This is a genomic window from Phenylobacterium sp. Root700 (assembly GCF_001429025.1).
Taxonomy (GTDB): Bacteria; Pseudomonadota; Alphaproteobacteria; order Caulobacterales; family Caulobacteraceae; genus Phenylobacterium.
This window is the reverse complement of sequence record NZ_LMHT01000035.1, coordinates 1-53458: the sequence shown is the minus strand read 5'-3', so window position 1 is coordinate 53458 and position 53458 is coordinate 1. Positions and strand designations below refer to the sequence as shown.

Sequence of the window (53458 nt, the reverse complement as noted above, 5' to 3'; positions counted from 1 at the left end):
CGCTTCGCCGAAGCCGGCGCCGGCAAGGTGCTGTCGGGCATGGCCAAGCGTATCGCTCCGGACACCGAGGCGACCCCGCTGAACACCCCCGCCGACCTCGAAGCCTTCGCGAAGGGACTCTGAACATGTTCGACCTGACCGGAAAGACGGCGCTGGTCACCGGCGCGACCGGCGGCATTGGCGGCGAGATCGCCAAGGCCCTGCACGCGGCCGGCGCCCATGTGGTGCTGTCGGGCACCCGCGAGGCGGCCCTGCAGGACCTGGCCCAGGTGCTGGGCGAGCGCACTTCGGCGGTGGCGGCCAACCTGTCGGACGCCGAATCTGTGGATGGTTTGGTCGCCCGCGCCGAGGAAGCGGCCGGCGCTGGCCTCGATATCCTGGTGGCGAACGCCGGAATCACCCGCGACGGCCTGCTGATGCGGATGAAGGATGAGGACTGGGACGCTGTCCTGAAGGTCAATCTGGAGAGCTATTTCCGACTCAGCCGCGCGGCGATGCGCGGCATGATGAAGCGTCGCTCGGGCCGAATCATCGGCATCACTTCGGTGGTGGGCGTGATGGGGAACCCGGGTCAGGCCAATTATGCGGCGTCCAAGGCGGGCATGATCGGCTTCTCCAAGGCCCTGGCCCAGGAGGTCGCGACCCGTGGCATCACCGTAAATTGCGTGGCGCCCGGCTTTATCGAGAGCCCGATGACCGAGGCTCTGAACGAGGCTCAGAAGGCGCAGATCCTAGGTACGATCCCGGCTGGCCGTCTCGGCTCCGGCGGGGACGTGGCGGCGGCCTGCGTCTACCTGGCAAGCCATGAAGCTGGTTACATGACGGGCCAAACCCTGCATGTGAATGGCGGCATGGCGATGATCTGAGCCCGCTGGCGTGGCCGTGGCGAACATGCTACGTCGCCGCCCGAACCGGCGAGGCGAAGGTCTCAACCTGTATGTTTGCAACGGTTGACATCCCGTCGACCGTCGCAGATGGATTTAGACAAACACAAGGGACTTAAGCGAATGTCCGACATCCTCGAGCGCGTGCGTAAGATCGTCATCGAACATCTCGACGCCGATCCTGAGAAGGTCACCGAGAAGGCGAGCTTCATCGACGACCTGGGCGCTGACAGCCTCGACAACGTCGAACTGGTTATGGCCTTCGAAGAAGAATTCGATATCGAAATCCCCGACGACGCCGCGGAACACATCCAAACCGTTGGCGACGCGGTGAAGTTTATCGGTGAGCGCCTGGGCGCCTAAGGCAACCCACGGAATTCACTGACTATTTGACCGCCGCGAAGCTCTTCGGAGCCCGCGGCGGTCTGCGTTTTGGAGACCCCCCCGCATGCGTCGTGTCGTCGTCACCGGCATCGGTCTGCTCACCCCGCTCGGCCAAGGCGCCGAGCTCAGCTGGCAAGCCATTCTAGCCGGCAAGTCGGGTGCAGGACGGATCACCACCTTCGACCCCACGGACTACGCCTGCCAAGTCGCCTGCGAAGTGCCCCGTGTGGACGGCCGTGGCGGCGGCGGGGCCGACATTCCGGGATCTTTCAATCCCGACGACACCCTGGCCCCCAAGGACCAGCGCCGCGTCGACGATTTCATCCTCTACGCCATCGCCGCCGCTGACGAAGCCGTGAAGGATTCGGGCTGGGTCCCGGCGAGCGACGAGGACAAGGAACGCACCGGGGTCATCATCGGCTCGGGCATCGGCGGTCTCGGGACCATCGAGCGCACCTCGATCGAGCTCTACGAAAAGGGCCCGCGCCGGGTCAGCCCTTTCTTCATTCCCTCGGCCCTGATCAATCTGGCTTCGGGACAGGTCTCCATCCGCCATGGCTTCAAGGGCCCGAACCACTCCGTGGTCACGGCCTGCGCCACCGGCGCCCACGCCATCGGCGACGCCGCGCGGATGATCAAGTACGGCGACGCCGACGTGATGGTCGCCGGCGGCGCGGAAGCGGCGATCTGCCCGGTGGGCGTCGCGGGCTTCATCGCCTGCCGCGCCATGTCCACTGGCTTCAACGACACCCCGCAGAAGGCCAGCCGACCCTACGACAAGGGCCGTGACGGCTTCGTCATGGGCGAGGGCGCCGGCGTCCTGGTGCTGGAAGAGTACGAACACGCCAAGGCTCGCGGCGCCAAGATCTACGCCGAGGTCGCGGGCTATGGCCTGGCGGGCGACGCCTATCACATCACTGCGCCCGCCGATGACGGCGACGGCGGCTTCCGCGCTATGAAGGCTGCGATCAAGGACGCCGGCATCGAGCCGTCGCAGATCGACTACATTAATGCTCACGGCACCTCGACGCCGCTGGGCGACGAGATCGAACTGGGCGCCGTCACCCGCCTGCTGGGCGAGGCTGTGAAGGGCATGACCATGTCCTCGACCAAGTCGGCCACCGGCCACCTGCTGGGCGCGGCCGGGGCGATCGAATCGGCGTTCGCGGTGCTTGCGATCCGCGACCAGATCGCGCCGCCGACCATCAATCTCGACGATCCTTCGGTGACCACCGAGATCGACCTGGTTCCGCATAAGGCCAAGCCGATGAAGATCGACATCGCGCTGTCCAACAGCTTCGGCTTCGGGGGCACCAACGCCTCGGTCGTGTTCAAGAAGGTCTCGTGAGCCGCCGGCCGCGCAAATCCAAGGGGAAGGGCCGTCGGGCCGCCGGGCTCTCGCCCATGCGCCGTCTGATCATCATCCTGGGCAGCGCCGCGGCCACCCTGGCCGTGGTTCTGGCGCTGGTGCTGGCCTGGGGCCTGTGGTCCTACCAGGGGCCGGGGCCGGCCACTGACGGCGGCGCGGCCCGCGTGGTCATGCTGCGCAAGGGCGCAGGCCTGACCGAGATCGCCTCGACCCTGGAACGTGACGGCGCGATCCGCTCGAAGGCGATGTTCGCCGCCGCCGCCCAGATCACCGGCGCGGCCAAGTCGCTGAAGGCCGGCGAGTACGAATTCAAGAGCCGGGCCTCGATGGCCAGCATCCTGCGCGATATCCGCGAGGGAAAGATCGTGGTCCACCAGGTCACGATCCCTGAAGGCATGACGTCGGAGGCCGCGGTCGAGCTGCTGATGGCCAGGCCCGACCTCACCGGCGCGGTCGCCGCGCCGCCGGAAGGTTCGATCCTGCCCGAGACCTATCAGTACGAACGTGGCGAGGATCGCGCGGCTGTTCTGAAGCGGATGATGGACGCCCGCGACGAGCTGCTGCTGTTGCTCTGGACCCAGCGCCAGCCCGGCCTGCCGATCACCACGCCGCAGGAGGCCGTGACCTTGGCCTCGGTCGTGGAGAAGGAAACGGGCATCGCCAGCGAGCGTCCCCAGGTGGCCGCGGTCTTCGTCAATCGTCTGCGCGCCGGCATGCGGCTGGAGAGCGATCCGACGATCATCTACGGCCTGACCGGCGGAAAGCCGCTCGGCCGGGGCCTGCGGGCTTCGGAGCTGGCGGCGCCAAACCCCTACAACACCTACCAGATCGACCGACTGCCCCCGACGCCGATCGCCAATCCGGGCCGCGCGGCGCTGGCGGCGGTTCTGGATCCGCCCAAGAGCGACGCGCTGTTCTTCGTGGCTGACGGCACCGGCGGGCACGTCTTCGCCCCGACCTATGATGAGCATCTGAAGAACGTCGCCAAGTGGCGGGCGGTCGAGCGCGAGCGCGAGGCCAAGGCCCTGCAGGACAAGGCCGGCGATCTGAAGGCGGGGCGGTGAGCGCCGCCTGCGTCTGCGCTCTTCGCCCGGATGATCGGTATTGTGCCCATGATGCGGGCGGAGAACTCTGATGCCGCTTTCAGGAATGACGGGTTTTGGCCGAGCCGAGGGCTCGGCGGGCGACTGGAGCTGGGCGGTCGAGGCGCGCTCGGTGAACGGCCGCAATCTGGAGATCCGGTTCCGAGGGCCTCCTGGCTTCGACCAGCTTGATCGGGCCGCCCGCGAAGGCGCGCAGAGCCGGTTCGCACGTGGACAGGTCACTGTGGGCGTCCAGGCCAAGAAGGCCGAGGCCGGCGCCCAGGTGCGGATCAATCAGGAACAGCTCGACCGCTATCTGGAGATGGGCGCGCCGTTGATCGCGGCTGGCCGCGCCGCGCCGCCCAGCCTGGACGGTCTGCTGGCCCTGCGCGGGGTGCTGGAAGTCGCCGACACCGAGGACGATCCCGAGGCGCAGGCCGCTCTCGAGGCGGCCATGGCGCTGTCGGTGGGTGCGGCGTTGGAGGCCTTGGCTGCGTCCCGGCGTGAGGAGGGCTTGGCCCTGACCGCCGTGCTGGTCGCGCTGGTCGACAGGATCGAACTGCTGGTGGGCCAAGCCCACGCCCTCGCCGAGGGGCAGCCCGCCGCGATCAAGGAACGGTTCGAGCGCCGGATGGCCGAGTTGATCGGTGAGGCCGCGCCCGCCGACAAGATCGTCACCGAGGCCGCCGCCATGGCGGTGAAGGCCGACGTCCGCGAGGAGCTGGACCGCCTGCGCGCCCATGTGGAAGCCGCACGTGGACATATCGTGGGTGAAGGCCCGCAAGGCCGGCGACTGGACTTCCTGACCCAGGAGTTCATGCGCGAAGCCAACACCCTGTGCTCGAAGTCGGCGCTCGGCGCGCTGACTACGGTGGGCCTGGACATGAAGGCCACCATCGAGCAGTTCCGCGAACAGGTGCAGAATGTGGAATAGCGCCCGATGACCGACGAACACGCCAAACCCTGGGAAACCACCCGTCGCGGCATGCTGCTGCTGGTCTCCAGCCCCTCTGGGGCGGGGAAGACCTCACTGTCGCGCCGCCTGGTGGCCGATCACGGCGACCTGATGCTGTCGATCTCGTGCACCACGCGCGGACCGCGTCCGGGCGAGGAGGAGGGGCGGGAGTACTTTTTCGTCGACCGTCCGGAGTTCGACGCGATGATCGCGGCCGGCGAGTTCCTGGAATGGGCCGACGTGCACGACAACCGCTATGGCACGCCCAAGGCGCCGGTGATGGCGGCCCTGGAGCAGGGCAAGGACGTGCTGTTCGATATCGATTGGCAGGGCGCCAAGCAGATCGCCGACGCCGCGCCTGACGACAGCGTCCGGGTCTTCATCCTGCCGCCCTCGTGGGAGGACCTGTCGCGCCGCCTGCACGCCCGCGCCCAGGACAGCGAAGCGGTCATCCAGAAGCGCCTGGTGAAGGGCAAGGACGAGGTCGAGCACTGGCGGCTCTACGACTACGTCATCGTGAACAAGAATTTCGACCGGGCCTATGCCGACCTCGGTCACATCTACCGCTCGGAGCGGATGAAGCCGGGCCGCAATCCGTGGCTCCCGGAGTTCGTGGACGGCCTGCTGGCCGAGTAGGCAGTCGCCGGAACGAGAGAGGCAAAAGCCGAGGCTCGTACCTCTCTCGTCCAGTCGGCGGGGTCTGTCGCCTAGGTTAGGGCCAGGCCGCCTTTTCGCCGAGCGCGCCTAGTCATGACGCCGACAGCGCCGAAGCCCATGATCATCATCGCCCAGGTGGCCGGTTCCGGCACCGCGCCGATCGGACCGCCGGGGGTGGGCAGGTAAGCCAGGGTGTTGATCCTATAGGGGAGCAAGCCGGCGGGGCCGCCCTGGGTGATGTGCAGGCCGCCGAGCCCGTGCAGGTCGCCGCCGTAGCCCTGGAGGCCCGGGGTGATGCCGAAGAAGTAGTTGGAGCCAGTGGTCTCGTCCCAGGACACGCCGTAGAGGCCGTCATCGGTCCCGACCATGGCGCTTAGCCGGCCGGGATGGATGCTGCTCCCGGAGTCGATGGCGCCGAGGCCGTCGATCCAGGCGCCCGTACCGTCGGCGTCGCGGTTGATCCGGAAGAACAGGTCATTCACGCCGTCGAAGGCCGTGCCGTAGAGTTGGCCGTTGAAGCTGGCCATGCTGTCGAGCGCGAAGCCAAAGAACTCGCCGCCTTCGCCGAGGGTCAGACCCCCGAAATAGTCGCCATAGGCCCCGGTGCCGTCCGACTGCTCGATCACCTTGTAGAAATAGTTGAAGCCGTCGTTCCAGCTGCTCCCGAACAGCTCGCCAGCCAGGGGGGCCATGGTTTCGATCGGGAGGTCGAACTGAGGGCCGGCTTCGTTCTGCGAGCGGACGTCGCCGGCATAAGAAGAGTAGCCGCCGATACCGTTGGCCTGCGGGTCCACGTGGAAATAGTAGTCGAACTCGCCGCCCTGGTGGACTTGGCTGCCCACGAGCTGGCCGTTCATGCCGGCCATGGCGGTGAGGGGCAGGTCGTTGGCGAGCCCGTTCTTGCCGATCTTCAGGTGGCCGAAGTTCGAGGTGTAGGCGCCGTCGCCATTGGCCTCCGGATTGACCTGGAAGAAGAAGTCGATGTCGTCGAAGGCCGTGGCGTAGATCGTGCCGGCCTGGCTGGGGGTGGCGACGGCGGCGCCGAGGAGCAGCGCCGCGCTGATGAATAGACGAGATGCGCGTCGCATGTCGGCCTCCGTGATCCGGAAGGCGGAGGCGCCACCGGTTGTGCGCGGAACCTAACGGCTCGTTAAGGCTGTGGAGGTGCAGCGACGCGCGCAAAGATGCAGGAACGCGCACCTGGGGACGGGGTCAGCGCGAACGCACGGCATTGGCGCCATAGGCCGGGCCGCGGGCCAGGGATCGCGACAGGGGCATGCGCAGCAGCCAATCGCCGCCGGTCGCGAGCGGGGTCGGGCCGATGTCGCGGGCCAGATGGGTGCTGAGCTCCTCGGAGATCGAGCCCTCCGGGGCGACGGGGTCTTGGGCCACCAGGGCGGCGAAGCGGCGGTCGTCCTCAGCGGGATCGTCGCTCAGGTCGTAGACACGCTCGATCAGCATCGCCGTGGCGGTGGGCGTGCGGCCGCCGTCCAGGGCCGAACCCAGGGATAGGCCGTCCATCACATCGGCGCGGGAGGTGGCCACGCCGTTGAAGATTCCGAACAACATCGAGCCGCTGGTGACGTCCGCGCAGATGCAGAAGATCTGGTTTTGCAGGCACAGCGCCCAGCCGTCGACGACCGTCCCGCCGGTGCCCATGGTCAGCCGAAGCAGGCCGGTTGGATCCAGGCGCATCATGCTGTGGTCGTGCAGGAAGCGGCCCGGCTGCATGATGTAGGGGCGGGTGGTCCGGAAGATCCCCTCATAGGCCGCGCCGCGCAGGGCGGTCATGGCGTGGATCTGGTCGAGGATGGCGATAGGCAGTCCGGCCGGCGGTCGCGACAGGCCGGGCAGGCCGTCCGGATCGGCGCCCAGAAGCTCGGCCAGCCCCGCAAGGCTGCGGTCCCAGTCCAGGCTGCTGAACCCGGGAACGCGCTTGGCCACCAGGGCGGTGATCAAGGTGAGGTTGTGGGCCGAGGGGCTGACCGCGCCGGTCACCCAGCGGCCGACCACCGACTTGTCGACCCCCAGGTCGGCGGCGAGCCGCCCACGGCTCATGGACAACGCCTTCAGGGCAAGGCCGAGTTTGGCGGAAAAGGGTTCCTGCATCGGTCTCGCTCTAAGCATGGTCTGGGTGAACGGGGCCGCCGGTCAGGCGCCCGCTCAGCGTGCATGGTGCACGGTTTGGCCGTACAGCATAGCTCTGACTCAGCCGTGCGGGTTCTCGAAGATCTGCTCGACGGCCAGGCCGAAGACCGCGGCGATGCGGTAGGCCAGATCTAGGGACGGGTCGTGCTTCTCGGTTTCCAGCGCGTTGACCGCCTGGCGTGAAACACCGAGGCGGCGGCCCAACTCCTCCTGCGTCCAGCCGGCGGCGCTGCGCAGGGCCCGCAAACTGTTGCGCATCAGCGGGAGGTCCGCACGAACGGCGCGATGACGCCGAAGAACGCCCAGAACAGCACGTAGACGAACCAGCCTGGGACGTGCGGGGCCTGGGCGTAGCTCTCCAGGTAACCCCAGGCGCTGAACACCGCCATGGCCAGGCCCGAGGCGATGATGAAGCGTTTGGCGGTCAGGCCGCGAACGTACTCGTCGCTCTCGCGCATCAGGGCCAGGGTCGCCCAGATCTGGCCGGCCACCGGGGCCGCGACCACCAAGCCCAGCGCCCAGGCGCCGGCGCCTTTCAGATCGTCGAACGCGCCGGTGATCGCCGCAATGTTCACGGCCAGATAGCCGCCCATGAAGGCGAGCGTGCGGATCATATAGTTGCGGTGGGGACGGTCCATGGCGCGCCTTCCTGAAATGTAAGGCAAACCTGACATGATCTGAGATGTAAGGTCAACCTGACATTTTGCGCCGCGACAGCAAAACGCCCCGCCCATGATGGGGGACGGGGCGTTCGGCCTTGGTTTTGGACGTGCCCTATTTCTTGCCGAGCATGGCCTTGAGTTCGGCCTGGGTCGCGTTGATCGTGGCCGAGCCGTCGGCGACCGCGAGCTTGTCGGTCTCCACCGCGAAGGTGTCGGCGCCCATCTTGATGGTGGCCACCTGCTTGCCGTTGGGATCAGGCTTCACGGCGGTGACTTCGCCGATCGACGTGCCGGTCTTGTCCTTGACGGTGGCCCCGACGGCGAGGCTCGCCGCCGTCGCGCTGGCGTCCGAGCCCGAGGGGCTGCTGGCGGCCGGCGACGCCTCATCGGCAGGCGGCGCAGGCTGGGCGGAGCTCTGGGCCAGGGCCGGAGCGGAGGTGATCGCTAGAGCCAGGGCCGCGGCCCCGAAGGTGAGAAGTGAGCGCATGAGGTCTCCCGTTACTTGTATGAGGCCTCCCCCGACGCAACCTCAGGGTCTGGGCGCTTTCTGTTCATCAAGGGACCGTGATGGGGCGATATCTTGGCTTGAGCATGGGAAGCCTTGGTCCGTAAGGGATTTTTGGGTTCCAAACGGGGCCGGGCGCCAGCTGTGCAATGGCTGGAGGACGTGATCGTCTAGGGGAGACACGCCATGTTGCGACCTGCGCGGGTGGAGGACGGGCCGGCCCTGGCCGATCCCGCCGAACAGGGAGAGGATGGTCGTGGACCGGCACGTGGGAGGGATCGATGGGGGCGGAGATCGGCGCGGGCCTGGTCGTGGTCAGACTGACCGAGGCCGACGTGGACGAGGCTGTCACGGCCGACGTCGCGGCGCTCATGACGCAACTGGCGCAGAGCCCACGGAGCCTGACGGCGGCCCAGCTGCGCCGGGTTGTTAGCGCCAACGAACTGTTCGTCGCGCGATCCGGGCCGGAGGCCGGCGGGCGCATCGTCGGCACGGCCTGCCTGGTTCCGATGTTCCTACCCCAGGGCGTGAACCTGTTGGTCGAGAGCGTGATCGTCGACGAGGCGCATCGCGGGCAGGGATTGGGCCTGCGGCTGATGTCCGCCGTCCTGCAGGCGGCCGAGCGCTATGGCGCGCGTCAGGTGCGGTTGACGTCGAACCCGTCGCGGGCCGAGGCGCATCGCCTCTACGAAAAGCTTGGCTTCACGGTGGCGCAGACCGCGGTCTTCGACCGGCTGCTTCCGACCGGATCGCCTGAATGAGCGTACTCTATTACGCCCTGGCCGCGGTCGCGGAGATCGCGGGTTGCTTCGCGTTCTGGGCGTGGCTGAGGCTGGATCGCTCAGTGCTGTGGCTCGCCCCTGGGATGGCGTCCCTGGCGCTGTTCGCCTTCCTGCTAACCAAGGTCGACAGCGACGCGGCTGGCCGGGCCTACGCCGCCTATGGCGGGGTCTACATCGTCGCCTCGATCGGTTGGCTGTGGCTTGTGGAGCAGCGGACGCCCGATCGCTGGGACCTGTTGGGCGCGCTGATCTGCCTCGTCGGAGCCGGCGTGATCCTGTTCGCGCCCCGAAGCGCCTGAGGCGCCAAGATTGACAGCCGGGGCAGGTCATCCCTAGCTGGCTCATGGCCTGAGATCGGCATCCGGGACACGCGCCTTCGTGTTCCCCTCCGCGCCCCGCGACGATGGTCGCGCCGGGCCTCCCGATCCCATGCCTTCGAGATCCCGCCCATGAATAATCCATCATCCACCGTGCAGTACCTGGCCCAGGACGACGCAGTCGCCATTCGGCGTATTCACACAAACGACCTTGGCCAGATCGCCCGGTTCGGTTTCACGGTTTCAATCACCGAGCCGCTGACCGATCGCGTTCGGCTGGCGGATAGGTTCGAAGCCGATGGCTTCTGGAGAGACGACGCCGGCGCGCTGGCCATGGTCGAGGTCGCGACCGGGCGCCTGCTGGGCACGACGCAGTTCTATCGCTCCGGCCCCTGCATTCACGGATGTGAGCTGGGCTACATCATCCACGACCCGGCCGACCGAGGGCGGGGATACGCCCCCAGGGCGGTGTCGATGTTCGCGGACCTGTTGTTCGCGGAGCGGCCTGCGGTGCATCGGCTGCAGCTGATGATCGAGGTGTGGAACACGCCGTCGTGGAAGCTGGCTGAGCGCTGCGGCTTCGTCCGCGAGGGACTGTTGCGCAGTTCCGGCCTTGGCGAGGCCGATCCTGGCGACAGCTTCCTCTATGCTCGAACCCGCAGGGACTGGCGTGAGCAACGCGAGACCAAGGTCGGCGGCTAGCCGAGCGGGTTCCTGGCCAGGGTCCGGGTGACGCCGAGGCAGATCAAGGTCTGGCCTGCGAAATAGAGGCCCCAGATGGCCAGGCCGATCCAGGCGGCGTCGACCAGCGGGCCGGCGCGGGCGAAGATCAACAGGTCGGAGACGACGAACATCAACGCCCCTGCGCCGACCAGGGCGCGGGGGAAGCGGCTGGTCCAGGCCATCGCCGCCATGATGGCGAGGCTCATCGAATAGAGCGTGGCCGCCAGGGCCAGGCCGCGGTCGGTGGGCAGCAGGAAGGTCAGCACCCCGGTCGCCGGGACCAGGCAGATCGCCAGCAGCAGTTGGCTGCGGGTCAGCACCGGCCGGCGGTTGCGCAGGTAGAGCCAGATGGCGATCAGATGGCCGATCAGGAAGGCGACCGCGCCGACGGTCAGGCCCGCGGCTTCCAGCAGCATGTCGCCCAGCGCGCCGAAGGCCATCACCGCGCAGATCAGCCAACCGTCGAGATTGCGCGCCAACATTCCGGCGTAGAGCGCCAGCAAGCTCACCCCGGCGCCCTTCCACAGCATGGAGGCGGTGTCGGGAATGGCCATGTCCCAAGAGGCCACATAGCTGACGCCGGCTATCAGGGCGCCGGCCAGCACCAGCAACGGCGCCAGATTTCGCCGATCCATGTCGTTTCTCCCCTGTGGAGCGCGCCGGCTGCGGATCTAAGGCCTCGCAGCGATGCGTTACGCGCTCGACCTGCAATAGAGCCGGCGGCGGGGGAGGGCGGCAAGCCCCTTTGCTACCAGACCTTCCACCAGTTGTCGGAGGCGACCGCGGCGTCGCCGGGACGGACCTCCTGCTGGCCCCAGGAGAAGACCATGAACAGGGTGTGGCTGCGGATCTTCGCCGTGCCGGCCATCCGCGCGCCGAGCGCGATGGGCCGGCCGCTGGCGGTGTCGTAGGCGAAGGCGGAGAACTCGGCGACGCCGGTGCGGTCGCGCCTGGAATAGGCCGAGAGTTCCGGGATCGTGGCGTTGGTCAGATTGGACGAGATCGGCAGGGTCAGCCGCGGAATGCCGACCACCCGCTGCATCTTGTCGATCGAGAGGGCGCCCAGCCGGATTTCCACGACGATGTCGGACTCGGCTTTCGTAGAGCTAAGCGGATTGCCTCGGGCGACCAGGGCCTCGCGAATGGCGCTGGCGGCGTACTCGGCGCCTTCGCCGCGGAAGTTGGAGGTGTCGAGGAAGACCTTGGCATCGGCGGGTAGGGCGAGCGAGAACTGGCCGGCCGCCCGTTCGGCCGCATGGGCGACCAGCAGCTGCTCGGTGGCGGTGCGCGCGGGCGTGGTCTCGTTGGCGCTGGCGCAGGCGGCCAGGACGAGACCGCTGCAGGCGAGCGCGCAATACCCAACTAACTTCACGATATCCCCCGGGCTGTTGCGCAAGCCGGCCAGAGGCTTTGGATTCGCGGCAGCAATGGGGCGAGAGGCGCAATCGGCAACTGCGTGTGAACCGGCGATGCTACACCTTCTCCGCGCAAACCGGGGGGAGTCGCATGCGGTTGATCTTGGCTGTTGTCGTGGGTTTGGCCTGGGCCAGGACGGCGCTCGCCGCGCCGATCCGGATCGAGCTGGTGGAGACGCTGGGCTCGATAGTGGAGTTCCGGGACGGCATGGCGGGCGCACGGTCCGGCCAGGCGCGCAGCGACGCAGCCCTGCTGGTGCGGCGGGCGACCATCGACGAGAAGGGTGTGCCCTCGCTGGCGATCGCGGTGGAGAACCATGGCCAGACGGCGTTCAACCTGACGCCGTCCAGCGTTCGGGTGACCACGCAGACTGGCGAAGCTGTGCCCGTTCACACCTCGCGATGAGGTGAGGGCGGCGGTCGAGGCGCGGGTTCGCGACCGCGCGAAATGGGCGAGGATCGCGGCTGGCATGGCCGGCGCCGGCGCGGCGGCGCGCGACCAGCCCAGAGCGCCGAACCGCCGGGTCATGGAAGGCCCCGAGCGGGTGGAGGCCGAGGCCGCAGCGCTATTCGAAGCGACGCAGAACCTGGGTTTCGTGGCGCAGACGGTTCATCCGGGCGAGAAACACATGACCGACCTGGGGTTGGGCCCTTTGCCCAAGGATGCGACCGAGCTGACGCTGGCCGGTGAAACGCACCAGTTCCCGCTGCGCGTGACACGGTCGCGATAAGGGGATCAACTGGCGCCTCGGTCGCAGCGGCGGCGACAGGTGACCTGAATGACGGCTCAGCAGCAGCGAGACCTCGTGAGCAAGGTGCCCGCCGTTACGCTGGGCTTCTGGCTGATCAAGATTTTGGCGACGACGCTCGGCGAAACCGGCGGCGACACCGTCAGCATGACGATGAATTTGGGCTACCTGGTCGGCACCGGGATATTCCTGGCGATCCTGGTGGGGCTGGTCTGGTGGCAGATCGCGGCCGCCCGTTTCCAGCCGTTGCTCTATTGGGCGACGATCATCGCCTCAACGACGGCGGGGACGACGATGGCGGACTTCGCCACGCGGTCCCTCGGGATCGGCTACGCTGGCGGGTCGGCGCTGCTGTTCGGCTGCGTCATCGCCTCGCTCGCCGTATGGCGCCGGACGCTGGGCTCGGTCTCGGTCGACACCGTCAGCACGCCCAAGGCCGAGGCGTTCTACTGGATCACCATCACGTTCTCCCAGACGCTCGGGACGGCGCTGGGCGACTGGACCGCCGATACCAACGGGCTGGGTTATGTCGGCGCGGCCGTGGTCTTCGGCGCGCTGCTGGCGGCGGTGGCCGGGCTGTATTTCTGGACGAAGACCAACCGCGTGCTGCTGTTCTGGGCCGCGTTCATCCTGACCCGGCCGCTTGGCGCGACGGTGGGCGACTTCCTGGACAAGCCGCTCGATCACGGAGGATTGGCGTTCAGCCGGCCCATCGCCTCGGCCGTGCTGGCGGTGGCCATCGTCATCCTGATCACGGTTCTTCCGCAACGCGCAGGCCAGCACCCGGTAGCCGCCAGAAACGAGGGCTAGACGCTGACGGCGGTTCGGACCCGGCCGGCGTCGCCGAAGATCCGCAGGTAGCGGGCGATCTCGTCAGGGGCGCCGGTGGCCTTCTCGGGATTGTCCGACAGCTTCACGGCCGGCCGGCCGTTGGCGCTGGTGACCTTGCAGACCAGCGAGATCGGATCGAGTTCGTCGCCGCCGTCGAGCATGCAGCCCTTGAAGTCGTTGGTCAGGTTGGTGCCCCAACCGAAACTGGTGCGGACGCGGCCGGAGAAATGGCGATGCGCCTGCTCGATGCTGTCGATGTCCATGCCGTCCGAGAAGACCAGCAACCTGGAGCGCGGATCAACGCCCTTGCTCTTCCACCAGGCGATGATCTCCTCGCCGCCCTCGATCGGTGGAGCGGAGTCCGGGCGAAAACCGGTCCAGTCGGCGACCCAGTCCGGCGCGCCCTTCAGGAAGGCCGAGGTGCCATAGGCGTCGGGCAGGACGACCAGTAGATTACCGCCATAGGTCCGCCGCCATTCATCGAGCACCCGATAGGGGACTTGGCGTATCTCGTCCTCGCTGTCGGCCAGCGCCGCGGCGACCATGGGCAGCTCGTGGGCGTTGGTGCCGATCGCCTCGAGGTCGTTGTTCATCGCCAGCAACACGTTCGACGTGCCGAGCAGGGCGTCGCCCAGGCCCTCCTTCAGGGCCTCCACGCACCAGGCCTGCCAGAGGAAGGAGTGACGCCGCCGGGTGCCGAAGTCCGAGAGAGCGAGGTTCTCCAGCTTCCGCAGGCGCTCGACCTTGCCCCACAGCTTGGCCTTGGCGCGGGCGTAGAGGACGTCGAGCGCGAAGCGGCCTTGGCCCTTCAGCGCCGCACGGGTGCGCAGTTCGTTGACGATGGCCAGGGCGGGGATCTCCCACATGGTGGTGTGGGTCCAGGGGCCGTTGAAATGCAGCTCGTACTGGCCGTCGTTCTTGGCGAGTTCGTACTCAGGGAGCCGGAAGTCGCGCAACCAGGCGATGAAGGCCGGCTTGAACATCTGGGTCTTGCCGTAGAACGTGTTGCCGGCCAGCCAGATCAATTCCTTGTTGGTGAAGGAGAGCGTTCGGGCGTGATCGAGATGCGCGCGCAGCTCGGCCTCGTCGACGATGTCGGCCAAGCGGATGCGGCGCCTACGGTTGATCAATGAGAACGTCGCCTGGACGTCCGGGTGCAGCGACCAGATCTGCTGCAGCATCAGCAGCTTGTAGAAATCGGTGTCGAGCAGGCTGCGGACGATCGGGTCCAGCCGCCAGCCATGATTGTAGGTGCGCGTCGCGATGTCGGTCAGGGCCATAGCGCGACTACAGCATGGGCGGCCGAGATTTGCAGCCGTCCCCGAGCTTGGCCGTCGCTCAACCTGACGACGGCGATTGGGGCGTAGGCGATGGCTCTACCGCGGCGGAATGGAGCCCGACGGTCCCCAACAGGGTTTCGATGTCCATGCACTGATCTGATCGATGATGACGGGCGACGGCGTGCTTTGATCGCAACGAGAAGGCAAGCACTGCTGTAGATTCTCAGGATCGGCATCGTCGAAGCTCTGCCATATAGAAGGAACTTTAGATAAAACCTTAAGTGATCGTTCGGTCCCAACCGGATTGGTAGAGGTTTGAAACCTTTTCACGTTCTAGTCGCAATCTTTAAACCTTTGGATGAATGCTTCGAATATTCAACCTTCTGAAATGCAAAAACAAACGGTGCTACACGAATCCACTTGCGATGAATTGTCGCGGGTGATTGATGTGTGGTTAACGGACCCTCCAATCGCTCGGGTACGTGGATGCAATCGCCGAGCCTCTCTACGGTGACGCGGACTGACTCGGCCCTTTGGGGTTACGGGCTATGCAGAAATATCTCATCTCCGCCATCGTGGCGGCGACGGCTCTCTCTGCCGCTCCGGCTAGCGCTGCGACCGTATTGTCGTGGACCGACGCCCAGATCGGTGTGGCGAACCAAGTTGATTTCAATGGTATTGTTGGTGGCGTTGTGACCGCCGGCCTGACCGGTCAGGTGACATACACGTTGCAGTCGATCGGCGGCGGCGGTGACACCTGGGTGTTCGGATATTCCGTGCTCAACACCTCGAGTGCGCCAATAGACGCCTCGCGCATCTCGATCTTCGGCTTCGACGTGACGCCCGATATCCTGTCGTCGACCTCGACAGGGACCTATGACACCTGGAGCAGCGGCAATGTCGCCCAACTGGGCTTCCGCGAGGCCTGCTACTCCGCTGTGAATTGCGGCGGTGGCGCCGGCGTTGGAGCGCTCCTGGGCGGTCCGGCGCTGACAGGCACCTTCTCCCTGGTCTTTGCGGCGGATCAGACGAGCCTTTCGCTTGAGAACCTGTTCGTTCGCTATCAGTCGATCAACTCCGAGGCGCTCGGCCTCAACGGTGGCTCCGGCGCTGGCGTGCCCACCACCGTTGTCCCTGAGCCTGCGACCTGGGCGATGATGATCATCGGCTTTGGAGCGGCCGGAGCGATGATCCGCAGAGCGCGGCGCGAGAAACTCGCCGTCATCTGATCGACGACCCGCCGAGCACGGACGAGGACGCCGCCGATCCGCAAGGGTCTGCGGCGTTTTCGTTTCAGGCGCTGCGTGGGCGGGCTGGCAGGTCGCCCATGGCCAAGGACCCGTCCGGCGCGAGTTCGGCGACGCGGCGGCCCCGCTCCCACAGTTCCGCCGAGCAGGGTCGGAAGCGGGCGGCGATGAAGCGATCGATCGCCTCGGCGTCGCTTTCGCACTCCATGGCCTCGCCCAAGCGGAGCCGGCGGCCTTCCAGCAAGTAGATCTGATAGTTCGCCATGACGATCCGTCCAGATCACGTGTGACGGCTAGCTGAGTAAGATGTGTGGCGGCTTACGCCAGGCGCCAGATGGCGGGGCTTCAAGCTCGCGTGAGTGGCGGGGTCGCTGGCGCTATAAGGGGGCATGCACCAGATCCGTACAGAGGTTGTGATTCCCGCATCGCCCGATGAGATCTGGGCGGTGCTGGCCGATTTCTCGCGCTATCCCGATTGGAACCCGTTGAACCTGCAAGCCCGTGGCGAGGCGCGGTTGGGCGCGCGGGTGCCGATGGTGTTCCGCAATCTGGCGCTCGGTGGCGACGCCGTGGTGCGGCAGACGGTGCGGATCGTCGCCGCCGAGCCGGGGCGGGAACTGGCCTGGGCGGGGCACGTGCCGCTCCTGTTCGCCGGCCGGCATGGCTTCTTGCTGACGCCCCGGGGCCGAGAGACGCATGTACTGCATACTGAGATCCTAGGAGGCCTGCTGGCGCGGACCTGGAGTAGGGACAAAATCGCGCGCGATTTTGTCCCGGCGTATGAGGCGGTGAACGTCGCCCTGGCCGCGCGGGTCGCCGCCCTCATCTGACCCCTATCGCTGGGCGCGTTTCTGATAGAGACTCGCAATCGTATGACGCGGGCGATCTATCTGTTTCTGGGCTTGGGGTTCACCGCGTTAGGCGTGGTTGGGGCGTTCCTGCCGTTGATGCCGACCACGGTGTTTCTGATCGTGGCGGCCGCCTGCTTCGCCAGGTCCTCGCCGAGGCTTGAGGCCTGGATCCTCGATCACAAGACCTTCGGGCCGTTGGTCCGAGGCTGGCGCGATAACGGCGCCATTCCTCGCAAGGCCAAGATCATGGCCTGCGCCGGGATGGCGGGAGGATTCGTGGTGTTCTTTGTCGGCGCCCATCCCAGGCCTTGGCTCGCTCTGGCGGTGGCCGCCGGCCTGGGCGCTTGCGCGGCCTTCGTCGTCTCTAGGCCGAGCGCGCCGCAATAAGCGCGTCTATGCCGTCCAGGATCCGGGCGAGACCAAATTCGAACCCCTGATTGGGATCGGAGCTCGCGGCGCGGACGACGCCCGCGACATAGGCGTCCAGCAGGTCGAGCGCCTGGCTCTTCTCCAGGTCCGACAGTTCAAGACCGTCCATCACCCTCAAGCCTTGCTCGTGCCGGGTGGTTCGGTTCGGACCGTAGACGGCGTCGGAAATCTCGAGCAGCCACGGATGACGCAGTTGGATTTCGCGGTCGGCCCGGGCCAGGGCGGCGAGGCGATCGCGCGGCGGGGAGGTCGGCGAAAAGTCGGGCAGCGGCTCGCCATAGACATGATCGAACATCAACTCGATCAGTTCGGCCTTGTTGGGGACGTAGGTGTAAAGCGTCATCGCCCCCACTCCCAGCCGCGCGGCGACCGGCCGCATGGCGACGGCGGCGAGGCCTTCTTCATCGGCCAGGGCGACGGCTGCGGCGGCCAGCGCCTTTGTAGTGAGGCGCGGCTTGGGGCCGCGACGGGCGGGCGAGGGCGTCTGTCCGGTCCAGGCCCGGTCAGGGCTGGGTTGATGGTGAAGATCGGTGGCCATCCGCAGAGGCTAACGCAGGCGCCCCGTTGAGGCTGAATCGGCGTAGGCGTTCCCTGTCGGACTTGATATTCCGACCGCATCGAAGGCGGAGGCGATCATGGCCGAACCAAAGGGCAAGCGAGACTTTCGCGACAATCCGCGACTGGATGTCCGCGAGCGCCACGAGGTGGCGTTCTGGGCCAAGCGTTGGGGCGTGACCGCCGACCAGGTCGTGGCCGCGCACCGCAAGGTCGGTCACAACGTCAAGGACATCGCCGCCGAACTCGGCAAGCGGAAGTGATCGACCCCTGCTGACCGATCCATTCTTCTACGCCGTAGCTATTCCGGCGGTGATCCTGCTTGGCCTGGCCAAGGGCGGGTTCTCCGGCATTGGGGTGATCGCCGTGCCGTTGATGGCGCTCAGCGTCTCGCCGGTGCTGGCCGCCTCGATCACCCTGCCGATCCTGATCGTGCAGGACGTGGTCAGCGTCTGGAGCTTCCGCAAGACCTGGGACCGGCGTGTCCTGATGGTGCTGCTGCCCAGCGCCGCGCTCGGCATCGGGCTGGGGTTTTCGCTGGCGGCGTTCGTAAAGCCCGGTGCGGTGGAGCTGGCCGTGGGCGCGATCTCCGTCGTCTTCGCCATTCAGCGGCTGTGGGTCGAACGAGCGACAGCGCCGGTCGCCGAGGCGCGGGCCGAGGGCGTGCCGTGGCGGGGCGTGCTGGCCGGCGTGGCGGCGGGCTTCACCAGTCAGATCGCGCACGCCGGCGGCCCGCCGTTCCAGATCTATGTGATGCCCAAGAAGCTGCCGCGTGACGTGTTCATCGGCACCGGCGCGATCTTCTTCGCCGTGGTCAACTGGATGAAGGTCCCGGCCTATTGGGGTTTGGGGCAGTTCACACGCGAGAGCCTGTCGACGGCGGCTGTGCTGTTGCCGCTGGCCATCGCCTCGACCTGGGCGGGCGTTTGGCTGGTGCGGCGCGTGCCGGCCGCGGGCTTCTACAAGATCGTCTACGCTCTGCTGATCGTGGTCGGCGGCAAGCTGGCCTGGGACGGGGCGGCGTCGCTGCTTGGATAAGGCCTCAAGAGCGCCCATATCGTGGTGCTAAGCTTGAGCTGCAGTGGAGCGTCGAACATGCGGACATCATCGAAGACGATGGCGGCGGGGATCATCGCCCTGGCCATGGCCGCAGGCGGCGCTCAGGCCCAGGAAGCCATGACGACGGCCGGCGCCACCGGCGCGCCGCTGCCCGATCTCGCCGCCGTCGACGCCACGGCGACACAGCCGCCGCCGGTTGCGGCCGCCACGCCGGAAGACACCTCCGTCCAGATCCAGCGCTGGTTCGCCGAGAGCCCGAGGGCCGCCGAAGACGAGGATGGTCAACTGCTGGACCTGCGCCGCGACAGCCAGGTGCATGGCGAGGTCGGCGTGTCGATCGGGACGGGCGGCTATCGCAGCGCCTATGTCACCAGCGTCATGCCGCTGGGCAAAAACGGAACCCTGGCTCTCAGCTTTGGCCAGGAAAAGAACGGCCGCAGCTATTACGGTGGCCCCTACGGTTATCGCTACGGCGGTCCGCCGGTGGGCTACGGGCCTCCTGGTTACGGCCCAGGCTACGGAACGGTCTGGTAGACGCCTGATCGAACTTCAGTTCTGACGAGAAGGGCCCGCGCTCGCCGCGGGCCCTTTTTCGTGGGCTCAGCGCCGCCAGGCGTCGGCCAGGGCCAGGAAGCCTTCGATGTCGATGGTCTCGGCGCGGGCTTCCGGTGGGACGCCGGCCGCCTCGCAGAGCGCCTCGCCGCCGAGAACCTTGAGGCTGGAGCGCAGCATCTTGCGACGCTGGCCAAAGGCGGCCGCGGTGATCGTCTGCAGCGCGTCGAGGCGAGCGGGGTCCGGACGCTCGGCCAGCGGCGTCAGGCGTACCACGGCCGAGGTCACCTTCGGCGGCGGGGTGAAGGCGCGGGCCGGGACATCCATCACCACCTGAGCGTGGCTGGTGGCCTGGGCGATCACCGACAGCCGGCCGTAGGCGTCGGAGCCAGGTTCTGCCGCCACGCGATCTGCCACTTCCTTCTGGAACATCAAGGTCATGGAGGCCGGGGTGAATGGCCCGGTCAGCCACTTGATCAACAGCGGCGTGCCGACATTGTAGGGCAGGTTGGAGACCATATGGGCCGGTTGGCCGGCGGCCACGGCGGCCTCGTCAGTGGTCAGGGCGTCTTCCAGCCGCAGGGTCAGGGCGCCGCCGGACGCAGCCGACAGCTCCTCCAGCAGGGGGGCGAAGCGCGGATCGGCTTCGACGGCTGTGACCCGGGCGCCGGTCTCCAGCAGGGCGCGGGTCAGGCCGCCGGGGCCGGGCCCGACCTCGATCACGTGGTCGCCTGGTCCGACCTGCGCCAGACGCGCGATCTTGCGGGTGATGTTGAGATCGAGGAGGAAGTGCTGGCCAAAGCTCTTCTTGGCCAGAAGGCCGTGCTCGGCGAGGGTGTCGCGCAGGGGCGGGAGCTGGTCGAGGGTCATCGCGCTTGCGAATAGCAGGCTCGGAGCCTCCGCCATAGAGACCACGGAACAGCTTAAGGCTCGCTTCACCGCCAAGGGATAGAATCAGGACCTCTTTCGCAGGATGAGGCGATCGTGACGATAGCTCCCATCCAGGGACCTTTGACGCCGCAGGTGACGATCCCGGTGACGCCGGTGCGTCCCGTCATCCCCGTGGTCCGGGCCTCGACCCCGTCCGTGGAGATCGGCGCCGGGCAGATCGCGGCCCAGGTGTTGGCCGAGACCGCCCAGGGCGCGGCCGCCCGCCAGGGTGGGCTCGCGCCCCTGATGGCCAACCTTGTCCAGGCGGCGGGCAACCAGGCCCTGCCGACGCCGGTCCGCTCCGCCGCGGCCCAGGTCTTGGCCCAGGCCAGTCCGGCGAGCGCCGGCGTGACGGCCGGCGACATCGCCAAGGCCTTCACGCGATCAGGCCTTTTCCTCGAAGCCCATCTCGCCGCCGCGCCCCAAACCTCGCCGGTCGGGCACGATATGAAGGCGGGGCTGTTGGTTCTGCAGCAGGCGTTGTCGGCCTGGCTCGCCGGCGCCCCACGGGCTCCGGCGGGGCGCAATCTGGCCAAGACCCCGCCGCCGCCTTATCGGGCCGGATCGACACGGGCCCAGCCCAGCGCCACGCCGAGTCTTCCGGCCGACGCCACGCCCAGCGCCGTCGGCCAACGGCTGATGGCCGAAACCAAGGCCGCGATGGCCCGCCAGGAGCTGTTGCAGATCGCCTCGCTTCCGGGGCCATCTGAGGAGGCGGCGGAGGCGCAGATCACGCGTTGGATGTTCGAAATGCCCTTCACGACCCCGCAGGGGGCCAGTGTGGCGCAGTTCGAGATCAGCCGCGACGCTCGCGGCGCGGGCGCCCAGGCGGCGGCCTGGAGGGTCGCCTTCTCGCTCGATATCGAACCGCTGGGGCCGATCCACGCGCGGATCTCGCTGGTCGGCGACCAAGCGGCCGTCAATCTATGGGCCGAGCGCGAGACGGCGCTGGCCCGGCTGCGCGATGATCAGGAAATGCTGGGCGCGGCCCTGGGGCGGGCGAACTTCCGCGCCGAGATCGCGGTGCACTCGGGCGCGCCGCCGACCGCCGAGCCGCACGCGGGTCAGCTGGTGGATCAGGCCTCATGAGCACGCCGGGCAAGCGACCTGTCGCCGTCGCCCTGACCTATGACGCGCCCAATGCTCCGCGCGTGGTGGCCAGCGGGCGCGGGCTGATCGGCCAGAAGATTATCGAGACGGCGCAGGTTCACGGCGTGCCGATCGAGAAGAACGCCGTCCTAGCCGAGGCGCTGTCGACCATCGAACTGGAGACGGAGATCCCCGAACGGCTCTATGTGGCGGTGGCCGAAATTCTGGCCTTCGTCCTGCGGGCGGCGGAGGACAAGCGGCCCGGTTAGAGCGGAGCGCCAGACATGTACGCCATCCTATGCGCGACGCCGGAGGAATTGGCGGCGCTGAAGACCGCGCTCCACACCGATCCTGAACCGCAGATCCATGGGCCGACCACGGTCTGGACGGGAACCCATGACGGCGAACCGATTGTTGTCGCCCTGGCCGGGATCGGCAAGGTCAACGCCGCGGCGGCGGCGACCGTGCTGCTGGCGACCTTCGGCGCGCGGGCGCTGGTTTTCGCGGGCGTGGCCGGCGGTTTGAACCCGAAGTTTCCGGTCGGTTCGGTCCTGCTCGGCGAGCGGCTGGCGATCCACGACTACGGTGTGATTTCGGGCCGGAGCTTCACGCCGACGGCCTACGGCGTCATTCCCATCGGCGCGCCGCGACTGACCGAGCTGACGGCGGTCTCGGCGCCTGTACGCGAAGTGCTGGCGCGGTTGGGCGAACGGGTGGCGGGGAGACTGGACGCGCCGCCGCACCTCGGGGGAATCATCACCGCGGACTATTTCCTCAACTGCGCCGAGACCCGCGATGAGTTGCACGCCGCGTTCGGGGCCGACGCTATCGACATGGAATCCGGCGCGGTGGCGCAGGTGGCGCAGGCCTGGGGGGCGGAGCTCTATGTGATCCGAACGCTGTCGGACCTGGCCGGCGAGGACAGCCACCTGACCTATGACCAGATGGTCGGAATGGCGGCGCGAAACTCGGCGCTATGCGTCGCGGCGCTGCTGGAAATCCTGGGCGAGGCTCGGCGGATCGCTACCTGACTTCCACCAGCTCGACCTCTGCGCCTGCGACAGTGGCGACATCGCCGACCGTCTTGCCCATCAGGGCGCGGGCTAGGGGCGAGTTGTAGGAGACCGAGCCCTTGGCGGGATCGGCCTCGTCCTCGCCGACGATGGCGAAGGCCTGGCGGCGGCCATCCTCGCGCTCGAAGGTGACGGTCCGGCCGAACTGGACGGTGTCGAGGGCCAGGTCCGGCTCGATGAGCTGGGCGCTGGCGCGGCGAGCCGCGTAGTAGCGCAGGTCGCGGGTGGCCCGCGCCATGGCCGTGCGGTCGACGCCGGCGTCGCCGCTGGCCTGGGCGGCGCTATAGGCCGCGCGCGCCTTGGCGAGTTCTTCCTCGATCTGGGCGAGGCCATGGGCCGTGACCAAGTTCGGATGCGGAGAGATCGGACGATCGGGCAGATCGGCGGCGGCCGACTCGCTGTCCTGTTCCTTGGTGAAGGCGACGCTCATGGACCTATCTTCTCAGGTCGAGAGTGTCATGAATACGTCGTAGCGCAGGGTCTTCCCCACAATCTGATGTGAAGGCTTGCGCAGGCCGGGCATGGGCGGGCCTTTGCGCGGCCATTTCAGCACCACCCGTTTGCGGGCGCAGGCCAGCGCGGCCTGCATCAGCTCCAACTGGTCAGGATCGGTTCCAACCAGTTCGCGCAGGATGCGCATGTCCTTCTTCACCAGGGCGGTGGAGGTCCGCTCTGGGTGCATCGGATCGACGATGACCACATCGGGCGAGAGGTCCTTCAGGAGCTCGCGGGCGTCGCCGTGCAGCAGGGTCATGCGCGCGACCGCCTCGACAATGGCTGGGTCGTCGCTGGAGGCCGCGGCGTCCAGGCCGGCGCGGAGGCGAGCGTAAACCTGGGGCGAGCGTTCGATCAACGTCACCTGCGCGCCGAGCGAGGCGAGCAGGAAGGCGTCACGGCCCAGGCCAGCTGTGGCGTCGACCACGCTCGGCGTCACTCCGCCGGCGAAGCCCGCGGCGCGCGGCAGGTCCTGTCCGCGCCCGCCGCCGAACCGGAAGCGATGGCCCACGGCGCCGCCGACGAAGTCGATCGTCAGGTCCTGGGACAACTCGTCAGGGGACTGGGGCAGGGCGGCGGTTCCTGTGGCGCAGGCCGCCTATCTCGCCCATGGACCGCCGCGCGGCAAGCGCTCAGCCGGTCAGCGACTCCACGGCGTGGGCCACGGACATCCAGGCCGGGGTGGCGCTGATCGGGACGACGAGGATCTGTTGGCAGAGCAGGATCACTCCGCCGACCAGATAGACCGGGTGCGGCCGGCCACGGGTCCGCCAGTCGTAGATGATGGCGGCGACCAGCAACAGGTCGACGGTCAGGCCGGGCGGGACCGAGAGGAACACCGGCGGCGGGCCGATCACGCCCGGCGGGGTCAGGGCAGTGGCGAACAGCCGGGCCATGGCGGCCTGCATCAGCGGCAGCATCGCCAGGATCATCAGCCGCTTGTGGAGCTCGGGGCGCCGGTTCTGGGCGATGGCGGTGGCGAAGAATCCGGCGAACACCACCAGGGCGCTGAGGGAGACGATGGAGAAACGGCGGGCCTGGTCGGCCATGCCGATGGCTTCAGCCGCCTTGATCGAGTTGATCGCCGCCAGGACGACGGTGAAGCCCATGGCGGTGGCCAACGCGATCCCCGCCATGCCCCAGGCCCGATGATCGAGCACGCGGCCGGTGGCCACCAGGGTGGTCTGCACTAAGAAAAACAGCGTCCAGGTGAAGAACAGCGTCCCATGGATGTGAAGGATCGGCGCGCCGGTGAAGGACCCGGTGGCCAGCTTCGCCCAATAGGTCGGGATGAAGCCCCCAAACGCGATCAGGACAAAGGCGAAGGACATGCCAACATAGAACCAGCGCGTTCGGCTCCTCACCGTATCCAGTGTCGCAGCAACCATGGCCTCGCCCCTCGTCAACTCGAATGACGATGTTATCTCAAGGGCGAGGCGTAGCCAATGTCGGGACGCCGGTTGTTCGACCAAGCCGGTCTACGGCGCGTTGAACCAGCTTCGACGCGACGCCGTCCATTCGTCGACGACCTGTTCGAGGACCGCCAAGGGCATGGAGCCGCCGAGCAGGACCACGTCGTGGAAGCCCTTGAGATCGAACTTCGGTCCCAGGGCTGTGCGGGCCTTGGTGCGCAGGCGGTCGATTTCGGTGTGGCCGATCTTGTAGCCGCAGGCCTGGCCCGGCCAGACGACGTAGCGGTCGATCTCGTTCTCGGCCGCGCCCTTCGGCAGGCCGACGGTGTCGAGCATGTAGGCCACGGCCTTCTCGCGGCTCCAGCCCTGGGCGTGCATGCCGGTGTCCAGCACGATGCGGGCGGCGCGGTAGAGGAAGGACTGCAGGTAGCCGATCTTCCCGGCCGGATAGGCGTCGTACATGCCAAGTTCGTCGCCGAGTTGCTCGGCATAGAGCCCCCAGCCTTCGCCATAGGCCGTGAAGCCGATGTTCTTGAACAGCATGGGCGAGGCGCCCGCCTCCAGGACCAGCGCGCCGTGGAAGAGATGGCCCGGAACCGCCTCGTGGTAGGTGAGGGTGGGCAGCGCCCACTTGGCCCAGTCGGCGGTGTCACGAAGATTGATGTAGAACGTGCCGGGCCGGGTTCCGTCCAGCGAGCCGCTCTCGGCGTAGCCGCGCGGTGCGCCCAGTTCGATCGCGGGCGGGACGCGGCGGATCTCCATGCCGGACTTGGGGATGGTGTTGAAGACGCGGGGCGCGGCGGCTTTCACCGCGGCCATCTGATGATTGAGCTCGGCCAGCAGCTCTTGGCGGCCAGCGTCGGTGTTCGGATAGAGCTGGGCCGGATCCTTGGCGAAGGCGGTGAGGCGCGCGCCGACCGAACCTTGGGTGAGGCCTTGCGCCTTCAGCAGCGGATCAAGTCGGGCGGTCAGGTCGGCGACCTGGGCCAGGCCGATCTTGTGCGCCTCGTCGGGGCTGAGGTTGGTCGTGGTGTGGAAGCGCAGGGCGTAGGCGTAGAAGTCGCCGCCCTGGGGCAGGCGCGACACGGTGGCGTCGTGGACGGCGGTCCTGCGGTGTTCGGTGAGCAGGGCGATCTGTTGAGCCAGGCTGGCGGCCACGGGGCCATCGACGATGGCGGCGGCGCGGGTCGCCCAGTCGGTCCCCAGACCCTTGGCGGCGGCGCGCCGACCCAGCGAGGCGGCGAGGCCCGAGGTCTGGCCCTTCTGCCCCGCCAGCGCCTTGAGCTGAGCCAGCGCCTTGTCGAGGATGAAGTCGGGCGGGACCACGCCGCTGGCGGCGTCGGTCTTGGCGCGGGCGGTCTCGTCGCCCAGCGCCTTGGCGAAGTCGGTAAGGCGGGCGAGATAGGCCTCACAGTCAGCCTTGGTCTCGATGACGTGCTTGGTGTCGAGCCCGTCGGGAACCTTCTGATAGGCTCCGGTGAGCTGGCTCAGCACATAGGGCACCGGGTAGTCGTAGGAATCGACGCCGACATAGGGGAAGGCCGCGGCCTCGGCGCAGCGGTCGGCATACCAGGCGACCGTCTCGTGCTCATTGACGCTGCGCCCGGTCAGGCCGCTGCGAGGAATGGCGCGAAGCTTGGCGCGGGCGTCGATCAGCGGCTGGAAGGATCCCAGCCGGCCGGCGGGCGAGCGGTCTCCGATCCGCGACTTGAGGGCCGCGCGCGGCCCCTTGTCGAGGCCCAGGCCCGTGGCGTTGAGCGGATCGGCGACGAGCATGCCCTCGAAGATCTCGTCATAGATCTTCAGCGCCTGGGCGAGTTCCGGCGACACCATCTGACGATCGGCGGCCTGGGCGCGGCCCAGCAGGCCAAGACCGGCGACGCTGGCGGACGCGGCGAGCAGGTGGCGGCGATTGAGCATGTGGAACTCCCCCTTCAAGACCGGGGCAAAAGCGCATGACGCGCGAGAGTCGGCAAGATGGGCGCGCGACGCCTCAGATGCGGCGGGCCGCGATCTCGTGGGCCATGCGGATCGCGGCGATCAGGCTGTCGGGACGGGCCAGACCGCGCCCGGCGATGTCGAAGGCGGTGCCATGATCGGGCGAGGTGCGAATGATCGGCAGGCCGAGCGTGAGGTTCACGCCGCCCCAGAAGTCCAGCATCTTGACCGGGATCAGGGCCTGATCGTGATACATGCAGACCACGGCGTCGAACTTGGCGCGGGCGGATTCATGGAACAGGCTGTCGGCCGGGGTCGGACCGTTGGCGTCGACCCCGAGCTCGCGCAGCGCCGCGACCGCAGGGACGATGATCTCGACATCTTCGCGACCGATCGAGCCAACTTCCCCGGCGTGCGGGTTGAAGCCGGCGACGGCGATCCGCGGGGCGTCGATCCCGAAATCGCTGCGCAGCGCCTGGGCGGTGACGACGCCGGCATTGACGATCTTGTCGACCGACAACAGAGCGCCGACCTTCGACAGCGGCTCGTGCACGGTGACCAGGGTCGTGCGCAGACCCTCGACGGCCAGCATCATGATCGGACCGCGTGCGCCCTGGTAGTTGGCGCTGGCGGTGAGCTCACCCAGGAATTCGGTGTGACCGGGGAACTGGAAACCCGCCGCGTACAGCGGAGCCTTGGCGATCGGCGCGGTGACCAGGCCGCTGACGGCGCCCGACAGCGCCAGGCCGACGCCGGTTTCGATCCAGCGGATGATGGCTGGAGCCGCCGCCGATGACGGCTGGCCGGCGACGACAGGACTACGCAGCGGAATATCGATGACCGGCAGCGCCTCGCCGAACACCTCGGCGCCTTGCTTGGGGGTGGTCACCCGGCGAACCAGGTGCGTTCCCGAGCCGGAGGCCGAGGCCAGGGCCTGAAAGTCGCCGACCACGACAAAGGCCGGACCCGCCGCCCGTAGTTGGTTCCAGGCCTTGAAGATGATTTCAGGGCCGATCCCAGCAGGATCGCCCAGGGTCAGGGCGAGGGGCGTCACTTGGTCTCGATCGTCGCCGAGTTCCTGAGGTCGCGCATGTAGCGTCGGGCGATCATGCTGAGTTGTTGACCAAACAGGCGGCTCTCGATCTGCTCGGCCGTGACCTGTTCGGCGCCGGCGGCCCGTTTGGAACAGACGGCCAGGACGTGGAGGCCGGCGGCGGTGCGGATCGGCTCGGAAAGTTGGCCGGGCTGCAGGGTTTCGGCGGCCTGACGGAAGGCGGGCGACAGGTCCTTGATTTCGGCCTCGCCCAGGTCGCCGGCGACGACGCCGGTGACGCCAGCGGCCTTGGCTTCAAGGTCGCCGCAGCCGGTGACTTGGCCGCGCAGGGTGTTGAGGGTGGCGGTCGCCGCGGCGACCTGATCGGCCGTGGCGTTCTGCGGCAGGGCCAGGGCGGCCTGCTTCAGGTTGACCACCGAGGCAGTGGCGCCCGAACGCTTTTCACGCAGATAGATGATGTAGACGCCGTCACGGACCTGGATCGGCTGCGACAGCTGGCCGGGGCGCATCTGCTCGAGGGCGGCGTCCACTTCAGGCGCCATTTCGCCGCTGCTGATCCAGCCGGCGTCGCCGCCGTTGGCCGCGGTCGCCGAGGCGGAAAACTGCCGGGCGACGGCGGGGAAGGGCGCGCCCTGCTGCATCTGGTTGATGAGCTGGGCGGCTCCGGTCATCGCCGTTTCCATGCCGCCGACGCGGTTGGCGTCGAGGAAGACTTCGCTGATCTGGTATTGAGGCTTGGAGGCGGCGGCTTCCATGCGCTGCTGCGCGGCCTTGACCTGATCCTCGCCGACCCGCAGGCGCGAACCGTAGCGGCCCCGGATCCAGCGTTGCCAGCTGACCTGAGCGCGGATCTGTTCCTTCAGGGTGCCGACGCCGATGCCTTGGCCCTGAAGCGAGGCCACGAACTGGTCGGCGGTCATGTTGTTGTTCTTCGCCATGTCGGCGATTTCTTCGTTCAGCTCATCGTCGGTGGCGACGATGGACATCTTCTGATCGCGCTCCTGGCGGCGGAGCTCCTGGAGCTGGAGCCGCTCGTCGACCAAGGAGATCAGCGCTTCACGTTGAAATTGCGCGATGTTTTGCTGGGTCGGCTGGATGCCTGAGGTGGCGATCAGCAGACGCATCCGCTGGGCCAGGTCGTAGGTCGAAATGATCTGGTCGTTGACCACGGCGGCCACGGACTCGCTCAGGCCCTGCGGGGCGGCGGGCGCAGCGGGCGCGGCGACGGCGGCGGGTTGCTCGGCGGGAGCCTGCGCCCAGGCATAGGGCGGCGCGGCTGCAGCGGCGAAGGCTGCGGCCAAGACGACGCCGCGCGCCGCGAGGCCCGTGACTTTACGCGCGCGGTTCATGGGTGAGGTCTTCCTTAGCGTATAGCCGTAGCGGGCGACCGCCAGGCGGTCGCGGTTTTCAGTTGGCATATATCGGTTCGCCTAATGTGGCGAGGGTTAGGCGGACCGTGAAGGACGCCGACGGGCCGAGGCGGCCGCGCAGCGTATCCTCCTTGCGATAGATGAAATCGATACGGGTGCAATCGTCCCGATAGAACACTCCGAGGTCACGAATGACCCAGGCGTTCTCGACCATATCGCGGTTGCCGTAGGCGGTGACGCCCCAGTTCTTGGTCACGTTGATCTGGCCGCCGAGATCGAGGTTCTCGACCTTGTTGTTGTTCGGGTTGGCCCGGTCGCGCAGGTAGCGGACGTAGCCGTTGCCCCACTTGTTGTAGATGTTGGCGCCCATTTCGGCGCGGGCCACTTCAAGATTGTCGGCGTCGAGCCGCGCGCGGGTGAAGAACGACAGGCCGCGTACGGGTTCGGCGGTGGCCGCCACGATCCAGTCGGACGCCTTGGGCCGCAGACCGCTCTGTTCGGCGAACACGTCGTTGGCTTGGGTGCGCAGCGAGCGACCGACCAGCAGGCTGGCCCTGCGGCCGTCGTCCCACAGGATCGAGGCGCGGGCCCCGACATTGGCGCGCAGGCCGTCCTCGTAGAGGTCGTAGCCCGGGAATTTGTTGGCTCGGAACAGGTTGGTGTCGTCGAACTCGAAGGCGATCGAATCTTCGTTCAGGTAGACGAGGTCGCCGATGGCGTTGCGGCCCAATTCGATCTGCTTGACGTCCGGGGATGCAGCGATCTGAACCAGAGGTTCAAGTATCGCCGTGAAGTCCTTGAAACGACGGAAGAATGGGTAGCTGACATCAGCTCCCGCGACGGCCATGGCGCGGGTCATGCTGTCCGACCGCGAGGCCGTCCCCACCATGCCGGCGAAGTTGTCGTCGACCGAATAGGCGTCAAGCCGCGCCTGGATATAGGGCGACACCCGAATGCCGGCGGCGCTGGTGTAGGTGGTGCGCCAGTCGAGCTCGCCCGTGGCGCGCCGGCTGTCGAGACCGTCGAGGTGGAGCGGAGGCGCGCCGACCGGCGACTGGTCACGGGTCAGGGCGATGGCGCTGCCACGCACGCGCAGGCGGCCACCCATGATCTTCGGATCGGCTTCCCAGCGCGCCTCGATCAAGGGGGCGGCGATCGGGAAGGTTCGGTCGTTGTCCTCGGGGCGGAGCCCCTGAATGGTGAAGGCCGCGACCGAGAAGTAGGACTTCTGGTCCTGGCGGATGGCGTAGAGCTGGCTGATCAGTCGCCGGTCGTCGGCGACGTAGGGGCCGCGGTTCTCGTAGACGCCGCCAATGTCGTACTTGTCGAACAGCAGGTCGTCGGAGGTGCGCTCGGCGGTGAAGCCCCAGCGCCAGTCCTGATTGATCGCGAAGGCGCCGGAGGCCAGGACGTAGCTGCGCGAGGTCGTGTCGTTGATCGTCTGGCCGGGCGCCGCCGCGATGTCCTTGTCGTAGGTGTAGCCAAAGCGGGCGTCGACGGCGCCGGAATAGAAGCGCTTACGGAATTGTCCGTTGAGAAGCGGGTTAACTTTCGTGTTGATTTGAGGACTTAGCGTCAAATCTGAATGTGGCGAGAGCACGAACAGGTAGGGCTGTTCGTAGGACAGGCCGCGCCGCTCGGAGACCGAAATTTCCGGCGGGAGCAGGCCCGACTTGCGCTTGGCCTGGGGATCGGGGTGCCAGAAGACCGGCAGATAAACCAGCGGCACGCCCATGATCTGAACCACGGCGTTGCGGTAGTAGATGAGCTGACGATCCTTATCCTGCACCACGCGGTCGGCCTTGATCGACCAGGTCGGCGCTTTCGGCGTCGTCCCGTCCGGGGCGCAGATAGGGCACGGGGTGTAGATCGCTCGGTTGAGCTCGTTGATCTTGTCGTTGCGATGGACGGCGCTGGCGGCGGCCATCTTGATGTTCTGCGGCAGGCGAGCCGAGAAGCCCGTCGCCACGCCGGCCTTCATCTGATCGTCCAGGGCGATTTCATCGGCGTACTCGACCGAGCCGTCGGCGTTGATGATCGAGGTGTCGCCCTGGGCGCGCATGGTGCCCTTGGTCTCGTCATAGACCAGCTCGTTGGCGCGCAGCGTCCTGCCCTGATAGCGGACCTCAACATCGCCCTTCGCCGTGGTGACCTTGTTCTTGTCATCACGGATGACGAGATCGGCCTCCATGTAGAGCTGACCCTCGGCCAGACCGTCGGGAGAGGGCGCGGCGACGCGCGCGGTTTCCTGGGCCAGGGCGCTATGCGCCCCGCCGACGAGGACCACGAGGGCGACGCCTGCAAGCAGGCCGCGCTTGGCCGAGGCTGAACGCCTGCCGAAACTCATGAAGTTCAGGATCCCCTCAACGCGGTTCGAGCCGGATGCATAGCCGGCTGCGCCAGCGATTCAACCGTCTTCGGTGTAGCAGAGCAGCGCAAGTCCCGACAGCAGCGCGACGACTGGCGGCGCCCAGGCCGCCGCAAACAGCGGAATGATGTCGGCGTCGGCCAGGGCGCCGGAGAATTCGTTGAAGAAGAACACGACGAAACCAAGGCCGACGCCGGCCCCGGCAAGGCCCGCCAGGCCCCCAAGTCGGGCCAATCGCAACGAGAACGCCGCCGCCAGGATCGACATGGCCGCGAACAGCACCGGCGTCGCCAGCAGCTGCTGGAATCGCAGGCGGTAGCCGCCGGCCGAAAAACCGGCCTGTTCGGTCAGCCGAATAGCGTCGGGCAACCGCCAGAAAGATACCGAGTCGGGGGCCGCGAAGCGCTCCATGGCCGACTCGGCGTCCAGGGTGGAGCGGATCGACAGCGAGTCGGAGCGCACCGAGCTTTCGCCCGCCGCGGCTTCGCGCACGTCGGTGAGCTTCCAGTAGCCCGGATAGAGCTGGGCCTCGGCGGCCTCCAACCGGCGCTTGAACTCCGGGATGCCCTGCTTGTTCTTCTGATAGACGAACAGCGAAACGGCCTTCAGCCGCACGCGTCCTTCGGCGGTGTCGCGCTGCTTGGCGTGGATCACCATCTGGGTGCGGTCATCGCCCTGACGCAGCCAGACCTCTTTCGGCGCGTCGGTGAGGTAGTTCTCCATCAGGTTCGCGCGGTCGGACTCGTACTTGGCGCTGAAGCTGGCGGCGAGCGGGTTAAGCACCGTCACGGTGAGCACGCCGATCAGGAAGGCCGCGCCGGCCGAGGGCAGGATGAACCGCCAGGCCGAGATCCCGGCGGCGCGCATGGCCACCAGCTCCGAGCGGCGATTGAGCCCGACATAGGCCCCGATACCGCCGAACAGGAACACGAAGGGCAGCAGCAGCAGCACGATCGAGGGGGTCTGCAGCAGGGTCAGCATGAAGAGCTGGGCCACGCCGACATCGGCCCTGACCGCGACCTCCCGCGAGAGGTTCACGAACGAGACCAGGATGATGACGGCGCAGATCACCGCCAGCGCCGCGCCGACGCTGGCCATCGTCCGGCCCATGACATAGCGCTCGAGCTTACCGGCCCCGATCATACGGCGGCCTCGGAGGCGCGGCTGATTCGGTGCGGTTTGAGCCGCATGTCGATGAAGCGGGACACCTTCTCGCGGAAGATGCTGCGCAGCGCGAAATAGGTCGCCAGGACCGGGACCGCGTACTGCAGGAGGTTCAGCCAGGCGGCTTCCTCGGCGGCGGCCTGCACTACGAAGCCCAGGATGCGGACGCCGACGGCGATTGCGCTCATCACCGCGATACGGCGGCCATAGCCCATGCGGCTGAAGCCGCCACCGATGATCGCGGTCAGCGCCATGGCCATCAGGGCGACGTTGTACAGCGGGCTGGAGATGCGGCTGTGGCCCTCGGCCATCAGCTTCAGGCGGTTACGCTTCTCCCAATCCTGGGTGAGATCGGGGAACAGCAGCTCGTGGAGATAGCGGTCCGAGGGCTTGTAGTGGATCAGCTCGTTGGAGCTCATGAACGGCGACAGGTCGTAGGGATAGTCGTCGAAGGTGAGGAAGTTCAGCACGTCGGTCTCGCTGAACTCCTGCATCGAGCCCTTGTGCATGACCAGCACCGGGCGGTCGCCGCGCTTCTCCAGCCGGCCTTCGTCGGCGGTGTAGGTGGTGGCCGAGCTGCCGCTCTTTTCCTGGTGGATGAAGAGGTTGTGGATCAGGCCGGTGGCGTCCACGGACTGGGCGTAGACCGTCAGCCCCGGGGCAGGATTGGTGAACTCGCCCTCGCGTATCAGCGTCGAGGCCAGATCGGTGCGGACGCTGAACAGCGTCTGGCGCATCTCGCGCGCCGCCATCGGCTGGATCCAGAGGTTCACCGCCAAGGCCAGGATCATGATCATGCCGGCCAGGCGCAGGGCCGGCGCGATCACCCGCCAGCGGCTCATGCCGCCCGCGAAACAGACCACGATCTCCTGCTCGGTGTGCAGACGATTGAGCGCGACCAGCGCGGCTACGAACACCGCGATAGGCAGCACCATGTTCAGCAGCTGCGGCATCGCCAGCAGCGTGACCTTGGCGAAGACCAAGGCGCTCTGGCGTTGGCTGACGATGATGTCGAGCGCCGAAAGGCTCTGACTCAGCAAGGCGACAGCGGTCAGCGCCGCCGTGGCCAGCACGGTCGGTCCCAAGAGCTGGCGGAGCAGGTAGCGATCGATCAGGTGCATGCAGATTTTTTAGGATTCACTCGGGGATTTTGCGCGCCCCGAACGTGATCCTGCTCTAAATCATGCGTCGCCGCGTCACACAACCGCCGCCGGTGCGGGGAACTTGATCAGGTCGTGGTCGCCGATGCGACCAAGCCCGGTCAACCAATGGGCGCGGGTCCAACCTTGTCTGGAGTTCGAGGGACTATGGAGATCGAATTCGTGGCGGCGACCGCCGCGCTTGGCGGGAAAACCGCCCTGGCCCTGATCGTCTTCGACGGCGACGTGATGTCGGGCGCCGCGGGACAGCTGGATACGCAGACGGGCGGGGCGCTGAGCCGCGCCGTGGCGGCCGGCCGATTCACCGGGGCCAAGGGCCAGGTGCTCGACGTGCAGGGCGCCAGCGGCGACGCCGCGCGGATCCTGCTGGTCGGGGCGGGCAAGGCCGAAGCCTTCGACGACGTCGCCGTGGAGCATGCCTCGGCCTCGGCCTACAACGCCGTGAAGACCTCGGGCCTGACGACGCTGCGCATCGTCTTGCCGTCGGGCGACGCCGATCAGGCCGCACGTGCGGCGCTGGGCGTGCGACTGGCCGCCTATCGCTTTGACCGCTACCGCACCAAGGAACCGGCCGACAAGAAGCCGTCGGTGATCAAGACGCAGGTCGCGACTGGCGACGACAACGCCGCGCTGGCCGCCTTCGCGCCGCTGGCGGCGCTGGCCGACGCCGTGGCCTTCTCGCGCGATCTGGTCTCCGAGCCGCCGAACGTCCTCTATCCGGAAGAGTTCGCGCGCCGTGTGAAGGCGTTGGAGAGCCTGGGTCTGGAAGTCGAGATCCTGGGCGAGGCCGAGATGGCCAAGCTGGGCATGGGCTCGTTGCTGGGCGTGGGCCAAGGCAGCGTCCGCGACAGTCAGCTGGCGATCATGAAGTGGTACGGCGCGGCCGATCCCAAGGCCCAGCCGATCGCCTTCGTCGGCAAGGGCGTCTGCTTCGACACCGGCGGCATCTCGATCAAGCCGGCCGACGGCATGGAAGACATGAAGTGGGACATGGGCGGCGCGGGCGCCGTGGCCGGTCTCATGCACGTGCTGGCCGGCCGCAAGGCCAAGGTCAACGCCATCGGGATCCTCGGCCTGGTCGAGAACATGCCGGACGGGAACGCCCAGCGCCCCGGCGACGTGGTCACCTCTATGTCGGGCCAGACCATCGAGATCATCAACACCGACGCCGAAGGCCGCCTCGTGCTGGCCGACGCCATCTGGTACTGCCAGGACCGCTTCAAGCCGAAGTTCATGGTCGACCTGGCCACCCTGACCGGGGCGATCATCATCAGCCTCGGCAACGACTACGCCGGCCTGTTCTCCAACAATGACGAGCTGTCGGGCAATCTGCTGGCCGCGTCGGGCGCGGAGGCCGAGCCGCTGTGGCGCATGCCGCTGCCGGTCCAGTACGACAAGAACATCGACTCGATGATCGCCGACATGAAGAACACCGGCGGCCGTCCGGGCGGTTCGATCACCGCGGCGCTGTTCATCCAGCGCTTTGTGAACAACGTGCCTTGGGCTCACCTGGACATCGCTTCGACCGCCTGGAAGAAGCCGTCCAACGTGCCGACCAGCCCCGACGGCGCGACGGGCTTCGGCGTCCGTCTGCTGAACCGGATGGTGCAGGACAAATACGAAGGCTGACGCGCTTTCCCTCCCCGTGGAGGGGAGGGATAAGGGGGCCATGCGCTTCGTACTGCTTCATAGCCCGCTGACGGGCCCGTCGACCTGGACCCCGGTCGCCATCGAACTGGCGAGGCGGGGGATCGATGCGACGCGGCCGGTGATCCCGCCGATAGGGGACCTGACCGCGCCGCGCTATGCGAGCGCCGGTCAGGCCGTGGCCGCACAGATCCTGGGGCAGGGCGGCCCCTTCGTCCTGGCGGTCCATTCCGGGGCTGGAGGCCTGGCGCCCGCCGTCGTGGCCGCCGCCGCGGGCCAGATCCAGGCCGTGCTCTATGTCGACGCCATTCCACCCCACCCCGGTCGGAACTGGTTCGAGACCGCGTCGGATATGCTCGGCGACAGTCTGAAGGCCAAGGTCGTGGACGGCATGGTTCCGGCCTGGGACCAGTGGTTTCCGCCGGAGGCCTTGGCCAGCCTGACGCCGGAAGGTCCGCTGCGCGACGCCTTCATCGCTGAACTCGCGCCGACGCCGCTCACCTGGTTCGAGGAGGCGGCGCCCGAGATCGAGTTGCCGTCGAACGTCGGCTGGGGTTTCCTGCGGTTGAGCAAGGCCTACGAGCGCGAGGCCGGCGAAGCCCGCCGATTGGGCTGGCCGACCCTGCGGCGAGACCTGCACCACCTGGCGATGACCACGCATCCAGAAGAGGTCGTGGACGGCATGATGATGCTGACGCGGCTGTTGGGGTTGAGGGCGGGATGAGCGACGGACCCTGCGACGTCTGGTTCTACCACCTGGAACGCTCCGGGCTGGACGAGGTGTTGCCCGAGTTGCTGGAGCGGACGCTGTCGCGCGGCTGGAAAGCGATCGTCCGCGCCCGCCAGGCCGAACGTATCGAGCATCTGGACGGCTGGCTCTGGGCCTATCGCGACGAGAGTTTCTTGCCGCATGCGCCGGACAGCGAGCCCGGCGCGGCGCGCCAACCGATCCTGCTGACCACGGCGTTCGAGAATCCCAACAGTGCGGACGCGCTGTTCCTGATCGACGGGGCCGATCCGGGAGAGCTTGCGGACTACACCCGTTGCGTGGTGCTCTTCGACGGACGCGACGAAGCACAGCTTGCGGTGGCGCGAAGCCAATGGAGCGCCGTCAAGGCGAAGGGGCATCCGGCTTCCTATTGGAGGCAGCAGGCCCGGGGATGGGAGAAGCAGGCATGAAGAAGATCCTGATGTTCGGCGCGGCGCTGATCGCGCTGTCGGCCTGCGCCAGCGAACCGCCGGCTCCGCCTCCGCCAGCTCCGCCGCCCCAGTCGTCGCGCCCCGCGACCCCGCCGCCATCCGAATCGGCCGACGCGTGCGGGGCCAATGAAGCCCAGCGTTTCGTCGGGCGTCCGCGCAGCGAAATTCCGGTGCCGGTGTTGCCGAACCTCCAGCGGGTGGCCTGCACGACCTGCCCGGTGACCATGGATTTCAACGCCCGGCGGCTGAATTTCTTCTACGACGCCCAGACCGGCATCGTGAAAAAGGTCTCCTGCGGCTAGGCCCTTGGTGAGGCTGGAGGCAGGGATGACCCCGCCTCCAGCCCCCCGACGTCAGGCGACGCCGGCGAAGCGAAGCATGTCGATGATCGTGAAGTCGTCGCCCTGTCTCGACGGGGCGATGGTCGGCAGGCTGGGCTGCCACTCCGGCTCCTGCGCCAGGTAGGACGAGCGGTCCCCCTCAAGCAGGCCGATGAACACCTCGGTGATGATGCGGCCGCCGACCGGACCCATTCGTTCGCCGCCCTCGACGACGGCCGCTTCGCGCAGGACGTAGAACCAGAGCGGGGTGCGGTCGTCGAAGCCGAAGGGTTTCAGTTCGGCTAGATCGGTCTTCGGCAGCGGCGTCAGTCCCATGGCCTTGGCCACCTTCTGCCCTGAGGGCAGGGAGAAGGTGAGATGACGCAGCAGATTGCGCTGAGCCAGGGACGAGGGATTGGCCTTCGGGTCCGGATTGGACACGACCGAGCCTGGGAGCTTGAACAGCGCCGTCGACAGGGTGGCGTCGATCGCTTTGTTCGGCCGTACCGAGCCGTCGCCGAAATCGAAGAAAGTCGGCCAGTCGACAAAGCGGCGCGGCGCCCGGCAACCGCCGGAGAGGTCGTCCGGATCGGTGGGGTTGGACGGCGTCGGCGTGAAGATCATGCCGAAGAAGGGCTGGCCCCCGGGATTGCCGGTGAAATTGGCACGGTAGGACGGCCGGACCTGGCTGTGGCCGAAGCGATAGGCCGCCACCGAGAACTCGACGGGAATGTAGGGCTCGTTGCGCCATTTGTAGTGCTTGCGCCCGTTGGTCAGCACGTCGTCGACGACCGCTGGGCCGCAGGTCTTCTTCAGGAATTCGTGGACGATAATCCACTGATAATGCCAGCGCACCAGGCGCTGGGCCTCGGCGAATACGGCGCCCGGCTGGGTGAGGCCGAACTTGGCCTTCACATGATCGACGCAAGCGTTGTGGAACTTCAGGAAGGCCACCTGCAACTGCGAGAGGATCAGATTCTCGTCGTTGCGCGGGTCGCCGATCAGGGCGACGTTCTGGCTGTTTCGCGGGACGTCGAACTTGCCCGCCGTGCCGGTCTCCTCGAGCAGGAACTTGATCCCCTGGCCCCCGACCTGGTCGTAGAGGTGCGGGCTGCCGCCCGGCCCGGCGCCATAGATGTTGTCCAGGGCCAGGCTGGGCGTCCGGAAGTTGGAGATCTGCTCCGGGTCCGACTGACGCTCCAGGCTGGAGGTCGGGTCGAAGGTCATGTCGTGATCGAGGAACTGACCAAGGAAGGTGAAACCAGCGGTCAGGGTCGGGTTGTTGGGATTCTTGGCCGACAGGGCCGGGTCGGTGATCAACTTGACCGGCCCCTCGGACAGCTTGTCCTTGGCGTCCATGATCCCGCCGGCCTTACCGATCTCGAGCAGCGAGGTTCGGGTCTCTGGCGTGTCGGACGAGAAGGCCGGTAGCTCGCCGAACATCCGGCCAAATCGACCGGAGTCGAAGTATTTCGACTGCGGCGGAACAATATCGTGCGGATAGACGCCGTGATGCGCCATGTGCGCTCTCCCGTTGTTGTTATTCTTATGTCGTCGGGCGATTTATAGTTAAAGCCCGTCGATCTATTATCGACATAACAACGGTATCTCTCGGCTGTTTGGCTCGCAACATAAGTATATGGTTGATGACGTTCTATCTGTTGTGAAGCTTGTTGTTGGAGATCGTCGTGCAACGACTCGCGCCACTTCGGCGAGCGCCGAGGTGGCGCGCGTCAAACCTTGCCGGTCGGCTGGCGCTTTACTTGTCGCGCTTGCGGAAGATGCGCCGGATCGCCGCGATGCCCGCCGGGGCCAGCAGAACCAGGACCAGCAGCAGATAGATGATGCGGGCTTCGTCGGGCATGGCTCAGTGCTCGTCGTCGTTGGGGATGTTCAGCAGGACGCCGCAGGCCTTGCAGTGAACGGCGTCGACATCGTGCCGCTGCAAGCCGCAGGTCGGGCAGGGGAAGCGCACCTTGTAGGGACGGAACAGCGCCTGGGCGAGGCGTACGAACAGCGTGATCCCGGTCAGCATGGTCACGATCGAGATCACCCGGCCCCAGGTTCCCGGCAGGGTGATGTCGCCAAACCCCGTCGTCGTCAGGGTGGCGATGGTGAAATAGAGCGCGTCGATATAGCCGTCGATGCCCTCGGTCCGGGCGAAGCTCGTATAGACGAAGCCGGTCATCACGAAGATGAAGGTGACCAGGGTGGCGGCGGCCCGGGTCACATCCTCCCAGCGCGTCTCGTCATAGCGCCGCCCCACGGTTCGCCAGAAGAATTCCGAATGGACCAGGGTCCACAGGCGAAGCACCCGCAGGAAGGCCAGGTTGAAGAGCCAGAACGGGAAGAGCAGGGTCACCAACACGAAGATGTCGATCCAGGTGACCGGCCGCTTGAGCCATTCGCCGAACCTGTCGGAAGCGTAGGCGCGGGCGGCGAGGTCCGCCGCCAGGATCAGCGCCATCGTATAGTCGATGATCAGGAAGGCCGGGGTCTCGCGCAGCAGCGGGGTGGCGATGAAGAAGGCGACCATCACCAGATCGATCGCGATCACCGTCAGGCGAAACCGCACCGACTTCGCCGAATTGCCGAAATAGAGTTCGTGCAGCCGCGCCTTGATGCGCGGGGCGCGGCGGCGTCTGCTGGGATCGGGAAGCGACTCTGCGTCGGTGGACATGGCGCCACCTTAGATTTCGATGTTCCCGGTGGGGAGCGAAATCCCCTTCGCCGCCGACGTCGCGATCGACCTCTCCCGAGGGAGAGGCCTGCGCGTTCTAGGCGTCGACCTTGACGGCCTCATAGGCTTCCACCGCGTCGAGCCACTCTTGCTCGGCCTTGTCGAGGGCGGCCTGGGCCTGCTCGCGCTTGCGGCCGAGATCGGCGGCCTTGGCGGGTTGGTCCGTGAAGACCTTGGGATCGGTCAGCGCCTTGTCGAGTTCGGTGACGGCGGCGGTGGCGCGGGCCAGGGCGGCCTCGGCCGACTCCGCGCGGCGACGCGCGGTTCCGGTCGGCACCTTGGTCTTGGGCAGCGGCGGCGGCTTGGGCGCTTCGACCGGTTCCGAGGCGCGGACCTGGGTCGGCGCCTTGCCGGCCTGCTTGGCGCGATCGATGACGAACTTGGCGTAGTCGTCCATATCGCCGTTGAACGGCGCGATGGTGCCGTCGGCGGCCAGCCACAGCCGGTCGGCGACCAGTTCCATCAGCGAGCGGTCGTGGGTGATCAGGATGACGGCCCCCTCGTACGCGTTCAGCGCGTCCAGCAGGGCGCGGCGCGAGTCGATGTCGAGGTGGTTGGTCGGTTCGTCGAGGATCAGCAGGTGCGGGGCTTCGAGCGCCACGAGGTTCAGCAGCAGGCGGGCGCGTTCGCCGCCGGACAGCGCGTCGACCGTGGTCTCGACCTTCTGGTGGCCCAGGCCGTACTGCGCCAGGCGCGCGCGGCGGCTGGCCTCGGAGGCCTCCGGCATCACCGTGCGGATGATGTCGAGTGGTGTGTCCTTGGGGTTCAGGGCCTCGATCTGGTGCTGGTGGAACCAGCCGACCTTCAGCCGGGCCGAGCGGGTGAATTCGCCCGACTGCGGCTTCAGCGCCCCGGCGACCAGCTTGGCGAAGGTCGACTTGCCGGCCCCGTTGACGCCCAGCAGGCCGATGCGGTCGTCGAGGTCGAGGCGCAGGTTCAGGTGCTTGAGGATCGGGGTCTCGTCATAGCCGGCCGACACGCCTTCCAGGCGCAGCAGCGGCGGGGCCAGGGGCCGTTCCGGCGAGGGCAGGATGAAGGGCGCGACGTGCTCGGCGACCACCGAGGAGACCGGCGGCAGCTTCTGCAGCATCTTCAGGCGCGACTGGGCCTGGGTAGCCTTGGAGGCCTTGGCGCGGAAGCGGTCGACGAAGGACTGCAGGTGGGCGCGCTGGGCGTCGATCTTGGCCTTGTTGGCTTCCTGCAGGCGGGCCTTTTCTTCGCGCTGACGCTCGAAGCTGTCGTAGCCGCCGGTGTAGATGGTCAGCTTGCCGTCGGCGAGATGCAGGATGTGGTCGCAGGAATTGTTCAGGATCTCGCGGTCGTGGCTGATGATGACCGCGGTGTGCGGATACTTCTTCAGCCGGCTTTCCAGCCAGAGCGCGCCTTCAAGGTCGAGATAGTTGGTCGGTTCGTCGAGCAGCAGCAGGTCAGGCTCGGCGAACAGGGCCGCGGCCAGGGCCACCCGCATTCGCCAGCCGCCGGAGAACTCGGCCATCGGGCGCGAGAGGTCGGCGTTGGAGAAGCCGAGGCCCGAAAGAATTTCCGAAGCGCGTGACGGCGCGCGGTCCGCGCCGATCTCATAGAGCCGGGCGTAGATCTCGCCCATATGCTCGGGATCTGCGGTCTCGAGTTCGTTGGTCAGGCGCTCGCGCTCTTCGTCCGCCGCCAGCACGGTGTCGAGCAGGGAAACCGGGGTCGCCGGGTGTTCCTGATCCACCGAGGCGATACGCGCGTTCTTTGGATAGCCAATCTCGCCGTCGCCGGCGTGCAATTGGTCGAGGATCAGCTTGAACAGTGTGGATTTACCCACGCCGTTACGGCCGACGAGGCCCACATGGGCGCCCACGGGAATGCTCACGGTCGCGTGGTCAAAAAACCGGCGGCCCCAGGCGTCGAATGTCAGGTCATTGATTTGCAGCATGGCGAGCGCGGGGGCTTATCAGAGCCGGGCCGTGAAAGGAATGCGTCCTTTGTCCACTGGCCAGTTCGGTGGACTTGTCCTGCGCCATGCTTGGCGATGTCACAACGTGCCGCTATAAGCCCGCCACCCGCGCGGAGATCCGCGCCTCCCCAACAATAAAGCAAGTTCAAAGACAATGACCGAACGCACCTTCTCGATCATCAAGCCGGACGCGACGAAGCGGAACCTGACCGGCAAGGTCAACGCGGTGATCGAAGACGCTGGCCTGCGCATCGTCGCTCAGCGCCGCATCCAGATGACGGAAGCTCAAGCCAAGAAGTTCTACGAAGTCCACGCTGAACGCCCGTTCTACGGCGAGCTGGTCGAAACCATGACCTCGGCGCCGGTCGTCGTGCAGGTCCTGGAAGGCGACAACGCCGTCTCCAAGTACCGTGAAGTCATGGGCGCGACGAACCCGGAACAAGCCGCTGAAGGCACGATCCGCAAGCTGTTCGCCCTGAACGTCGGCGAAAACTCGGTCCACGGTTCGGACAGCCAAGACAACGCCAAGTTGGAAATCGCCCAGTTCTTCACCGACGACCAAATCGTCGGTTAAGACGGCTGGGAACGGTGGAGCTCGTTCCGCGTTGATCTAACGCGGTTACGAGCCCACTCGGTCCCTCCAGAGACCAGCCGCACCAGTCAGGCCCCGTTCGGCAAAGAGCCGGGCGGGGCCTGCTTGTTTTCAAGGAGCGGCATTATTCGCAAAGCACCCCCCATCATCACCACCGGCGCCGGGGACCTCAAGTTCGCGGGCCATGATCTGCAGGTCGATTACGAGATCACCGGGCAGATGCGGACCCTGGCCTCGGCCCATGTGCCCTTGAGGGGTTTGCTGCGCACCGCGCCCGACGTCGCCGAGGCGCTGTTCCGGGCAGGCGAGGCCGCCCTGACCCTGGATGACGGGCGTGGCTGCCGGATCCGCATGCTGGGCTACACCAGCGGCAGCGACACGGCCTATTTCGAAATCAGGATCTAGCGCGGCCGGGTGATCTGGGTCGGGCGCAGGTGCGGCGAGTATATCCGATCGTACTCACCGGCGTTCTTCAGGTGCAGGGCGGCGTCGAGCAGGGTCGCGCCGCGCAAGCCGCGAGGTGGCGGGTCGGCCGTCAAGGCGCGCCACAGGTTCATGGCTTCGCGGTTCAGACGTTCAGTGCGGTTCATGTTCATACCGTCCATGCGGGTCGAACAACCAAGGCGCACTGAAGTTCCAACAGAATATGGTTGATATTTGGTAAGTCCCGACATGGGGCCTGCCATAGCTTGCGAGCGGGGTTGCTCCATCTTGCCCGTGAGATGGGCGGGCCGCGCGGCCTGACGTGGCGGCATGGGTTTCACCGCCGGGGCCATATGCGCTAGCTGAGAGGCGGCGCGGCGCCGTGGCGGAGGATCGTGGTGGACGTCAGCGAGAGCTTTCCGGAGATCCGTGATGCGGTGCGCAAGCTCTGCGCCCAATTCCCCGGCGAATACTGGCGCGCGCTCGACCGCGACCGGACCTATCCGACGCAGTTTGTTCAAGCGCTGACGCAGGCGGGGTTTCTCTCGGTCTTGATCCCGGAGGCCTATGGCGGCTCAGGACTGGGCCTGGCGGCCGCGACGGCGGTGTTGGAGGAGATCCACCGCTCAGGCTGCAACGGCGGCGCCTGTCACGCCCAGATGTACACCATGGGCACGATCCTGCGGCACGGCAGCGACGCGCAGAAGCAGGCCTATCTGCCGAAGATCGCCACCGGCGAGCTGCGGCTTCAGGCGTTCGGCGTCACCGAGCCGACGGCCGGGACCGACACCACCCGGATCTCGACCTTCGCCCGACGTGAAGGCGACCACTACGTCGTCAGCGGCCAGAAGCTGTGGATCAGCCGGGCCGAGCACTCCGACCTGATGGTGCTGCTCTGCCGGACCACGGCGCGCGAGGATGCGGCCAAGCCGTCCGACGGCATGAGCGTGCTGATCGTCGACCTGCGCGAGGCGGTCGGTAACGGCCTGACCATCCGTCCGGTGCGGACCATGCTGAACCACGCAACGACCGAGCTGTTCTTCGACGAGTTGAAGGTGCCGGTCGCCAATCTGGTGGGCCAGGAGGGCAAGGGCTTCCGCTACATCCTCGACGGGATGAACGCCGAGCGCATCCTGATTGCGTCGGAGTGCATCGGCGACGGCAAATTCTTCATCGACCGAGCCAGCGCCTACGCCAAGGAACGCGAGGTGTTCGGGCGCCCGATCGGCCAGAACCAGGGCGTGCAGTTCCCGATCGCGCGGGCCCATGTGCAACTCACCGCCGCCTCGCTGATGGTCGACAAGGCCGCGGCGATGTTCGACGCCGACATCGCCTGCGGCACGGAAGCCAATATGGCCAAGATGCTGGCGTCTGAAGCGTCGTGGTTCGCCGCTGATATGGCGGTGCAGACCCACGGGGGCTTCGGCTTCGCCGAGGACTACGACATCGAGCGCAAGTTCCGCGAGACGCGGCTCTACCAGGTGGCGCCGATCTCCACGAACCTGATCCTCAGCCACGTGGCGACCCACGTGCTGGGGCTGCCGAAGAGTTTCTAGGGGGAAGAATGTACGACCTTCTGAAGGGCCTGCGCGTGGTCGAGGGTTCGGCCTTCGTGGCCGGGCCGACCTGCGGATTGTATCTCGCCCAGCTTGGGGCCGAGGTGATCCGGTTCGACAATATCGGCGGCGGGCCTGATTTCGGGCGCTGGCCGCTGACCCCAGGGGGCGACAGCCTCTATTGGGAGGGGCTGAACAAGGCCAAGAAATCCATCGCGCTCGACCTGAGCCGGCCTGAGGGCCGCGAACTCGCCGCGCGGCTGGCGGCGGCGCCGGGCGAGGAGGGCGGGGTGTTCGTCACCAACTTCCCGGTCGAGGGGTTCCTGTCCTACGAGAAGCTCAGTGCGCTGCGGCCGGATCTGATCTGCGCGCGGGTGATGGGCTGGGCCGATGGCGGGCCGGCGGTGGACTACACGGTCAACAGCGCCATCGGCGTGCCGATGATGAACGGTCATCCCGACGATCTGCGTCCTGTGAACAACGTAGTGCCGACCTGGGACCTGCTGACCGGCGCCTACGCCGCCTTCGCCCTGGTCTCGGCGCTGCACGCGCGTGGCCGGGACGGGAAGGGGCGCGAGATCCGCATCCCGCTGTCGGACATCGCCGGATCGACCATGGCCAATCTCGGCTATCTGGCCGAGAGCCTGGCGGGGCCCGACCGGCCCCGCATGGGCAACGACCTCTATGGCGCCTTTGGGCGTGATTTCACGCTGAAGGGCGGCCAGCAGATCATGTTGGTGGCGATCACGGCCCGCCAATGGAAGGGCCTGCTGGCGGTGCTGGAGATCGAAGCCCCGGTGGCGGGGCTGGAGGCTGAGCTGGGCGTCAGCTTCGCGGACGACGAAGGGCTGCGGTTCGATCATCGCGGGCGGCTGTTCCCGATCTTCGAAGCGGCGTTCGCCCGCAAGACCCTCGATGAGCTGAAGCCCGCCTTCGAGGCGACAGGGGTTTGCTGGGGGCCGTATCAGCCGATGAGCGCGGCGGCGGAAGACCCCCGGCTGATCAAGGGCAACCCGGTGTTCAGCGACGTGGCGCACCCGAGCGGCCGGACCTATCCCGCCGCCGGGTTCGCCGGGACCATCCCGCAGGATGTTCGAGGGCCGGTCAGATCCGCCTCGAAGCTGGGGCAGCATACCGACGAGGTCCTGGCGCAGGTGCTGGGGCTGTCCTCGGGTGAAATCGCGCGATTGCATGACGCCGGCCTCGTCGCCGGACCGGAGGGACGATGACCAGCACGATCGAACTGAGCGAGCCGTCGCCGGGCGTGCGGGTGGTGACCTTGTCGCGCCCAGAAGCCGCCAATGCGCTGAATACGGCCATGGGCGAGGAGCTGCTGGCGTTGTGGACCGGGCTGGCCGCCGATCCGACGATCCGGGTGGCGGTGCTGACCGGCGCGGGCCGGTTCTTCTGCGCCGGCGCGGACCTGAAGGAACGCGACGGCATGAGCGATCAGGCCTGGTCGGACCAGCACGTGATGTTCGAGGCGATGATCCGCGCCCAGCTGGCCTGTTCGTTCCCGGTCATCGCGGCGGTGAACGGCGCGGCCATGGGCGGCGGGGCCGAGATGGCGCTGGCCTGCGACTTCGCCTGGATCGCGGACACCGCCAGGATGGGCCTGCCCGAGGTGGGGCTGGGGATCATTCCGGGCCTGGGCGGCACCCAGTTCGTGACGCGGGCGGTCGGCGAGCGCCGCGCGGCCGAGCTGCTGATGTCGGGCCTGCCGGTCGACGCAGACCAGGCGATGGAGTTTGGCCTGGTGAACCGCGTGGTTCCCGCGGCCGAGCTGACGGCACAGGTGCTGGAGCGCGCCCGGGTGATCGCCAGCAAGGCGCCGTTGTCGGTCAAGGCGCTGAAGGCCGTGGTGCGTGGCGGGGCGGCCTTGCCGCTGGCTCAGGCGATGGAGCTGGAGCTGTCGGAGTACAATCGCCTGTTCCGCACCGCTGATCGCCGCGAAGGCGTTGCGGCGTTCAATCAGAAGCGGTCGGCGGTGTTCAAGGGCGAGTAGGGGGCTGATGCGCCGCTGCGCGTCGCCCCCTCACCTGACCTCTCCCGAGGGAGAGGAAGTTCACGCCTCTTCTCCTCTTCCCGCCGGGGAGAGGTTGGGTGAGGGGCCTTAAGCCGCCGCGACCAGTTCGCCGCAGACGAAGGCTTCTTCGCCGGCATGGAGCAGACCGTCGAGGACGTCGGGCAGGTTCTCCGGACTGACGATCAGCATCATGCCGACGCCGCAGTTGAAGGTGCGGCGCAGTTCGTGCTCGGAGATGCCGCCAACCTCGGCCAGCCATTGGAAGACCGGGGGCAGGGCCCAGGCTTCCCAATCGAACTTGGCTTCCAGGCCCTTGGCGATGGCGCGGGGCGGGTTCTCGATCAGGCCGCCGCCGGTGATGTGGGCCGCGCCCTTGATGCGGCCGGCCTTGATCTGGGGCAGCACGCTTTTGATGTAGATCCGGGTCGGGGCCATCAGGGCCTGGGCCAGGGTCTTGCCTTCGGCGAAGGGCGCAGGTGCGTCCCAGGCCAGGCCCGAACGCTCGACCACGCGGCGAACCAGCGAATAGCCGTTGGAGTGCGGCCCCGACGAGGCCAGGCCGATCAGCAGGTCGCCAGGCTTCTGGGTGTCGAGGGTGGGCAGCACCGCGCCGCGTTCGACCGCGCCGACCGAGAAGCCGGCCAGGTCGTAGTCGCCTTCGGAATACATGCCGGGCATTTCGGCGGTCTCGCCGCCGACCAAGGCCGCACCGGCCTGCTTGCAGCCTTCAGCGATGCCGGCGACCACGCGGGTGGCCTCTTCGACGTTCAGCTTGCCGGTGGCGAAATAGTCGAGGAACAGCAGCGGCTCGGCGCCCTGGGCCAGCAGGTCGTTGACGCACATGGCCACCAGGTCGATGCCGACCGTGTCGTGCTGGTCGGTGTCGATGGCGATCTTCAGCTTGGTGCCGACGCCGTCGGTCGTGGAGACCAGCAGCGGATCGGCGTAACCGGCCGCCTTCAGGTCGAACAGGGCGCCGAAACCGCCCAGGGCGGCGTCCGCTCCGGGACGACGGGTCGCCTTGGCCAGGGGCTTGATACGCTCGATCAGGTCATTCCCGGCGTCGATGTCGACGCCCGCCTGGGCGTAGGTGAGGCCATTGGGCCGATCGGTCATGTGACGCCTTTAGGGCTCAGGGGATGCAGAAATCGACGCCTGCGCGCATCCGACGCTTGCAGACTCGGGGCTGCGCGAGCGTATAGCTACTTGATGACGCCGATTACAACCACCGCCGAACTCCAGGCGTTCTGCGACAAGATCAAAGGCCAAGCCTTCGTCGCCGTAGACACCGAGTTCATGCGCGAAACCACCTACTGGCCCAAGCTGTGCCTGATCCAGGCCGCCGCCCCCAACGCCGAGGCGGTCATCGACCCCCTGGCCGATGGGCTCGACCTTGAGCCATTCCTTGAAATCCTGCGGGATCCGAGCATCGAGAAGGTGTTCCACGCTGCTCGTCAGGACGTGGAAATCTTCAACAATCTCAAGGCGATGCCGGTTCCGCTCTTCGACACCCAGGTGGCCGGGATGGCTGCGGGATTCGGCGAGCAGATCGCCTATGACGCCCTGGTCCGCCAGATGCTGAAGATCGAGATCGACAAGTCCTCGCGCTTCACCGACTGGGCGCGTCGGCCGCTGACCGATGCTCAGCTGGTCTACGCCCTGGGCGATGTGACGCACCTGGCCAAACTCTATCCGATGCTGCGTTCGCGGCTGGAGACGGAGGGACGCCTGGCCTGGGTGGTCGACGAGATGCGCGGTCTGTCCGATCCGGCGCTCTACGACGTGACCCCGGAAAACGCCTGGAAGCGTTTGAAGCCGCGCCGGCACACCGCCAAATATCTTGCGGTCTTCAAGGCCGTGGCGGCGTGGCGCGAACGCACCGCCCAGATCCGCGATCAGCCGCGTGGCCGCATCCTGAAGGATGACGCCATCGACGAGGTCGCGACCCAGGCGCCGACCGACGCCGAGGCCCTGGACCGTCTGCGTTCGGTTCCGAAGGGCTTCTCGGGCTCGCGGTTCGGGCCCGACCTGCTGGCCGCCGTGCGTGAGGCGCTGAAGGACCCGGAGGCCTATGCTCCGGTCGTTGAACGCGCCAAGCACCAGGCCTCTCCGGCCGCAGGCGCGGTCGTCGAACTGCTGAAGGTGCTGCTAAAGGCGCGTTCGGAAGATGCGGGCGTGGCGTCCAAGCTGATCGCCACGATGTCGGATCTCGAGCAGATCGCCAATGACGACAACGCCAATAGCCAGGCGCTCACCGGCTGGCGTCGCGAGGCGTTCGGCGAGGACGCCCTGCGTCTGAAGCGTGGCGAACTGGCCCTAGTGCTGGATGGAACCCGCGTGCGGGTGGTGGAAGTCCGCCGCGCGCCCAAGGCTAGCGCCGCGGCGGAATAGAAGACGCAGATCCTCCTCCGCTGGAGGAGACGCGATAGAAACTGAAACGGCTCCCTCCCACGAGGGAGCCGTTTTCGTATCAGCAGGCCAGGGCCGGGCGCATCGCCAGCCGTTGGCTGTAGAGCGCCGTGACAAGGGCGGCGGCCGGCATCACCGCGCCGATCCAGGTGACGGCTTGCAGGCCGGGGCCGTGATCGATGACCGCGCCGCCCAGCCAGGCGCCCAGGGCGTTGCCGAGGTTGAAGGCGGCGATGTTGAGGCTGGAGGCCAGGGTCTGGCCCGCGCCGCCGGCCGCCTCCATCACGCGTAGCTGCAGCGGAGCGACGGTGGCGAAGGCCGCCGCGCCGAGCAGGCCGGTAAAGACCACCGCGGCGATCTTGCTCTCCAGGAAGAAGGTCATGGCCAGCATGATCACGGTCAGGACCGCCAGGGAGCCGAACAAGGCGGGCGTCAGGGCGCGGTCGGCGAACTTGCCGCCGACGAAGTTGCCGGCGACCAGGCCGCCCCCGAACACCAGCAGGATCGGCGAGACGGCGGCCAGCGGAAAACCGGTGATCTGGGTCAGGATCGGCTGGATGTAGGTGAAGACCGCGAAGACGCCGCCAAAGCCCAGCACCGTCATCAGAAGGCCCAGCAGGACTTGCGGACGCTTCAGGACCGCCAATTCCTCCGACAGCGGGCTGACTTCCGGGGCCTGCTTGGCGCGCGGCACGAAGGCGATGAGCACGAGCGCGGCGAAGACGCCGATGCCGGTCACCGCCCAGAAGGTCGAGCGCCAGCCGAAGGCTTCCCCCAACCAGGCGCCGAACGGCACCCCGACCAGGGTGGCGGCGGTCAGGCCGGTGAACATCAGGGCGATGGCCGAGGCGCGGCGTTCTGGCGGAACCAGGCCGGCGGCGACTACGGAGCCGACGCCGAAGAAGGTGCCGTGAGCCAGCGCCGTGACCACGCGGGCGATCATCAGGGTCTCATAGGTCGGCGCGAGGGCGCAGGCGAGGTTGCCGAGGGTGAAGATGATCATCAGCGCGATCAATGTGGTCTTCTGCGGCAGGCGGCGAGTGGCGATGGTCAGCAGCGGCGCGCCGGCGAAGACGCCCAGCGCATATCCGGTGATCAGCAGGCCGGCGGCGGGGATGGAGACGCCGAGGTCGCCGGAGACCTGCATCAGCAGCCCCATGATGACGAACTCGGTCACCCCGATCCCGAAGGCTCCGGCGGTGAGGGCGTAGAGGGCGAGAGGCAAGGGACGGCTCCGGGACAGGGCGGTGATGTCCCGGCTAGATGGCGCCAATCTGGCCTTTGAATTAGAGTGCCGATTGGAACATCAGATGTGAGTTGAAATCCACAATGGCGCGATCTGAGGTCAATCGTTCGACCGAGATGGAGGTTTTCGTCCGGGTGGTCGAGACCGGCGGCCTGTCGTCGGCGGCGCGCGCCCTGCGGATTACGCCCTCGGCGGTCAGCAAGCTGATCGGGCGGTTGGAGGCGCGATTGGGCGCGCGGCTGCTGAACCGCTCGACGCGCAAGCTGCAGCTGACGCCGGAGGGAGCGGCCTTCTATGCACGCTCGGCCCAGGTGCTGGCCGATATCGACGAGGCCGAACGCGAGGTGACGGCGGGCGCGGCGCCACGCGGGCGGGTGCGGGTGAACAGCGTCGTCGACCTGGGGCGCAATCTGCTGCTGCCGCTGGTGCCCAGCTTCCTGGCGGCCCATCCTGACGTGACGTTGGATCTCGTGCTGACCGACCAGGTGGTCGACCTGCTCGACGAGCGCGCCGACGTCGCGATCCGGGTTGGTAGCCTGCGCTCCTCGAGCCTGACGGCCCGCAAGCTCGGCCAGAGCCGCGCCGTGGTGGTCGCTTCGCCGGGCTACCTGGCTCGGCGGGGGACGCCGACCCGGCTGGAGGACCTGGCCCAGCATCATCAGATGGATTTCACCTTCACGCGCAGCGTCCGCAACTGGCCGTTCAAGCTGGAGAGCGGAGAGGTCGTCTATCTGCCCGGCGTCGGCGGCGTGCAGTTGGGCGACGGCGAGAGTGTCCGGCGCCTGGCGCTGGAGGGCGCGGGTTTAGCGCGGCTCAGCGTCTTCTCTGCGGCCGACGACATCAAGACCGGCCGGCTGGTTCCGGTGTTGGAGGCGTTCAACCCGGGCGACGTGCTGGAGGTGCACGTGGTGTTCCTGGGTCAGGGCGGTCATCTGCCGGCGCGGGTTCGGGCCTTCATCGACTATCTGGCGGAGAACATGCGGCTTCCCACCTGGAGCCCGGACGCCTGATCGCAGGAAGCTGTGGGTAAGTTTGGGCGCTTATCGTTGTTCGTCTAACGACGATTTTCCACTGGGTTTCACACCGGTTGTCCACCGGACGAGGCCCGGGCGGTCATCGTGAACGCTTGCCAGCCGCGGCGATCGGCGCGAGCCTTCAATTGTCGAAAGGAACTGCGGCGCGGGAGACCCGGGAGACCGGATCACCAAGCGAACAGAAGGCTCCAAGACGTAGGCCGAAGGGGCGACCCGGACGCTGATATCGGAGGGGCCACGACGACGAAGACGGCCAGCCAGGGCGACCTCGCAGACCGAAGACGTCGAAGACCTGGAGACCTCAGGCTGCAAAGCCTGGATGAGAAGGCGACGCCGTGGGAAACCGCAGCGCCGCCTTCTTGCTATCTGGGCCTCTATTTCTTCGGGTCGGTCAGGGCTTTGTAGACCAGCTGGGTGGATAGCCCGCGAACGTCAGGGGTGTCGCGACCGGGGATCGAGCCGTTCAGGTTCTGGATCATGCCGACGAAGACCAGATCGTTGGTGGGGTCGATCCAGAACCAGGTCCCGAAGGCTCCGCCCCAATAGTAGCTGTCCTTGCCCTGAGGCGTCTGAGCCTTGGCCGGATCGAGGATGACGGCGAAGTCCATGCCAAAGCCGACGCCCTGCATGCTGGGCCCGTAGAGATCGACCAGCACGCCGTCCTTCAGGACGTTCTGCCGCATCAGCTTGACGGTTTCGGGCTTCAGGATGCGGGCGCCGTCCAACTCACCGCCGTTCAGCAGCATCTGCGAGAAGCGCCAGTAGTCCTGCGTGGTCGAGAGCAGGCCGCCTGAGCCCGACAGCATCACCGGCTTCACCGAGGCGTCGACGGGATTGGGCGGGGCGATCAGCTTCTTCTGGGCGTCATAGGTATGGATGGCGCTGACGCGGGCGAGCTTGGAGGCCGGGACCGAGAACCCGGTGTCGGGCATGTTCAGGCGATCGAAGATGCGGGTCTGGAAGAAGACGTCGAGCGTCTGGCCCGACAGCTTTTCAACGATGTAGCCCTGGATGTTGACGCTGGGACCATAGGCCCAGTCGGTTCCGGGCTGGCTGGCGAGCGGCAGCTTGGCCAGCTTGTCGATCATCGCCTGGAGCGGCTGATTGCGGTCGGTCACGTCAGATGCGTAGCCGGCCGAGACGGCGAACCCGGCGGTGTGGCTCATCAGTTCGCGCATGGTCATCGGATGGCTCTGGGCGACCAGGGAGCCGTCGGGGCCCTTGACCTTCAGGTCCGCGAACTCGGGAATGAACTTGGCGACCGGGTCGTCCAGCTTCCACTTGCCCTCTTCGAACAGGACCATCATCGCCACGCCGGTGACCGGCTTGGTCATGGAGGCTATGCGGAAGATGGTGTCGCGCTGGACCGGGGCCTTGGAGTTCACGTCCTGCACGCCATAGGCGTCGAAGTGGACGACCTTGCCGTGGCGGGCGACCAGGGTGGTGACGCCGGCCAGGCGCCCCTGGTCCACCAAGCCATGCATCGCCTGGTCGATCCCCTTCAGGCCCGCGGCGGAAAAGCCCGCGGCGGCCGGCGCGGCCAGCTTGACCTCGGCGTGGGCGGGAAGCGCGATCAGCGCGGCGGTGGCGAAGAGGCCGGCCAGTAGGCCTTGGCGAGTCAGCGACATGGATATCCCCCCGTGGATTCGGTGTTGTTGGCGACATTCTTGTCAGGGGTATGGGGCGGCGCCTAGAGCAAGCTTGTGTTGGCGAGGGAACATCGACGCTGCGTCCTCCGATGAAGGTGTGACACGGGGCTGTCACGCCGTTGAGATAGAGAGGGCTCTCGCGGATCGTCCGAACCCGGAGCCTTCAATGCGCCGCCGACTGCCGCCCTTGGAACAGATCGAAGCCTTCATCGAGGCCGCCGAAGCCCCGAGCTTTCGGGTCGCGGCCGAGCGCTGCGCGCTGAGCCCCGCGGCGTTCTCCCGCCGGATCCAGGCGTTTTCGTCCTTCGTCGGCCTGCCGATGTTCGAGCGCAGGCCGGGCGGATTGCGGTTGACCGAGGCTGGGCGACGCTGCCTGAGCCAACTCAAGCCGGCCTATCTGGAGCTGCGGCGGGCGGCGGCTTCGGTCGTCGAGGCGCCAGGGGAGGCGCAGTCGGTGACGCTGTCGCTATCGCACTCCCTGGCGGTCGGATGGCTGATCCCGCGCCTGGATGCGTTCCGCGCCGCCCACCCGGAGATCGAGCTTTCCATCAAGACCCAGCGCGGCGCGGGCGACATGCGCAGCGGGGAGGCCGACCTTGGCATCTGCTACGCCGATATCGACCTTGGCGGGCTGGTGAGCCAGCCGCTGCTGGACGTCTGCGTCACGCCAGTGGCCGCGCCGGCCGTCGCCGCCGCCTTCCAGGCGCGCGGCGGGCGACTGGAAACCCAGAGGCTGCTGTCGGTGGCCTATCCGGGCGGGCTCTGGTCCTGGTGGGCGCGCGAGACCGGGATGGACACGCCGCTGCCGCCGGCCGCCACCTATGACCTGCTGCACGCCATGTACGAGATGGCCTCGGAGGGCTTTGGCGTGGCCCTGGCCGCCACCCCGACCGTCTGGCCGCACCTGGACAGCGGCCGGCTGGTGCGGCTGGACCTGCCGTTCGCCGCCACGCCAGGCGGATATCGCCTGGCCGCGCCGGCCGACCGCCGCCGCCGCAGCGCGGTCGGGGCGGTGTGGCGTTGGTTGGAGAGCGAGGCCGACCGCACCCGCAGCCTGACGCCGGCCAGGATCGCCGCCTAGGTTTGATCCCCCAGCGCTAGCACTGGGGGATCGTTGAACGCCCTAGAGCGTATCGACATTCAGGATTCTCACGGCGCGAGATGTCTGATTCATAGGGCTCCGTT

Annotated in this window: 61 protein-coding genes (1 of these 61 cut by a window edge); 34 read left to right on the top strand and 27 right to left on the bottom strand. The window is 67.3% G+C overall.

What is annotated here, in order from left to right:
- From fabD to gmk, 7 genes are all read left to right on the top strand, one after another.
- Positions 1-123: the 3' portion of an ACP S-malonyltransferase gene (gene fabD, locus ASE02_RS19980; protein ID WP_056736727.1), read on the top strand. 822 nt of this gene lie to the left of the window's left edge; 123 of the gene's 945 nt are visible here — the last part of the coding sequence; its start codon lies beyond the left edge, outside the window; the stop codon is at positions 121-123.
- A gap of 2 nt (positions 124-125) precedes the next feature.
- Positions 126-866 (top strand): 3-oxoacyl-[acyl-carrier-protein] reductase, encoded by a 741-nt coding sequence (gene fabG / locus ASE02_RS19975; RefSeq protein ID WP_056736725.1) that lies wholly within the window; start codon positions 126-128, stop codon positions 864-866.
- A gap of 141 nt (positions 867-1007) precedes the next feature.
- Positions 1008-1247, top strand: a complete 240-nt coding sequence (locus ASE02_RS19970) for an acyl carrier protein (protein WP_056019455.1) — start codon at positions 1008-1010, stop codon at positions 1245-1247.
- An 85-nt stretch (positions 1248-1332) separates the two neighbouring features.
- Positions 1333-2616 carry a beta-ketoacyl-ACP synthase II gene (gene fabF, locus ASE02_RS19965; protein ID WP_056736723.1) on the top strand — a complete coding sequence of 428 codons (1284 nt, stop codon included), beginning with the start codon at positions 1333-1335 and terminating at the stop codon, positions 2614-2616.
- 56 nt (positions 2617-2672) lie between these two features.
- The gene (gene mltG / locus ASE02_RS19960; protein WP_156406153.1) at positions 2673-3701 is read left to right on the top strand and encodes an endolytic transglycosylase MltG; all 1029 of its coding nucleotides are present in this window, start codon (positions 2673-2675) and stop codon (positions 3699-3701) included.
- 70 nt (positions 3702-3771) lie between these two features.
- Positions 3772-4653 carry a YicC/YloC family endoribonuclease gene (locus tag ASE02_RS19955; RefSeq protein WP_056736719.1) on the top strand — a complete coding sequence of 294 codons (882 nt, stop codon included), beginning with the start codon at positions 3772-3774 and terminating at the stop codon, positions 4651-4653.
- Positions 4654-4659: 6 nt separating this feature from the next.
- A complete protein-coding gene (gene gmk, locus ASE02_RS19950; RefSeq protein ID WP_056736718.1) occupies positions 4660-5310 on the top strand; it encodes a guanylate kinase in 651 nt (216 codons plus the stop codon).
- A gap of 71 nt (positions 5311-5381) precedes the next feature.
- Here the strand turns inward: gmk and ASE02_RS19945 are convergent, their stop codons facing one another.
- From ASE02_RS19945 to ASE02_RS19925, 5 genes are all read right to left on the bottom strand, one after another.
- Positions 5382-6419, bottom strand: a complete 1038-nt coding sequence (locus tag ASE02_RS19945) for a PEPxxWA-CTERM sorting domain-containing protein (RefSeq protein ID WP_056736716.1) — start codon at positions 6417-6419, stop codon at positions 5382-5384.
- Positions 6420-6543: 124 nt separating this feature from the next.
- Positions 6544-7440, bottom strand: coding sequence for a helix-turn-helix transcriptional regulator (locus tag ASE02_RS19940; RefSeq protein WP_056736714.1), 897 nt, complete (start codon positions 7438-7440; stop codon positions 6544-6546).
- 99 nt (positions 7441-7539) lie between these two features.
- Positions 7540-7737 (bottom strand): helix-turn-helix transcriptional regulator, encoded by a 198-nt coding sequence (locus ASE02_RS19935; protein WP_056736713.1) that lies wholly within the window; start codon positions 7735-7737, stop codon positions 7540-7542.
- Positions 7737-8117 (bottom strand): hypothetical protein, encoded by a 381-nt coding sequence (locus ASE02_RS19930; RefSeq protein WP_056736711.1) that lies wholly within the window; start codon positions 8115-8117, stop codon positions 7737-7739. Before ASE02_RS19930 ends, ASE02_RS19935 begins: the two co-directional genes overlap by 1 nt.
- A gap of 136 nt (positions 8118-8253) precedes the next feature.
- Positions 8254-8628, bottom strand: a complete 375-nt coding sequence (locus ASE02_RS19925; protein WP_056736709.1) for a hypothetical protein — start codon at positions 8626-8628, stop codon at positions 8254-8256.
- Positions 8629-8927: 299 nt separating this feature from the next.
- Between ASE02_RS19925 and ASE02_RS19920 the strand changes: the two genes are divergently transcribed.
- The 3 genes from ASE02_RS19920 (at position 8928) to ASE02_RS19910 (ending at position 10447) form a co-directional block, all read left to right on the top strand.
- Positions 8928-9407 carry a GNAT family N-acetyltransferase gene (locus ASE02_RS19920; RefSeq protein WP_056736707.1) on the top strand — a complete coding sequence of 160 codons (480 nt, stop codon included), beginning with the start codon at positions 8928-8930 and terminating at the stop codon, positions 9405-9407.
- The gene (locus ASE02_RS19915) at positions 9404-9727 is read left to right on the top strand and encodes a YnfA family protein (protein ID WP_056736705.1); all 324 of its coding nucleotides are present in this window, start codon (positions 9404-9406) and stop codon (positions 9725-9727) included. Before ASE02_RS19920 ends, ASE02_RS19915 begins: the two co-directional genes overlap by 4 nt.
- Positions 9728-9877: 150 nt before the next feature.
- Entirely contained in the window at positions 9878-10447 is a 570-nt protein-coding gene (locus tag ASE02_RS19910) for a GNAT family N-acetyltransferase (protein ID WP_082602231.1), read from the top strand.
- On the opposite strand, the gene ASE02_RS19905 is transcribed toward ASE02_RS19910, so the two are convergent.
- Together ASE02_RS19905 and ASE02_RS19900 are read right to left on the bottom strand one after the other, a co-directional pair.
- Positions 10444-11103 carry a lysoplasmalogenase family protein gene (locus tag ASE02_RS19905; protein WP_056736701.1) on the bottom strand — a complete coding sequence of 220 codons (660 nt, stop codon included), beginning with the start codon at positions 11101-11103 and terminating at the stop codon, positions 10444-10446. The genes ASE02_RS19910 and ASE02_RS19905 overlap by 4 nt on opposite strands.
- Positions 11104-11216: 113 nt before the next feature.
- Complete coding sequence (locus ASE02_RS19900; RefSeq protein ID WP_056737396.1) at positions 11217-11840, bottom strand: DUF6655 family protein; 624 nt, start codon at positions 11838-11840, stop codon at positions 11217-11219.
- A 134-nt stretch (positions 11841-11974) separates the two neighbouring features.
- On the opposite strand from ASE02_RS19900, the gene ASE02_RS19895 reads away from it, so the two are divergent.
- From ASE02_RS19895 to ASE02_RS19885, 3 genes are all read left to right on the top strand, one after another.
- On the top strand, positions 11975-12289 hold the full coding sequence (locus ASE02_RS19895; RefSeq protein ID WP_056736698.1) for a hypothetical protein: 315 nt from the start codon (positions 11975-11977) through the stop codon (positions 12287-12289).
- Positions 12290-12353: 64 nt separating this feature from the next.
- Positions 12354-12614 carry a hypothetical protein gene (locus ASE02_RS19890; protein WP_156406152.1) on the top strand — a complete coding sequence of 87 codons (261 nt, stop codon included), beginning with the start codon at positions 12354-12356 and terminating at the stop codon, positions 12612-12614.
- A 75-nt stretch (positions 12615-12689) separates the two neighbouring features.
- Positions 12690-13442: a hypothetical protein gene (locus ASE02_RS19885; protein ID WP_235536771.1), complete on the top strand. Its 753-nt coding sequence runs from the start codon at positions 12690-12692 to the stop codon at positions 13440-13442.
- Here the strand turns inward: ASE02_RS19885 and pncB are convergent.
- The gene (gene pncB / locus ASE02_RS19880) at positions 13439-14743 is read right to left on the bottom strand and encodes a nicotinate phosphoribosyltransferase (RefSeq protein WP_056736692.1); all 1305 of its coding nucleotides are present in this window, start codon (positions 14741-14743) and stop codon (positions 13439-13441) included. The genes ASE02_RS19885 and pncB overlap by 4 nt on opposite strands.
- 548 nt (positions 14744-15291) lie before the next feature.
- Here pncB and ASE02_RS19875 point away from each other — a divergent pair.
- On the top strand, positions 15292-15972 hold the full coding sequence (locus ASE02_RS19875) for a cistern family PEP-CTERM protein (protein ID WP_082602230.1): 681 nt from the start codon (positions 15292-15294) through the stop codon (positions 15970-15972).
- Between the two features lie 64 nt (positions 15973-16036).
- Here the strand turns inward: ASE02_RS19875 and ASE02_RS19870 are convergent, their stop codons facing one another.
- Positions 16037-16255, bottom strand: coding sequence for a hypothetical protein (locus ASE02_RS19870; RefSeq protein ID WP_056736688.1), 219 nt, complete (start codon positions 16253-16255; stop codon positions 16037-16039).
- Positions 16256-16379: 124 nt separating this feature from the next.
- On the opposite strand from ASE02_RS19870, the gene ASE02_RS19865 reads away from it, so the two are divergent.
- Both ASE02_RS19865 and ASE02_RS19860 read left to right on the top strand, forming a co-directional pair.
- Complete coding sequence (locus ASE02_RS19865) at positions 16380-16820, top strand: SRPBCC domain-containing protein (protein ID WP_056736686.1); 441 nt, start codon at positions 16380-16382, stop codon at positions 16818-16820.
- Positions 16821-16862: 42 nt separating this feature from the next.
- Entirely contained in the window at positions 16863-17228 is a 366-nt protein-coding gene (locus ASE02_RS19860) for a YbaN family protein (RefSeq protein WP_056736684.1), read from the top strand.
- On the opposite strand, the gene ASE02_RS19855 is transcribed toward ASE02_RS19860, so the two are convergent.
- Entirely contained in the window at positions 17206-17808 is a 603-nt protein-coding gene (locus tag ASE02_RS19855) for a TetR/AcrR family transcriptional regulator (RefSeq protein WP_056736682.1), read from the bottom strand. The genes ASE02_RS19860 and ASE02_RS19855 overlap by 23 nt on opposite strands.
- 97 nt (positions 17809-17905) lie before the next feature.
- On the opposite strand from ASE02_RS19855, the gene ASE02_RS19850 reads away from it, so the two are divergent.
- From ASE02_RS19850 to ASE02_RS19840, 3 genes are read left to right on the top strand one after another with little or no spacing between them, the layout of a single operon-like run.
- Positions 17906-18088, top strand: a complete 183-nt coding sequence (locus ASE02_RS19850; RefSeq protein WP_056736680.1) for a DUF3606 domain-containing protein — start codon at positions 17906-17908, stop codon at positions 18086-18088.
- A 7-nt stretch (positions 18089-18095) separates the two neighbouring features.
- Positions 18096-18863: a sulfite exporter TauE/SafE family protein gene (locus ASE02_RS19845; protein ID WP_056736678.1), complete on the top strand. Its 768-nt coding sequence runs from the start codon at positions 18096-18098 to the stop codon at positions 18861-18863.
- A gap of 57 nt (positions 18864-18920) precedes the next feature.
- Positions 18921-19418 (top strand): hypothetical protein, encoded by a 498-nt coding sequence (locus ASE02_RS19840; protein WP_156406151.1) that lies wholly within the window; start codon positions 18921-18923, stop codon positions 19416-19418.
- A gap of 66 nt (positions 19419-19484) precedes the next feature.
- Here ASE02_RS19840 and rsmA read toward each other — a convergent pair whose 3' ends face one another.
- Positions 19485-20306 (bottom strand): 16S rRNA (adenine(1518)-N(6)/adenine(1519)-N(6))-dimethyltransferase RsmA, encoded by an 822-nt coding sequence (gene rsmA, locus ASE02_RS19835; protein WP_056736674.1) that lies wholly within the window; start codon positions 20304-20306, stop codon positions 19485-19487.
- A gap of 114 nt (positions 20307-20420) precedes the next feature.
- Here rsmA and ASE02_RS19830 point away from each other — a divergent pair, with 114 nt between their 5' ends.
- Genes ASE02_RS19830 through mtnN form a run of 3 tightly spaced genes read left to right on the top strand, consistent with a single transcriptional unit; the run spans position 20421 to position 22486 of the window.
- Positions 20421-21455, top strand: coding sequence for a flagellar hook-length control protein FliK (locus ASE02_RS19830; RefSeq protein ID WP_156406150.1), 1035 nt, complete (start codon positions 20421-20423; stop codon positions 21453-21455).
- Positions 21452-21724 carry an EscU/YscU/HrcU family type III secretion system export apparatus switch protein gene (locus ASE02_RS19825; RefSeq protein ID WP_056736669.1) on the top strand — a complete coding sequence of 91 codons (273 nt, stop codon included), beginning with the start codon at positions 21452-21454 and terminating at the stop codon, positions 21722-21724. The genes ASE02_RS19830 and ASE02_RS19825 overlap by 4 nt, the downstream gene beginning before the upstream one ends.
- Before the next feature lie 15 nt (positions 21725-21739).
- Positions 21740-22486: a 5'-methylthioadenosine/S-adenosylhomocysteine nucleosidase gene (gene mtnN / locus ASE02_RS19820; RefSeq protein WP_056736668.1), complete on the top strand. Its 747-nt coding sequence runs from the start codon at positions 21740-21742 to the stop codon at positions 22484-22486.
- On the opposite strand, the gene greA is transcribed toward mtnN, so the two are convergent.
- The 9 genes from greA to lptF form a co-directional block, all read right to left on the bottom strand.
- A complete protein-coding gene (greA, locus tag ASE02_RS19815; RefSeq protein ID WP_056736666.1) occupies positions 22479-22958 on the bottom strand; it encodes a transcription elongation factor GreA in 480 nt (159 codons plus the stop codon). The two genes, mtnN and greA, sit on opposite strands and share 8 nt — an antisense overlap.
- 12 nt (positions 22959-22970) lie before the next feature.
- Complete coding sequence (locus ASE02_RS19810; protein ID WP_056736665.1) at positions 22971-23573, bottom strand: class I SAM-dependent methyltransferase; 603 nt, start codon at positions 23571-23573, stop codon at positions 22971-22973.
- Between the two features lie 82 nt (positions 23574-23655).
- On the bottom strand, positions 23656-24354 hold the full coding sequence (locus ASE02_RS19805; RefSeq protein ID WP_235536770.1) for a hypothetical protein: 699 nt from the start codon (positions 24352-24354) through the stop codon (positions 23656-23658).
- Positions 24355-24501: 147 nt separating this feature from the next.
- A complete protein-coding gene (locus tag ASE02_RS19800) occupies positions 24502-26355 on the bottom strand; it encodes a DUF885 family protein (RefSeq protein WP_056736662.1) in 1854 nt (617 codons plus the stop codon).
- Between the two features lie 73 nt (positions 26356-26428).
- Positions 26429-27427 (bottom strand): 4-hydroxythreonine-4-phosphate dehydrogenase PdxA, encoded by a 999-nt coding sequence (pdxA, locus tag ASE02_RS19795; RefSeq protein ID WP_056736660.1) that lies wholly within the window; start codon positions 27425-27427, stop codon positions 26429-26431.
- A complete protein-coding gene (locus ASE02_RS19790) occupies positions 27424-28776 on the bottom strand; it encodes a peptidylprolyl isomerase (RefSeq protein ID WP_056736658.1) in 1353 nt (450 codons plus the stop codon). Before ASE02_RS19790 ends, pdxA begins: the two co-directional genes overlap by 4 nt.
- Before the next feature lie 58 nt (positions 28777-28834).
- The gene (locus ASE02_RS19785; protein ID WP_056736656.1) at positions 28835-31144 is read right to left on the bottom strand and encodes an LPS-assembly protein LptD; all 2310 of its coding nucleotides are present in this window, start codon (positions 31142-31144) and stop codon (positions 28835-28837) included.
- Between the two features lie 60 nt (positions 31145-31204).
- A complete protein-coding gene (lptG, locus tag ASE02_RS19780) occupies positions 31205-32308 on the bottom strand; it encodes an LPS export ABC transporter permease LptG (RefSeq protein ID WP_056736654.1) in 1104 nt (367 codons plus the stop codon).
- Positions 32305-33450, bottom strand: coding sequence for an LPS export ABC transporter permease LptF (gene lptF, locus ASE02_RS19775; protein ID WP_056736652.1), 1146 nt, complete (start codon positions 33448-33450; stop codon positions 32305-32307). The genes lptG and lptF overlap by 4 nt, the downstream gene beginning before the upstream one ends.
- Positions 33451-33636: 186 nt before the next feature.
- Between lptF and ASE02_RS19770 the strand changes: the two genes are divergently transcribed.
- From ASE02_RS19770 to ASE02_RS19755, 4 genes are read left to right on the top strand one after another with little or no spacing between them, the layout of a single operon-like run.
- Positions 33637-35118 (top strand): leucyl aminopeptidase, encoded by a 1482-nt coding sequence (locus tag ASE02_RS19770; RefSeq protein ID WP_056736649.1) that lies wholly within the window; start codon positions 33637-33639, stop codon positions 35116-35118.
- A 40-nt stretch (positions 35119-35158) separates the two neighbouring features.
- Entirely contained in the window at positions 35159-35860 is a 702-nt protein-coding gene (locus ASE02_RS19765) for a hypothetical protein (protein ID WP_056736648.1), read from the top strand.
- Positions 35857-36315: a DNA polymerase III subunit chi gene (locus ASE02_RS19760; protein WP_056736646.1), complete on the top strand. Its 459-nt coding sequence runs from the start codon at positions 35857-35859 to the stop codon at positions 36313-36315. The genes ASE02_RS19765 and ASE02_RS19760 overlap by 4 nt, the downstream gene beginning before the upstream one ends.
- Positions 36312-36638 carry a peptidase inhibitor I78 gene (locus tag ASE02_RS19755; RefSeq protein WP_200957729.1) on the top strand — a complete coding sequence of 109 codons (327 nt, stop codon included), beginning with the start codon at positions 36312-36314 and terminating at the stop codon, positions 36636-36638. Before ASE02_RS19760 ends, ASE02_RS19755 begins: the two co-directional genes overlap by 4 nt.
- Before the next feature lie 51 nt (positions 36639-36689).
- Here ASE02_RS19755 and ASE02_RS19750 read toward each other — a convergent pair whose 3' ends face one another.
- From ASE02_RS19750 to ASE02_RS19740, 3 genes are all read right to left on the bottom strand, one after another.
- Positions 36690-38177: a heme peroxidase family protein gene (locus tag ASE02_RS19750; protein WP_056736642.1), complete on the bottom strand. Its 1488-nt coding sequence runs from the start codon at positions 38175-38177 to the stop codon at positions 36690-36692.
- 346 nt (positions 38178-38523) lie between these two features.
- Entirely contained in the window at positions 38524-39336 is an 813-nt protein-coding gene (locus tag ASE02_RS19745; protein ID WP_056736641.1) for a potassium channel family protein, read from the bottom strand.
- 97 nt (positions 39337-39433) lie between these two features.
- On the bottom strand, positions 39434-41317 hold the full coding sequence (locus ASE02_RS19740; protein WP_056736640.1) for an ABC-F family ATP-binding cassette domain-containing protein: 1884 nt from the start codon (positions 41315-41317) through the stop codon (positions 39434-39436).
- A gap of 175 nt (positions 41318-41492) precedes the next feature.
- Here ASE02_RS19740 and ndk point away from each other — a divergent pair, with 175 nt between their 5' ends.
- Positions 41493-41912 (top strand): nucleoside-diphosphate kinase, encoded by a 420-nt coding sequence (gene ndk / locus ASE02_RS19735; protein WP_056736638.1) that lies wholly within the window; start codon positions 41493-41495, stop codon positions 41910-41912.
- Between the two features lie 123 nt (positions 41913-42035).
- Positions 42036-42335: a hypothetical protein gene (locus tag ASE02_RS19730; RefSeq protein ID WP_056736636.1), complete on the top strand. Its 300-nt coding sequence runs from the start codon at positions 42036-42038 to the stop codon at positions 42333-42335.
- Here ASE02_RS19730 and ASE02_RS19725 read toward each other — a convergent pair.
- The gene (locus tag ASE02_RS19725) at positions 42332-42520 is read right to left on the bottom strand and encodes a hypothetical protein (RefSeq protein WP_156406149.1); all 189 of its coding nucleotides are present in this window, start codon (positions 42518-42520) and stop codon (positions 42332-42334) included. The two genes, ASE02_RS19730 and ASE02_RS19725, sit on opposite strands and share 4 nt — an antisense overlap.
- Positions 42521-42751: 231 nt before the next feature.
- Between ASE02_RS19725 and ASE02_RS19720 the strand changes: the two genes are divergently transcribed.
- From ASE02_RS19720 to ASE02_RS19710, 3 genes are read left to right on the top strand one after another with little or no spacing between them, the layout of a single operon-like run.
- Positions 42752-43909 carry an acyl-CoA dehydrogenase family protein gene (locus ASE02_RS19720; protein WP_082602228.1) on the top strand — a complete coding sequence of 386 codons (1158 nt, stop codon included), beginning with the start codon at positions 42752-42754 and terminating at the stop codon, positions 43907-43909.
- An 8-nt stretch (positions 43910-43917) separates the two neighbouring features.
- Positions 43918-45138 (top strand): CoA transferase, encoded by a 1221-nt coding sequence (locus ASE02_RS19715; RefSeq protein WP_056736630.1) that lies wholly within the window; start codon positions 43918-43920, stop codon positions 45136-45138.
- Positions 45135-45914 carry an enoyl-CoA hydratase/isomerase family protein gene (locus tag ASE02_RS19710; protein WP_056736628.1) on the top strand — a complete coding sequence of 260 codons (780 nt, stop codon included), beginning with the start codon at positions 45135-45137 and terminating at the stop codon, positions 45912-45914. Before ASE02_RS19715 ends, ASE02_RS19710 begins: the two co-directional genes overlap by 4 nt.
- A gap of 108 nt (positions 45915-46022) precedes the next feature.
- Here ASE02_RS19710 and purM read toward each other — a convergent pair whose 3' ends face one another.
- A complete protein-coding gene (gene purM / locus ASE02_RS19705; protein WP_056736626.1) occupies positions 46023-47051 on the bottom strand; it encodes a phosphoribosylformylglycinamidine cyclo-ligase in 1029 nt (342 codons plus the stop codon).
- A gap of 93 nt (positions 47052-47144) precedes the next feature.
- On the opposite strand from purM, the gene rnd reads away from it, so the two are divergent.
- Positions 47145-48326, top strand: coding sequence for a ribonuclease D (rnd, locus tag ASE02_RS19700; RefSeq protein WP_056736624.1), 1182 nt, complete (start codon positions 47145-47147; stop codon positions 48324-48326).
- A 79-nt stretch (positions 48327-48405) separates the two neighbouring features.
- On the opposite strand, the gene ASE02_RS19695 is transcribed toward rnd, so the two are convergent.
- On the bottom strand, positions 48406-49569 hold the full coding sequence (locus ASE02_RS19695) for an MFS transporter (RefSeq protein WP_056736622.1): 1164 nt from the start codon (positions 49567-49569) through the stop codon (positions 48406-48408).
- Between the two features lie 104 nt (positions 49570-49673).
- Between ASE02_RS19695 and ASE02_RS19690 the strand changes: the two genes are divergently transcribed.
- The gene (locus ASE02_RS19690; RefSeq protein ID WP_056736621.1) at positions 49674-50600 is read left to right on the top strand and encodes a LysR family transcriptional regulator; all 927 of its coding nucleotides are present in this window, start codon (positions 49674-49676) and stop codon (positions 50598-50600) included.
- A 398-nt stretch (positions 50601-50998) separates the two neighbouring features.
- On the opposite strand, the gene ASE02_RS19685 is transcribed toward ASE02_RS19690, so the two are convergent.
- Positions 50999-52252, bottom strand: coding sequence for a serine hydrolase (locus ASE02_RS19685; RefSeq protein ID WP_056736619.1), 1254 nt, complete (start codon positions 52250-52252; stop codon positions 50999-51001).
- A 187-nt stretch (positions 52253-52439) separates the two neighbouring features.
- Here ASE02_RS19685 and ASE02_RS19680 point away from each other — a divergent pair, with 187 nt between their 5' ends.
- On the top strand, positions 52440-53354 hold the full coding sequence (locus tag ASE02_RS19680; protein WP_056736617.1) for a LysR family transcriptional regulator: 915 nt from the start codon (positions 52440-52442) through the stop codon (positions 53352-53354).
- Positions 53355-53458: the final 104 nt, after the last annotated feature.

Bases quoted from the DNA above. Each gene is read 5' to 3' on its own strand.
- fabG (WP_056736725.1), top strand. From the start codon at position 126: ATGTTCGACCTGACCGGAAAGACGGCGCTGGTCACCGGCGCGACCGGC.
- ASE02_RS19970 (WP_056019455.1), top strand. From the start codon at position 1,008: ATGTCCGACATCCTCGAGCGCGTGCGTAAGATCGTCATCGAACATCTC.
- fabF (WP_056736723.1), top strand. From the start codon at position 1,333: ATGCGTCGTGTCGTCGTCACCGGCATCGGTCTGCTCACCCCGCTCGGC.
- mltG (WP_156406153.1), top strand. From the start codon at position 2,673: ATGCGCCGTCTGATCATCATCCTGGGCAGCGCCGCGGCCACCCTGGCC.
- ASE02_RS19955 (WP_056736719.1), top strand. From the start codon at position 3,772: ATGCCGCTTTCAGGAATGACGGGTTTTGGCCGAGCCGAGGGCTCGGCG.
- gmk (WP_056736718.1), top strand. From the start codon at position 4,660: ATGACCGACGAACACGCCAAACCCTGGGAAACCACCCGTCGCGGCATG.
- ASE02_RS19945 (WP_056736716.1), bottom strand. From the start codon at position 6,419: ATGCGACGCGCATCTCGTCTATTCATCAGCGCGGCGCTGCTCCTCGGC.
- ASE02_RS19940 (WP_056736714.1), bottom strand. From the start codon at position 7,440: ATGCAGGAACCCTTTTCCGCCAAACTCGGCCTTGCCCTGAAGGCGTTG.
- ASE02_RS19935 (WP_056736713.1), bottom strand. From the start codon at position 7,737: ATGCGCAACAGTTTGCGGGCCCTGCGCAGCGCCGCCGGCTGGACGCAG.
- ASE02_RS19930 (WP_056736711.1), bottom strand. From the start codon at position 8,117: ATGGACCGTCCCCACCGCAACTATATGATCCGCACGCTCGCCTTCATG.
- ASE02_RS19925 (WP_056736709.1), bottom strand. From the start codon at position 8,628: ATGCGCTCACTTCTCACCTTCGGGGCCGCGGCCCTGGCTCTAGCGATC.
- ASE02_RS19920 (WP_056736707.1), top strand. From the start codon at position 8,928: ATGGGGGCGGAGATCGGCGCGGGCCTGGTCGTGGTCAGACTGACCGAG.
- ASE02_RS19915 (WP_056736705.1), top strand. From the start codon at position 9,404: ATGAGCGTACTCTATTACGCCCTGGCCGCGGTCGCGGAGATCGCGGGT.
- ASE02_RS19910 (WP_082602231.1), top strand. From the start codon at position 9,878: ATGAATAATCCATCATCCACCGTGCAGTACCTGGCCCAGGACGACGCA.
- ASE02_RS19905 (WP_056736701.1), bottom strand. From the start codon at position 11,103: ATGGATCGGCGAAATCTGGCGCCGTTGCTGGTGCTGGCCGGCGCCCTG.
- ASE02_RS19895 (WP_056736698.1), top strand. From the start codon at position 11,975: ATGCGGTTGATCTTGGCTGTTGTCGTGGGTTTGGCCTGGGCCAGGACG.
- ASE02_RS19890 (WP_156406152.1), top strand. From the start codon at position 12,354: ATGGCCGGCGCCGGCGCGGCGGCGCGCGACCAGCCCAGAGCGCCGAAC.
- pncB (WP_056736692.1), bottom strand. From the start codon at position 14,743: ATGGCCCTGACCGACATCGCGACGCGCACCTACAATCATGGCTGGCGG.
- ASE02_RS19875 (WP_082602230.1), top strand. From the start codon at position 15,292: ATGCAGAAATATCTCATCTCCGCCATCGTGGCGGCGACGGCTCTCTCT.
- ASE02_RS19870 (WP_056736688.1), bottom strand. From the start codon at position 16,255: ATGGCGAACTATCAGATCTACTTGCTGGAAGGCCGCCGGCTCCGCTTG.
- ASE02_RS19865 (WP_056736686.1), top strand. From the start codon at position 16,380: ATGCACCAGATCCGTACAGAGGTTGTGATTCCCGCATCGCCCGATGAG.
- ASE02_RS19860 (WP_056736684.1), top strand. From the start codon at position 16,863: ATGACGCGGGCGATCTATCTGTTTCTGGGCTTGGGGTTCACCGCGTTA.
- ASE02_RS19855 (WP_056736682.1), bottom strand. From the start codon at position 17,808: ATGGCCACCGATCTTCACCATCAACCCAGCCCTGACCGGGCCTGGACC.
- ASE02_RS19850 (WP_056736680.1), top strand. From the start codon at position 17,906: ATGGCCGAACCAAAGGGCAAGCGAGACTTTCGCGACAATCCGCGACTG.
- ASE02_RS19840 (WP_156406151.1), top strand. From the start codon at position 18,921: ATGCGGACATCATCGAAGACGATGGCGGCGGGGATCATCGCCCTGGCC.
- rsmA (WP_056736674.1), bottom strand. From the start codon at position 20,306: ATGACCCTCGACCAGCTCCCGCCCCTGCGCGACACCCTCGCCGAGCAC.
- ASE02_RS19825 (WP_056736669.1), top strand. From the start codon at position 21,452: ATGAGCACGCCGGGCAAGCGACCTGTCGCCGTCGCCCTGACCTATGAC.
- mtnN (WP_056736668.1), top strand. From the start codon at position 21,740: ATGTACGCCATCCTATGCGCGACGCCGGAGGAATTGGCGGCGCTGAAG.
- greA (WP_056736666.1), bottom strand. From the start codon at position 22,958: ATGAGCGTCGCCTTCACCAAGGAACAGGACAGCGAGTCGGCCGCCGCC.
- ASE02_RS19805 (WP_235536770.1), bottom strand. From the start codon at position 24,354: ATGTCCTTCGCCTTTGTCCTGATCGCGTTTGGGGGCTTCATCCCGACC.
- ASE02_RS19800 (WP_056736662.1), bottom strand. From the start codon at position 26,355: ATGCTCAATCGCCGCCACCTGCTCGCCGCGTCCGCCAGCGTCGCCGGT.
- ASE02_RS19790 (WP_056736658.1), bottom strand. From the start codon at position 28,776: ATGAACCGCGCGCGTAAAGTCACGGGCCTCGCGGCGCGCGGCGTCGTC.
- ASE02_RS19785 (WP_056736656.1), bottom strand. From the start codon at position 31,144: ATGAGTTTCGGCAGGCGTTCAGCCTCGGCCAAGCGCGGCCTGCTTGCA.
- lptG (WP_056736654.1), bottom strand. From the start codon at position 32,308: ATGATCGGGGCCGGTAAGCTCGAGCGCTATGTCATGGGCCGGACGATG.
- lptF (WP_056736652.1), bottom strand. From the start codon at position 33,450: ATGCACCTGATCGATCGCTACCTGCTCCGCCAGCTCTTGGGACCGACC.
- ASE02_RS19770 (WP_056736649.1), top strand. From the start codon at position 33,637: ATGGAGATCGAATTCGTGGCGGCGACCGCCGCGCTTGGCGGGAAAACC.
- ASE02_RS19765 (WP_056736648.1), top strand. From the start codon at position 35,159: ATGCGCTTCGTACTGCTTCATAGCCCGCTGACGGGCCCGTCGACCTGG.
- ASE02_RS19760 (WP_056736646.1), top strand. From the start codon at position 35,857: ATGAGCGACGGACCCTGCGACGTCTGGTTCTACCACCTGGAACGCTCC.
- ASE02_RS19755 (WP_200957729.1), top strand. From the start codon at position 36,312: ATGAAGAAGATCCTGATGTTCGGCGCGGCGCTGATCGCGCTGTCGGCC.
- ASE02_RS19750 (WP_056736642.1), bottom strand. From the start codon at position 38,177: ATGGCGCATCACGGCGTCTATCCGCACGATATTGTTCCGCCGCAGTCG.
- ASE02_RS19745 (WP_056736641.1), bottom strand. From the start codon at position 39,336: ATGTCCACCGACGCAGAGTCGCTTCCCGATCCCAGCAGACGCCGCCGC.
- ASE02_RS19740 (WP_056736640.1), bottom strand. From the start codon at position 41,317: ATGCTGCAAATCAATGACCTGACATTCGACGCCTGGGGCCGCCGGTTT.
- ndk (WP_056736638.1), top strand. From the start codon at position 41,493: ATGACCGAACGCACCTTCTCGATCATCAAGCCGGACGCGACGAAGCGG.
- ASE02_RS19725 (WP_156406149.1), bottom strand. From the start codon at position 42,520: ATGAACCGCACTGAACGTCTGAACCGCGAAGCCATGAACCTGTGGCGC.
- ASE02_RS19715 (WP_056736630.1), top strand. From the start codon at position 43,918: ATGTACGACCTTCTGAAGGGCCTGCGCGTGGTCGAGGGTTCGGCCTTC.
- ASE02_RS19710 (WP_056736628.1), top strand. From the start codon at position 45,135: ATGACCAGCACGATCGAACTGAGCGAGCCGTCGCCGGGCGTGCGGGTG.
- purM (WP_056736626.1), bottom strand. From the start codon at position 47,051: ATGACCGATCGGCCCAATGGCCTCACCTACGCCCAGGCGGGCGTCGAC.
- rnd (WP_056736624.1), top strand. From the start codon at position 47,145: ATGACGCCGATTACAACCACCGCCGAACTCCAGGCGTTCTGCGACAAG.
- ASE02_RS19690 (WP_056736621.1), top strand. From the start codon at position 49,674: ATGGCGCGATCTGAGGTCAATCGTTCGACCGAGATGGAGGTTTTCGTC.
- ASE02_RS19685 (WP_056736619.1), bottom strand. From the start codon at position 52,252: ATGTCGCTGACTCGCCAAGGCCTACTGGCCGGCCTCTTCGCCACCGCC.
- ASE02_RS19680 (WP_056736617.1), top strand. From the start codon at position 52,440: ATGCGCCGCCGACTGCCGCCCTTGGAACAGATCGAAGCCTTCATCGAG.